The following is a 54120-nucleotide window of genomic DNA, read 5'->3' on the forward strand; positions in this document are numbered from 1 at the left end:
CTTCTCGGTGTCCGCCTGCGCGGTGCGGGTCTTGCCCTTGGCGTCGGGCTTCGGCTCGGGCACGGGCGCGGTCGTCAGGAAGCTCGCGATCGCATCGGCCGATTCGGACGCGGCCTTGGCGACGATGGTCTGGTCGATGCCGGCCCATGGGTCTGAGCTGCCACCGCGCCGGCCGAGGCTCTCGCCCTGGACGCGCTGCGCCCGCTTCTTGCTCTCGTCATAGACGTCCCAGACGAAGGCGAGGGCGGTCTGGCCATCCTCGGTCGGCTGCGCGGTGAGATAGCCGCGGACCCGGAAACGGGCCGGCTTGTCACCGGGGACAATCTCCATCTTGCGCTCGGCTGCGGCTTCGCCGAGCAGGCCGGCGAAGTGCGCCGTCACCTGGTCGGGAGCGCCGGAGATGCTCTGGACCGAGACCGGAACGCCCGGCGCGTCGACGCGCGGGCGCGCCGCGGTCGTGGTGGTTTCCTGGCAGCCTGCGAGTGCAAGCGCGGCGAGCGGCCCCAGAACGAAGCCGTAAAAACGAACCGACATGACGCCTCCCGCCCATTGTTTGGGCTCGGATTGCTGGTCTTCCCTGCGGCGACCGTTTTAGGCGCAACGATCCCCAAGGTCCAGATGGGTCAGGTAAGGGGGCAGGTGAGGCGGTTGCACTGCAGTGATTGCGCTGTGGACGCTCCTTCGCCATATCTCCCGCCAAGGCGCATGGGGCGCCCGCCGGAGAGCTTCGATGGTCAGCACGTCCAACCGTATCCTCGACGACATCGCCCGGCTGGCGACCGACGCCGCCGGTGCAGCGCAGGGCGTGCGCCGTGAGGTCGAGACCGTGGTCAAGACGCAGATCGAGCGGCTGCTGCGCGATCTCGACGTGGTGACGCGCGAGGAGTTCGAGGCGGTGCGCGAGATGGCGCTGCTGGCGCGCGAGGAGAACGACAAGCTCGCGGCCCGGCTGGCGGCGCTCGAGGCCAAGTCCGAGTCAAAGTAAGTCCGAGAGCGATTAGGCCGCCCGGTGAGCCGGCATCTTCCCGCTGTGGACAGTCCCGCAGAGGGATTGAGGCGAACGTCGAATCCGCAGAGCTTGCATCACGTACCGGGTGCCGAAGGGCTCGATCAGAACCGTGCAGGTTCCGTTAGGGCCCCAGACTCGCCTGAGCTATCGTCGATGAAGAGAGGTGATTCGTCGGTGGGCTCCACTTGAGAGCCGGCCGATGAAGCGAAGATCGCGCCAGTGATCTTCTGGTCGGGTTGTGTGCCTTACGCTTTTCCAGTCGCCGTGTTCCCGTTCTCGAACAGGCCGCGCCTGCCATCAGGGCCTGCGTCGGCTGTTGGACCTTGGGCATGATGGATCTTGATCTGGACACTGAAACCGAACGCCCCTCGAACCCCCTCGATCTTGTCGAACGCCTCGCCTCGCTGAACGATTGGAGCTTCGATCGCGACAGCGACGACGAGCTCTCGGTCTCGGTCACCGGCGGCTGGGCCGATTACCATGTCGCGATCACCTGGCTTGCCGAGGTGGAGTCGGTGCACATCGCCTGCGCCTTCGATCTCAAGGTGCCGGACCGACGGCGCAACGAGGTGATGAACCTCGTCAGCCTGGTCAACGAGCAGCTCTGGCTCGGGCATTTCGACCTGTGGAGCCGCGAGAACGTGGTGATGTACCGCCACGCGCTGCTGCTCTCGGGCGGCGCCGAGCCGACCGAGGAGCAGGCCGCCGGGCTGATCAAGGCGGCGATCGACGCCTGCGAGCGCTACTACCAGGCCTTCCAATTCGTGGTCTGGGCCGGAAAGAACGCCCGCGAGGCGCTCGAAGGCGCGCTGCTGGAGACGGTCGGCGAAGCGTGAAGGCTGGTCCGGCCGGGGCTTGACCCGGGCCGCGCTTGGCGGTTCAGGTCCGTGCGCAACCGTGCATCGACCGGAGAGACGCCATGGCCAGCCCGCTTCCGCAGACCCTCACCCTCGTCGGTGCCGGCAAAATGGGCGGCGCCATGCTCGAGGGCTGGCTCAGCATCGGCGTGAAGGGCGCGGGGATCACCCTGCTCGACCCGCATATCTCCAGCGAGATGCAGGGCCTCGCGGTTGCCGAGGGCATGAGCGTCAACCCGGCTGCTCCGAAGCCCGCCGAGGTGGTCGTGCTGGCGACCAAGCCGCAGATGCTCGACACGGCCGCTCCGTCGGTGCAGGCGCTGATCGGGCCGACGACGCTGCTGATCTCGATCCTCGCCGGCAAGACGCTCGGCGATCTCTCGGCCCGCCTGCCCAATGCCGGTGCGATCATCCGCGCCATGCCCAACCTGCCGGCCTCGGTCCGGCGCGGCGTCACCGCCGCTGCTGCGGGCAAGGGCGTCAGCGAGGCGCAGCGGCAATTGGCGGATGCGCTGCTCGCCGGCGTCGGCAAGGTCGAATGGTTGTCCGACGAGGGGCTGATCGACGCCGTCACCGCCGTCTCGGGCTCTGGGCCAGCCTATGTCTTCAATATGGTCGAGTGCCTCGCCGCGGCGGGAATTGCGGCGGGCTTGCCCGCCGACATCGCCGAGCGATTGGCGCGGGCGACCGTCGAAGGCGCAGGCGAGATGCTGTTCCAGTCGCCGCTGCCGCCGGCGACGCTGCGCCAGAACGTGACCTCGCCGGGCGGCACGACCGCCGCCGCGCTCGAAGTGCTGATGGCGGATAACGGCCTTGCGCCGCTGATGCGACGCGCGGTCGCTGCCGCCAAACGCCGCGCCGAGGAACTTTCGGGCTGAGGCGGCCTTTCAAGCGCCCCGGTTGCGCCCTAGCTTCTCTCATAGATCACGATGATTTTGGATCGAACCGATCCAAAATCATAAAACGTGATCGATTTTGGGAGTTTAGAGCAGGATCTCTGCGAAAAACCGGTTCCCACTTTTTCGCATCCTGCTCTATCCGCTCGCGACAGGAGAGAAGCTGATGGCGCGCAAACCCGTTTCCCCAGAAGCTGAGAAGCCGGCGGGCAAGCCCGATCCGCGGCGCGCCGTGGTCGATGCCCTGTTCCGGCTGGCGGCGACGCAAGGCTGGGACGAGATCGAACTGCCGGCGATCGCTCGCGAAGCCGGGATCAGCCTCGCCGAGTTGCGCGGGCTCTTTCCCTCCAAGCTTGCGATCCTCGGCGGCCTCGGCCGCATCCTCGACGACGCCGTGCTCGCCGGCAATTCCGACGATCTGGCGGAGGAATCCTACAAGGAGCGCGTCTTCGATCTGGTGATGCGCCGGCTCGATGCGCTGGCGCCCTACAAGGCCGGCCTGAAGGCGCTGATGCGGCATCTGCGCCGGCAGCCGCTGGCGCTCGCCGCGCTCGGGCGCAATTCCGTGAACTCCTGGCGCTATCTGCTCGCCTCGGCCGGCATCCCGACCGAGGACGATCTCGGCTCCGTCCGGGTCCGCGGCGCGACGCTGCTGATGGCGCGTGTGCTCGACACCTGGCTGGAGGATGACGAGCCGGAGCTGTCGCGTACCATGGCCAAGCTCGACCGTGAGCTGAAGACGGCCGGCCAGATCATGGCCCGCGTCGAGGATGTGCATCGGCTGACGGCGCCGCTGCGCGGCCTTGCCCGCTCGCTGTGCTCGGGTGTTCGGCGCACGCCGCGGCGCGAACGCATGCGCGGCGAGGACAGCGACGATTACGCGCCGGCTATCTGAAAGCAATCATAGGTTGCGTCGAGCAACTGGAGATTGTGGCGAAACCGTGGCATCGTTAAGCAGGCATTAGCGGCTTCTTGCGAATGTGAAGAATCACATTCGCAATGGGGCGGCTATGTCGGTGTTGAAGAAGCTTACCGGGCTGTCGATCAGCCGTTCGTTCGGGCTGGTCGCGATTCTGGCCGCAGTCATCGCTGTCGTGAGCGCCGCGGTGACGCTCAACCAGGCCCGGATCGACATGCTCGATCTGAAGCGGGCCGAGGTGAAGAACGCGGTCGAGGCGGCCGCCTCCACGGTCAACGCCTATGTCGCGAAGGTCGAGAAGGGCGAGCTCAAGGACGCCGACGCGCAGAAGCTCGCGCTCGATGCGGTTTCCAATGCCCGCTTCGACGACGGAAATTATATCTTCGTCATCCGCTATGACGGCTTCAATATCGCCCATGCCAATCCGAAGCTGGTCGGCACCGACATGTCGCCGCTCAAGGACCCGACCGGCAAGCTCTTCGTCAAGGAACTGACCGATACGGCCCGGGCCAAGGGGGCCGGCTTCGTCGACTACATGTGGGTGAAGACTGGCGACAAGGACCCGTCCCTGAAGGTTTCCTATGTGGTCGGCGTGCCGAAATGGCAGTGGGCGATCGGCACCGGCATGCATGTCCATGCCGTCGACGTCGCCTTCTACGGCATGATCAAGGACGTTGCGGTCGTGCTCGTGCCGCTGACGCTGCTGCTGCTCGGGCTCGTCATCTTCCTGAGCCGCCGGGCCTCGGCGATGCTGCACACCGTCGCCGGCAATATGAGCGCGCTGGCCGCCGGCGATCTCAAGGCGCCGATCGCCTATCAGGAACGCCAGGACGAGGTCGGCAGCATGGCGCGGGCGCTCGTCGTCTTCCGCGACGCGGCGCTGATGAAGCAGCAGGTCGAGACCGAGAAGGCGCAGGCCGAAGCCGATGCCGGCGAGCAGCGCCGCGCCGCCGACACGCAGCGCAGTCTCAACGAGGCGCAGCGCGGCGAGGAGGCGAAAAAGCAGGCCATCGTCGTCGATGCGCTCGGCGCCGGCCTGGAACGCCTGACCGAAGGCGATCTGACCTACCGGATCGAGGCCGCGTTCAGCGCCGAATACGTCAAGCTGAAGAACGACTTCAACGCGGCGATGGCGCATCTCGAAGAGACGATGCGCCAGATCGCGACCAATACCGAGAGCATGAAGGCCGGCGCCGGCGAGATCAGCCAGGCGGCCGACGACCTCGCCAGCCGCACCGAGCAGCAGGCTTCCTCGGTCGAGGAGACCGCGACCGCGCTCGACCAGCTGACGGCGACCGTGCGCCAGACAGCCGAGGGTGCGCGCCAGGCGAGCCTCGCCACGACCCAGGTCAAGGGCGAGGCCGAGCAGTCGGGCGAGATCGTCCGTGGTGCGGTCGCGGCGATGGGCGGCATCGAGAAGTCGGCCGGAGAGATCTCGCAGATCGTCGGCGTCATCGACGAGATCGCCTTCCAGACCAACCTGCTCGCACTCAACGCCTCGGTCGAGGCGGCCCGCGCCGGCGATGCCGGCAAGGGCTTCGCGGTCGTCGCCTCCGAGGTTCGTGCGCTGGCGCAGCGCTCGGCCGAGGCGGCCAAGGAGATCAAGGGCCTGATCACCGCCTCGTCCGTCGAGGTCGAGAAGGGCGTCGCCTTGGTCGGCCAGACCGGCAGCGCGCTCGGTCGCATGTCGGGCGAGATCACCCGGGTGACCTCGCTGGTCGCCGAGATCGCCTCGGCCGCCCAGGAACAGGCGACCGGGCTGCAGGAGGTCAACACCGCGGTCAACGAGATGGACCAGGCGACGCAGCAGAACGCCGCCATGGCCGAGCAGTCGACCGCCGCCTCGCAGGCGCTGGCGCAGGAGGCCGACAGGCTTGCCGCGCTGGTCGGGCGCTTCCGGCTCGGCGGCGACGTGGTTGCCTTGAAGGCGATGGCGGGCAAGATGGCGCATGTCGCGGCGGCGCCGCGGCAGGCGCGCGCTGCGCCGGCAGCGCCCGNNCATGGCAATGCCGCACGCAAGGCCGCCAATGGCGGCGACCGCGGTTGGGAGGAATTTTGAGCACGCCTAGCGAGATCGCCGCAGAGATCGGCTTCGACGATTTCCTCAAGGTCGACATCCGTGTCGGCACCATCGTCGAAGCCACTCCCTTTCCCGAAGCGCGCAAGCCGGCGATCAAGCTGGTGATCGATTTCGGCGGCACGATCGGCCGCAAGAAGTCCTCGGCACAGATCACCAGGCATTACCGGCCTGAGGACTTGCCGGGCCGGCAGGTGCTGGCGGTGGTGAACTTCCCGCCGCGCCAGATCGGCAAGTTCATGTCGGAGGTGCTGACATTGGGCGTGCCGGATGCCGATGGCGAGGTCGTGCTGATCGGCCCCTCGCTCGAGGTGCCCGCGGGTGGGCGCCTCTTCTGAAAGCCACCCTTCAGGCGGCGTGATCCTGCCGCCAGATCCCGGTTGCCAGCGTGGTCGGTGCCAGCTCGGGCTCGCTCCAGCGCAAGGGCAATGCCGCCCTGCGCCGCCAGGCGCGCGTCAGCTCGATGTGCATGAGCCGTTTGGCGCCGTCGAGCTTGGCCAGCTCCGGCCCGTCCCAAATGATCTCTGCCACCCCTTGCAACTGCAGCAGGTCGCCCTTGGCGAAGTCGATGAAGAGCAGGGACGTTTCCGGTTTGCGCAGCAGGTTGCCGAAGGTGTTGAAATAGCTGTTGCCGGCGAAGTCCGGCACCGTCAGGCGATCGCCCTCGATCCGGACGAAGCCCGGCTTGCCGCCGCGATGCGAGATGTCGAGCCCGCTGTCCGAGCCGCTGGCGATGAAGAGCGTGTCCGAGCGCAGGATCAGGTCGCGGGCCGCGCCATCCAGGCTGGTGAGCTCCTCGGCTGCAGTGCCAGCCGCGGCCGGCACGAACGTGGGCTGCCTGAGCTGGATGTACTTGGCGCAATTGCCGAAGCTCTGCGTCACGGCGATCTGCAGCCCGTTGCCGTCACGCGCGCTGATGATGCCGTTGGCCCGGTTGCGACGGCGGGTACGCAAATCGAGCCCGAGCAGGCCGATCGGCGCGCCTGCGCTCAGCGCGGGATTGGCCGGATCGTCGGGGCCGGGCAAGACAGCGATGGCCAGCGCATTCGGCGCCGGGCTTGTGACGAAGCCTTCCGGCCCGGTGAGGATCGTCGCGATCGGCTTGCCCTGCGCATCGCGGCCGGCTGCAAAGAGGTAGGGCAGCAGCGCGAAGAAATCACGGTGCTGGTCTGGCATGAAGTCGCGGATGCCCGCGCCGCGCGAACTCTCGCCGGCGCGGGCCTGCGCCTCCAGCTCGCCGGGATGAAATGGCGAGGCGTCCATGACCGTCAGCCCTTTCCGGGAATGGGTGAGGGCGGGATCGGCTTGAAGAAGGGCAGGGCCTCGATACGTGCGATCCAGGCCCGCACTGCCGGATAGGGATCGAGCGGAATGCCGCCCTCCGGCGCGTGCGCCACATAGGAGTAGCAGGCGAGGTCGGCGAGCGTCGGGTGTTCGGCGGCAAGATAGCTGCGGCCGGCGAGATGCTCCTCCATGAAGGCGAGCAGGCGGGCGGCGATGCGCTCGGCCCGGACCGGGTCGTCGGGGAGGCCGAACTGGGCGATCATGCGGGCGATCGCCGGGCCGTGCATAACCTCGCCGGCGGCGATCGAAAGCCAACGCTGCATCTGCGCGGCGGCCACCGGCTCCTGCGGAAACCAGTCGCTCTCCGGCGCGTAGCGCCTCACCAGATAGACCAGAATGGCGTTGCTGTCGGCGAGGGTGAGATCACCGTCCTGAAGTACCGGGATCTGGCCGAGCGGGTTGAGCGCGCGGAAGGCCTCGCTGCGGCGCACATCGGCCGGGGCTGGGACGACGTCGAAAGCGAGCCCGAGCGCGCGCAGCAGCAATTCGACGCGGTGGGTGTGGCCCGAAAGAGGTGTGCCGTGGAGCGTGATCTGAGCTTGGGTCATCAGGGCCTCGCGATTATGCGAAAGCGAATCTGATTGTTTCAGGCAGAGAGCGAAAGCTGGTAGGCTGGCAAATCAGAATTCCGAATGACGGAATGATCATGGATCGACTCGACGAGCTCACCATCTTCGTCGCGATCATCGACACCGGCAGTCTCGCCGGCGCGGCGCGCCAGCTCCGGCGCTCGCGCCCGGCGGTGACGCGGGCCCTCGCAGCGCTGGAGGAACGCGCCGGCGTCAGGCTGATCGCGCGTACCACCCGCCAGTTGATGGCGACCGAAGCGGGGCGGGAACTGGCGGCCTCGGCCCGCAATATCCTCGCCGAATACGAGGCCTCGCTTTCAGGGGTGACGGCTGCGCCGATGCGGGGCCTGATCAGGATCACCGCGCCGCTCGCCTTCGGACGACGCCATGTCACGCCGGTGGTCGCCGAGTTCCTCGACCTGCATCCCGAAATCCAGATCGAGCTGGTGCTGGCCGACCGCAATCTCGATTTGATCGAGGAGGGCCTGCATCTGGCCCTGCGTATCGGCCCGCTGCCGAGCTCGCGACTGGTCGCTCGCAAGGTTGGCGAGGTCAGGCGCGTGCTGGTCGCGGCGCCGGCCTATCTGGAGCGCCGCGGCACGCCGCTGCGGCCGGCCGACCTCACCGGCCACGACACCATCGTCAGCATCGCGGCCGGCCAGAGCATGCTCTGGCGCTTCGCCGGAGGGGCGCGCAGCGCGACCGTGCAGGTGGCGCCGCGCCTGATCGTCAACGAGGTCGAGTCGGTGCTGATCGCGGCGCGCTCCAGCCGCGGCCTGGCGCGGGCCCTGTCCTATCAGGTCGCACCGGACATCGAGGCCGGCACGCTGGTGCGGGTGATGCGGGAATGGGAGCCGCCGGCCTCGCCGGTGCAGCTCGTCGTGCCGAGCGGCCAGCATCTTCAGCCCAAGGTGCGTGCCTTCCTCGACTATGCCGCCGGCCGGCTGCAGCAGCTGCCGGTGATCAGGCCGGCGCGTTGAGCTCAGGGCTCAGCGCAGCTCGGCATGCCTTGCCGCCTCTTCGTGGATCCAACGGCGAAAGGCTGCGATCGGCGGCCGGTCCGCCACGGCCTCGGGGCAGACGACGTAATACTGGGAGGCGCCGGGCAACTGCTGCGGGAAGGGGCGGACCAGGCGCCCGGCTTCGAGATAGTCGCCGATCAGGGCGCTTGTCGCGAGCGCGATGCCCTGGCCGGAGGAGGCGGCCTGCAGAGCGAGGAAGGTGTGCGAGAAGCGCGGGCCGTGCGTCGCGTCGACGTCGTCGGCACCGGCGAAGGCGAGCCATTGCTGCCAGGTCACATAGTTCGGAATGCCTTCCGCAAGCTCGTGCAGCAGGGTGTGGTGGCGCAGGTCCGAGGGCTCGCGCAGCGGTCGCTCGGGATCGCTCAGTAGCGCCGCGTTGCAGACGGGAAAGAAGCTCTCCGTCATCAGGAGGTCCGAGCACAGGCCGGGATAGGTGCCTTTTCCATAGCGTACGGCGATGTCGATATCCTCGCGCGCGAAGTCGGTCAGATGCAGCGAGACCGAGATGCGCACCTCCAGCTCGGGATGGCGCTGCTTGAGCGAGCCGAGGCGCGGGATCAGCCAGCTCAGGGCGAAGCTCGGCATCGTGCTGACCGTCAGGACGTTGGCGGTATCCGGCCGCAGGGCCCGGGCGGTGGCCTCGTCGAGCTGATCCAGCATCTGCGAGATCGCGGCGGCATAGCGCTGGCCGAGCCCGGTCAGCGCGATGCCCTTGCTCGGCTGCCGTGTGAAGAGTGGACGCCGAAGCCAGGCTTCGAGGGTCTTGACCTGTTGGCCGACGGCGCTGGCGGTGACGGCGAGCTCGTCGCCCGCCCGCTCATAGTTGAGATGGCGGGCGGCGGCCTCGAAAGCACGCAGCGAGGTCATGGGTGGCAGATGGCGGCGCGTCATGTCATGGCCAAGTTCTGCTTGGGCTGAGGCAAAGAAGTTCTCATTTGCTTCCAGGCCTCGCAACCCCCAAATTCCGGGGCATAGAACTTGTCAAAGGAGGCCGCCATGTCGGCCAGGATCGCCACAGAAAATCTTTCCCTCTCCGCGCCGCAGCATGCGGCGCATGGGCTCGCCGGGCTGTTCCTCCGCTTCGAGAATTGGCTGACGGCGCGGGCCAGCGCCCGGGCACTCTATAGCATGGACGATGCGGCGCTTTCCGATATCGCCCTGTCGCGCAGTGACGTGGAGCGGGTGAACGACACGGCTCGCAAGGCTTTGTGGTGGCACTGACAAGGTCGTCATTCCGAGGCAGGCCGGAGGCCTGAGCCCGGAACCCATGCACGCCGGCCATCCTCACAAGGACGCGTCAATCGGCGCGTCGTACTGGGGAGATCCGTGTTCATGGGTTCCGGGCTCTTTGCTGCGCAAGGCCCCGGACGGCGCAAATCTGATCAGACCGGCAGCCTGACCGTGGCGCGCAGGCCGCCGAGCGGCGACTCGCCAAGAATGATGTCGCCGCCATGCGAGCGGGCGATGTTGCGGGCGATGGCGAGGCCGAGGCCCGTGCCGCCGCCGTCGACATTGCGGGCCTCGTCGACCCGGAAGAACGGCTTGAACACGTCCTCGCGCAGCTCCGGCGGGATGCCCGGCCCGTCATCATCGACCATGACGATCAGATAGCGCGCATCATGGGTGGCGCGGATGGCGATGCGATCGCCGAAGCGCGCGGCATTCGAGACCAGATTGGTGAGCAGGCGCCGGATCGCGTCCGGGCGGACCACGACCAGCGGATCGCCGACGACAGTCAGCTCGGTCTGGTGGTCCTGCCGCTCGGCATCGGCCTTGAGCGCCTCGAGCAAAGCGCGGATGTCGGTCTCGACCGGAGCCTCGCCGGCATCGCCGCGGGCGAAGGCGAGATAATCCTCGAGCATGCGGCTCATCTCGTCGACATCCTTCTCGAGCGCCTCGAGGTCGGGCGACTTTTCAAGGAGCGCGAGCGAAAGCTTGAAGCGGGTCAGGATGGTGCGCAGGTCGTGGCTGACGCCGTTCAGCATCATCGTGCGCTCGCCGATCGAGCGCTCGACGCGGCGTTTCATCTCGATGAAGGCGTTGCCGGCGCGGCGGACCTCGCTGGCGCCGCGCGGCCGGAAATCGGCGTCGCGGCCCTTGCCGAAGGCCTCGGCAGCGTCGGCGAGGCGCAGGATCGGCCTGATCTGGTTGCGCAGGAACAGCACCGCGATGGTGAGCAGGATCAGCGAGGTGCCGATCATCCAGAGCAGGAAGATGTGGCTGTTCGAGGCATAGGCCTGGCTGCGCCGGGTCAGCACCCGCATCACGTCCTTGCCGAGCTTGATCCTTATCTCAATCAGGCTGGAGCGGCCGACCGTGTCGAGCCAAAAAGGCCGCTTGACCTGCTGGGCAAGCTCGGCCGAGAGCGCGCTGTCGAGCAGAGAGAAGAAGGGCCGGGTGCCGGGCGCCGGCAGGTCGGCGTCGGGCAGGATCTCGACATCCATGCCGAGGCGCTCCTCGGCGATGCGGCCGAGCACCGTCGCCTGCTCGTCCTGCGGATAGCTTTCATAGACGTCGATCAGCGTCGCGATCTCGGAGGAGACAGCCGAGGACAGCCGCTGCGTCACCGTCTGCCAGTGCCGCTCCATGAAGACATAGGCGATGACCGATTGCAGTAGCACCACCGGTGCGATGACGATGACGAGGGCGCGCGGATAGAGCCCCTTGGGCATGATGCGCGCGATCGGGCGCAGCGACCGGTCCGGCAGGCGCCAGAGCGGGGCGAACCTGGTGGAGAGCGCCGAGGCGCCCCTGGTCCAGGCATGGCGCAGCTTGACCAGCGTCCGCGCGGCGAGCGGGACGAGACGACGCCTGAGCGAAGCGTCCGCCATGCCGGTCAGGTCCTGTCGACGACGAGGCGGTAGCCGATGCCGCGCACGGTCTGGAGATAGAGCGGGTCGGCCGGGTCGCGCTCGATCTTGCGGCGCAGCCGGTTGATCTGCACGTCGATGGTGCGGTCATTGGCGGCCGAGCCCTGATTGGCGAGCTGCTCGCGCGGCACATGCTCGCCGGCGCGCTCGGCCAGTGCGGTCAGGATCTCGCGCTCGCGCTCGGTCAGGCGGATCGAGTCCTCGCCATGGCGCAGTTCGCCGCGGGCGAGGCCGAAGATGAAGGGGCCGAAGCGGACATAGTCCGGTCGCGTCGGTGCGGCCGGCGCCTCGGGCTGGGCGTTGCGCTTCAGGACATTGCCGAGGCGCAGCAGCAATTCGCGCGGCTCGAAGGGCTTGGCGAGATAGTCGTCGACGCCGATCTCGAGGCCATTGATGCGGTCGCTCGACTCGGCGCGCGCGGTCAGCATCAGGATCGGCACCTGCGAGGTCTGGCGCAGGCGGCGGGCGAAGTCGAAACCGTTCTCGCCCGGCATCATCACGTCGAGCACCATGGCGTCGAAGACGAGATGGCCGAGGCGGATATCGGCATCGGCCGCGTTGGCGGCAGTGGTGATGCGGTAGCCATGGTCGCCGAGGAAGCGCGCCAGGAGATCGCGCAGACGGCGGTCGTCATCGACCACCAGGATATGCGGGGCCTCGTCGGGCACTGGCTTGAGCACGCTGGCCGCCATCTGGGCTCCTCTTTCCGCCTCCGGCGCTGGCTGACGCGCCGCTACCTGCGCACAAGGATAGCACAGGCCATCCGGGCGCAGGCCGCGCCCGGGCTCGTCGCAGATAACTTTGTCTAACGTTCTGCAACGCCTGCGGCGGGGCGCGACGCGCCGCCGGGGCCGACCTCATCTCACCGGCCCGCTTTGCCGAAGCTGACGCCCCGGTCGGTGACCTTCAGGCTGAAGCGGCTGCGGCCGGTCGGATTGGCGCGGGAATCATTCCGCCCGAGGACGGTGCCGGTATAGGTGATGACGCCCTGGCCGAACTGGACCTGCCGCGGCTCCATCCCGACCGTCTCATCGGCGCGGCCGACCGGCGTCCAGCGGCCGCCGGCCTCCTTGAACACGATCGCCATCTGGTTCACGGCGTTGCCGGTCTGGTCGTACTGATAGCCGACGAAGGCGACCGCATAGGGCGTCGGATCGTTGCTGAAGCTGCCATGGAACAGGCTGGCATTGGTGGCCGTGTCGATGATCGGGCATTTCTGCTCGCCCTGCTGCGTGTAGCAGGCAATGCGGGTCTGCTTGAGATAGCGGGCGACGCTCTCGGCGGCGGGGCCCTTGAGGCTTGCGGTCACGTCCTGCGCTGCCGCCGCGGTCACGAAGCTTGCCAAGGCGGCGAAGCTAAAGAGAATCCTGCGCATCATCATCTCTGTATCGGCGTCTCGTTCTCACCGTGGCCCGGCGAGCAGGTCCTGCACCTTCGTGCGCTCGGACGGGTCGATCAAGCCCGCCAGATAGCGTGCGACGATCTCGCCCGCCTCGGGCCCGACCTGCGCGAGCGCGCCGTTGATGCGCTTGCCCTGCAGCTGCGCCAGCCTGACGGCGAGCTCGCGGCCGGCGGTGGTGGCGTAGAGATTGCGCTGGCGCTTGTCCTGCGTGCCCGTGCGCGACTCGACGAAGCCGGTCTCGACCAGCTCCTTCAGCACGCGGTTGAGGCTTTGCTTGGTGATCTGCAGGATGTCGAGCAGTTCGGCGATGGTCAGCCCAGGCCGGCGCTGGACGAAATGCAGCACGCGGTGATGGGCGCGGCCGAAGTTGTAATCGGCGAGGATGCGGTCGGGATCGCCGACGAAGTCGCGATAGGCGAAGAAGAACAGCTCGATCAGCTCGTAGGGTACGTCGGCGCGCGGCGCCTCGGGCGAGGCGGCAGAAGCTGGATGCAATACGGGTGTGCTCACCGTCACGCTCATTTTTTATGTCAGCCTTGTTGACATATCTCAGACGTAAGATTACCGGTCAAGCACGCGGGGCGACCGATTATGTCGCCGGTGCCGGTCTCGGCGCAGCATAGATACCGCGCTTGCACGCCCTTCCGGCCTGTGGCGGAGTGCCTGCAAGAAAAGCACCTGGAGGACTGTACCATGTCTGTCATTCCTTTCGACCAGCGCGACGGCGTCATCTGGTTCGACGGCAAGCTCGTGCCGTGGAAGGAGGCCAAGGTGCACGTACTCACCCACGGCCTACACTACGGCTCCTGCGTCTTCGAGGGCGAGCGCTCCTATGACGGCGTGATCTACAAGTGCACCGAGCACTCGCAGCGCTTCCACAAGTCGGCCGAGATCATGGATTTCACGATCCCGTACTCGGTCGCCGAGCTCGACGCTGCCAAGTATCTCTGCCTGAAGGAGAACGGCCTGAAGGACGCCTATCTGCGCCCGGTCGCCTGGCGCGGCTCGGAGATGATGGCGGTCTCGGGCATGAACAACACCATCCACACGGCGATCGCGGTGTGGGAATGGCCGAGCATGTTCGACATGGCGCAGAAGCTGAAGGGCGTGCGCCTCGATGTCGCCGAATATCGCCGGCCCGACCCGGCCTGCGCCCCAGTCCATGCCAAGGCGGCGGGGCTCTACATGATCTGCTCGCTCTCCAAGCACAAGGCGGAGCGCGGCGGCTATGCCGACGCGATGATGCTCGACTGGGAAGGCAATGTCGCCGAGTGCACCGGCGCCAACATCTTCTTCATCAAGGACGGCGTGGTCCACACCCCGCTGGCCGACCGCTTCCTGAACGGCATCACCCGCCAGTCGGTGGTCGATCTGTGCAGGAAGCGCGGCTTCGAGGTGGTCGAGCGCCGCATCCGGCCGGAAGAGCTCGAAGGCTTCAGCGAATGCTTCATCACCGGCTCGGCCGCCGAGGTGACGCTGGTCTCCGAAATCGGCCCCTACAAGTTCATCACCGGCAATATGGGCAAGGTGATCATGGAAGATTATTCGGACGAGGTCCGGCAGGCTTCCAAGGCCGCGGCCTGAGCATCGCTCTCATCAACGTCATGCTCGCCATAAGGCGAGCATGACGAGTTTGCGATGCATCGAAGGCATCCCGTTTCGGCGGCCGTGGACCAGCTGGCGGCGGATCGAAATGCCACAGATGCCGCTCGATAGGCCGAGGGGGTACTGTGCTGCCTTGACGGTGACCGGCCCCGTCGCCATCGTGCCGGCAGCGATCTTCTCCCCTACGAGGCCCCCATGCGCCGCGTTTCACTCCGTTCCGTCCTCGCCGCTGCGATCTGCCTGACCGGCCTCTCCGCCCAGGCGGCGGGCGGCCGCTATGTCAATCCCGCCGACCGGGCGGAAGAGCGCATCATCCCGATGTACGGCAATCTGCCGGCCTGCGAGGATCCGGCCGTGCTCGGCGAGATCACCAGCTGGTTCAACTCGCGCGAGGCCAAGTTCTGGGGCCCGCTTCAACTCGGCAGTTTCGACCGCATTCGGCCCATCGCCTGGCGGCCGTGGGGCGACGACTTCATTCCGCGCCGGTTCTGCACCGCCCGCGTGCTGACCAATGACGGCGTGCTGCGCCGGGTCGACTATTCCGTCCGGGAGAATCTCGGTCTGTTCGGCTGGACCTGGAACGTCAACTGGTGCGTCTCCGGCCTCGACCGCCACCGCTCCTACGCGCCCGATTGCCAGATGGCCCGCCCCTGATTCGGGCGCGATCATGCGATTGAACCGAATTGCTGCCGGCCTGCTGGCGCTCTGCGCGCTCGGCGGTTCAGCCGCAGCGCAGGGCCGCTATGATCGCGGCGGCACGCCGGGCGATTTCGATTTCTACGTGCTCGCCCTGTCATGGTCGCCGGGTTTCTGCGAACTCGACGGCGGGCGTGGGCGCAATCGCGAGCAATGCGCGCCGGGCGCCAATCTCGGTTTCGTCGTGCATGGGCTCTGGCCGCAATATGAGCGCGGCTTCCCCAGCGATTGCGGCCCCTCCGGCCGGAGCCCGTCGCGCATGGCGATGGAGCAGGTCGAAGGCCTGTTTCCGACCGAGAGCCTCGCCCGATATCAATGGCGCAAGCACGGCACCTGCTCGGGCTCGAGCCCGGCCGATTACTTCGCCGATGTCCGCCGCGCCCGCGAGAAGGTCAAGCTTCCGCCGGCGTTGACGGCGATCGACGGCGACCGGAGCTGGACGGCGCTCGATCTCGAACGGGCCTTCGTCGACGCCAATCCGGGCCTGCGCACCGACATGATGTCGGTGTCCTGCCGGCGCGGCGTGCTGGAGGAGGTGCGGATCTGCTTCAGCAAGGACCTGCGCGGCTTCCGTTCATGCCAGGAGGTCGACCGTTCGGGCTGCCGCGCCCGCGATTTCCGCGTCAACGCGATCCGCTGAGTCGATGAACTACCGTCACGGTTTCCACGCCGGCAATTTCGCCGATGTGCTCAAGCATGTCGTGCTCGTGCGCATCCTCACGCACCTCAACGCCAAGGACAAACCCTGGCGGGTGATCGACACCCATGCCGGCGCCGGCCGCTATGATCTCGGTTCCGAAGAGGCGCTGAGGACGCATGAATGGCGCGACGGCGTCGCGCGAATCGAGCAGGCGCCGCTCGCGCCCGCGGTCGAGGAGCTGCTGCAGCCTTGGCGCGCGGCGCTCGCCGCAGCGCGTGCCCGGCATGGCGCGGACACCTATCCGGGCTCGCCTTGGCTCTGCCGCCAGGCCATGCGCGAGGACGATCGCCTGATCGCCGCCGAGCTGCATGAGAACACCTTTCGCAAACTCGCCCAGGCGCTGGGCCGCGACGAACGCTGCAAGGCGCTCGAGATCGACGGCTGGACGGCGCTGCGCGCCAATGTCCCGCCCAAGGAGCGGCGTGGCCTTGTGCTGATCGATCCGCCCTTCGAGGAGAAGGACGAATTCGCGACGCTGGCGGCCGAATTCGTCGCCGCGCACCGCAAATGGCCGACCGGCATCTACGCGCTCTGGTATCCGCTCAAGGATGAGCGCGCGGCGGAAGGGCTGCTCGAGTCGATCCTCGATGCCGGTATCGGCCGCCTGCTCCGGCTCGAGATCGACGTCGACCGACCGGAGGCGGCCGGCGGTTTGAGCGCGACGGGGATGATCGTCGTCAATCCGCCCTGGCTGCTGGCGCAGGAAGCCGAGATTCTGCTGCCGGCCCTGTGCGATCGGCTCGCGCAGGGGCCCCGCCCGCGCTATCGCTGCGAGGCGATCCGCCCCGACGGCTGATTGCTTATTTCCGCCACCCCGAAGGCTGCTCCGATGCTGATCCTGCGCTCGTCTCCGACCTCGCCCTTTGGCCGCAAGATCAAGATCGCCATCGCCGAGCTCGGTTTGGAAGAGCGGATCGAGGTCATCGCGGCCGACACCGCGGATCCGGCCGATGCGCTGCGCCTCCAGAACCCGCTCGGCAAGGTTCCGACGCTCGTGTTCGAGGACGGCACGACGCTGTTCGACTCGCGTGTGATCGCCGAATATCTCGATCATCTCGCCGGCGGCGGCCGGCTCTTCCCGGCGGGGGAGGCGCGCTTCGCGCAATTGCGCCTGCAGGCGCTTGCCGACGGCATCTGCGATGCCGGGCTGTTGCAGGTCTACGAGATTCGCCTGCGGGCCGCCGAGATGCGCAGCCAGCCCTGGACGGAGAACCAGGCCGGCAAGGTCGCCAGGGCGCTTGCGGCACTCGAAGCCGCGCCGCCCGTCTACGACCGGCCGCGCATCGGCGAGATCGCGTTCGCCTGCGCCCTCGGCTATCTCGACCTGCGCTTCGACGGCCGCTGGCGCGCCAGCCATCCGGGGCTCGTCGCCTGGCTCGACGGTTTCGCCGCCAAGGTGCCGGCCTTCGAGGCGACGCGCTTCAAGGGCTGACTTCCCACGAAACTACGTTCGTCATCCCGGAGCTGCGCGGCTTCGCCGCTTGCCCGGGATGGCGAAGTGGTTCTCTCGACGGGCAGACAACAAAAAACCCGGTGGCCGAAGCCACCGGGTTCGTTCTGTCTCCGTGAGGAGAAAATCAGAACTTGTAGCTGAGGCGGGCGCGGACGACCGAGAAGTCGGTGCCGACCTTGGTGGCAGCGCCGAGGATGTTCTTCTCGCCGAGGTCGACGTACATGTACTCGACGCCGCCGATCAGGTTGTTGGTGAAAGCGTACTCAAGGCCGGCGCCGACGGCGAAGCCGCCGGTGTGGGTGCGGTCAGAGTTGAAGGCGAACGGACCGACGAGACCCGGGAACGAGGTCTTGACGTTGCCGTAAGCCCAACCACCGGTGGCGTACACCAGGAAGCGGTCGAAAGCGACGCCGGCGCGAGCGCGGACGGTGCCGTACCACTCGGTCTTGACGTTGACCAGGCCGAGGTTGTTGCCGCTGCTGAGGTCGGCGCCCTGGAAGTCAGCTTCCGCGCCGATCACGAACTGGCCGATCTGGTAGTTGTAGCCGACCTGGCCACCACCGACGAAGCCATCGAGATCGCCGACATTGGCGAAGCCGGCAGCGTTCACGTTGCCGAAGCCGTAGCCGGCGTTGGCACCGACGTAGAAGCCGGTCCAGGTGAAGACGGGAGCGTAGATCGGGGCAACGACCGGGCCCTTGCGGCTCGGCAGGTCGGCAGCGGAGGCAGCGCCGGCGGCGAGGAGGCCGAGGGCCGCAACGCCCGAGAGCAGATACTTCTTCATGACAAACTCCTTAGTCATCGTATTTTCCGGCGCTGGCCGGCGGGTGATCCCAGTAGGTTCGTTATAAGGCAGGTGACGGGCCGTGTCTGTTGCGGCGAGAACACATGTGCTGGTCAGACCGAGGCGAAATTGCGGCACGATCCGGAACAGGCAAGGCATAATGGTCAATTTCGGTTAGGCATTGTTAAGGTAGTCTGAATGGCTAACCGAATACTAACGCAACGGGAGCGACTACGGACGGCCATCACATAATCGCCCATGTCGGCTTTTGGTTCCGTCGCCGCTGCAGTCCCGTCATGCGCCGACTGCTTGCAGCCTGCCCCGGCGCATGCTTTAGCCAACTGGCCCCGCCTTTCCCGCCGAGACCTGCGTGCCCCCGCTTTCGATCTTCATCATCGCGCGCGACGAAGCCGATCGCATCGGACGCACGATAGCTGCGATCCGCGGCCTCAGCGATGACATCGTCGTGATCGATTCCGGCTCGACCGACGGCACCCAGGCCATCGCTACGAATCTGGGCGCCCGCGTGATCGAGCGCGACTGGCCGGGCTACGGCCCGCAGAAGCGTTTCGCCGAGGAGCAGTGCCGCCATCCCTGGCTGCTCAACCTCGATGCCGACGAGGTGACGCCGCTGGACCTCGCCGCCGAGATCGCCGCCCTGTTCGTCGAGGGCGAGCCGGCCTGCGACGCGTATCGCCTGCGCATTGCCGAGATTTTCCCGGGGGAGGGCGCGCCGCATCGCTTCGCCTATGCGCTCTCGCCGGTCCGTCTCTATCGGATCGACAAGGGGCGCTACTCGCCGTCCCCTGTGCATGACCGCGTCGACCTTTCGCCGGATGCGCGCGTCGGCACGCTCAAGGGCACGGTCCATCATTATTCGGTCCGCTCGCTCGGCGACCAGATGGACAAGCTCAATGCCTATAGCGACGCACAGGCCGACGACCTCGATGCGCGCGGCGAAACCCTCTCGGCCCTTCGGCTCGTCGCAGAGTTTCCGGCGAACTTCATCAAGGCCTATATCGGACGACGCCACGCCCTGCGCGGGGTCTACGGCTTCATGACCGCGATGAACTACGCCTTCTATCGTTATCTGCGCGTCGCCAAGCACTGGGAGCGCCGGCTCCTGCGCCGCAGCACCAACGGCGACGGACATGGCGGCTGAGGTCGCCCTCGTCACCGGCGGCGCCAGGCGCATCGGCCGCGCCATCGTGGAGCGCCTTGCCGGCGCCGGCTATGCAGTCGCCATCCATTGCAATGCGTCGCGAAGCGAAGCGCTGGCGCTGGCCGACCAGATCATCGCGGCAGGCGGGCGGGCCTATGTCGTCGTCGCCGATCTCGTCGATCCGGCGGCCGTCGAGCGAATCGTGCCGGAGGCCGAAGCAGCGCTTGGGCCTGTCAGCCTGCTGGTCAACAGCGCTTCGAGCTTCCTGATCGACGACTTGATGGCACTGGACGTGCCCACGTGGAATCGCCAGTTCTCGGTCAATCTGCGCGCGCCCTCCGTGCTCGCGGGCGCGATGGCCAAGCGCCTGCCGCAGGACCGGCAGGGCGCGATCGTCAACATCGTCGACCAGCGCGTCTGGAAGCTGACGCCGCAATATTACTCCTACACGCTGACCAAGGCGGCGCTGCTGACGGCGACGACGACGATGGCGCAGGCGCTGGCACCGCGCATTCGCGTCAACGCGGTCGGTCCGGGCCCAACCTTCGCCAATCCGCATGACGGCGAGGCGCTGCTGGCGGCGGAAGCCGGCGGCACGCCGCTCGGCCGCAAGGTCGAGGCCGACGACATCGCCGAGGCAGTGCTCTATCTGGCACGCGCCCGGGCGATCACCGGCCAGATGATCGCGGTCGATGCCGGCCAGCACATTGCCTGGCGCACGCCCGACATCGTCGACTGACGGCAGGCTGCTTCAGGCAGTCGCGTCGTTGCGATAGGCCGCCCGGCCGCTGGCAAGGGCATCGGCCAGGAGGTCGAGCCGGTCCTGCCCCCAGAAGATCTCGCCGTCCAGCACATAGCTCGGCGCGCCGAAGATGCCGGCCTCGACTGCCTCCGCGATCGCCGCCTGATAAGCCTGGCTGGTCGTCTCGCTGCCGGCCGCCTCGATCAGGCCTGCGGGATCGAGCCCGACCCGCTCGGCTGCGGCCAGGATCAGCTCGGGCTGTGACATGTTCTGCTCGCGGGCCCAGACGTCGGCCAGCACCTCTCCGATAAAGCCGGCCGGATCCTCGCCGCGCGCGATGACGGCGAGCACGATCCTGTCCCCCAGCGAGACGTCGTAGGGAAAGAATTTCGGGAACAGGGTCAGCGGCAGGCCGCGCTTGGCGCGCCAGCGCTGCAGCTCCTGCACGCGGTAACGCTGGCGCACCGGGTGCCGCTTCGGCAACGGCAACCCACCGGTCTCCTCGAAGACGGAGCGCAGCGGCGTCGGTCGATAGCGAACGGAAAGCCCGTGCTGCCTCGCCAAGTCGACGAAGGTGCCGTGACCGAGATAGGTCCAGGGCGAGAGTAGCGTGAAATAATAGTCGATCTGGCGGGGCATCGGTGACCTCGGGCAAGCAGGAGCCGCAAGGTGCCCACTGATGGCTGAGCCGGGCAAGCTTGCCCGGTGTGAATTGTCGTGATCGCTCCGATCAACATGACAATGGCGCCGCCGCCGGAGCGGCGGCGGCGCCATGATGAAAATGTCAGGCCGCCGCCTTGTTCTTGATGGCGCCGATGATCGCGGTGAGGATCGCGCCGCCGGCGCCGCCGCTGATCAGATTGGTGAGGATACTGCCGACGCTGAGATTGCCGCCCATCGCAGCCGCCGAGATCGCAGGCAGCAGAACGGGGATGAGCTGACCGAGTACGCCGCCGCCGACCAGGCCGGCGATGGTGTTGCCGATGGTGCCGATATCAAAGGTCGGCGAAGCCTTGCCGGCCGCATTACCACCGATCGCGCCTGCGACCAGGTTCATCAGGATCTGTTCCATGTTCAATCCCTCAGCCAAGGTGGATGACGAAGGGAGGATGACTCTCCATCATGACGTGCGCAACTCGGCATCGATGGAAACAGCGCCTGCAACGGTACGTTGCGCCGACTTACGAACCGGAATCACGAGCTCGTTGCGGCGCAAGCCGGGAGAAATGATCCCTAGCCCAGCGCAATCGCCGAGATCAGCCGGCCGTAATCGGCCTCCTGCCGGTGAGTCGTGCGGCGATAGCTGTAGAAGCGTGCCTCGTCGCCATAGGTGCACAGGCCCATGTCGTAGAAGCGGCCGATGCCAGCTTCCTGGGCCCGATGGGCGATGAAGGCCGGCAGGTCGAACATCGCATGCGCCGGCCGCTCCGAGGCGTGGAAGAAGCGGGCGAAGGTCGCGTTCTCGCCCTTGAAGCGTTCGACGAATTCAGGGCCGACCTCATAGGCTGCAGCGCTGATGGTCGGCCCGAGCACGGCGATGATTCGCTCGCGCCGAGCACCGAGCTTCTCCATCTCGGTGACGGTTGCGCCGATCACGCCCGAGAATGCGCCCTTCCAGCCGGCATGGGCCGCGCCGATCACGCCGGCCTCAGAGTCGGCGAACAGGATCGGGCCGCAATCGGCGGTGGAGACCCCGAGCGCAACACCATGGGCAGTCGTGACCATCGCATCGGCCCTGGGCCGCTCCGCCGGCCAGGGGCCGGTGACCACAGCCACATCCGGCGAATGCACCTGGTGGACGCTGACCAGTCGGTCACGCTCGACGCCCATCTGCTTGGCCATGCGGGCGCGGTTTTCGGCGATACCGGCCTGGTCGTCGTTCGAGCCGAGCCCGCCGTTCAGCGAGGCGTAGATTCCGCTCGAGACACCGCCCTCGCGGGTGAAGAAGGCATGGCGGATGCCGGGCTCATGAGTGAGATTGGGCGAGGTGATGAACATGGCGGCGCATCCATTTTAAAGGTCAGCCCTGCTCTGGCAGGCGATGAAGGTCAAATCCGGGCAGGAGCGGCAATTTCGGGTCGGCGACCACCGAGACCTTGAAGAGCTCGCCCATTGCCGTCGCCCCGGTTTCGACCAGGCGCTCGGCTCCGCTCGCAAGTGTCTCGGCCTGTGCCGGCGTCGCGCGGCGGGACAGTGATTCGAGCCGCTGTTGCAGACCGAGCGCCAACAGGAAGTCGCGCTGCGTGACGGCGCCATGTGCCGCCGCACCGGCGGCGAGCCCCGCCAGCGCCATCCGGGCGAAATCGACATGGACGGTGAGGTCGGCATCGCCGGGCTCGGCCAGCACGTCGACGAAGGCATGGTGCTTCAGCGCCTGCAGCGTGTCGCCGAAGCCGGAGCGGGCCGGCCCGTAATCGATGAACAGCCCGGCGCCACCCTCGGCGGCGACATGATGCGCGACGGCCGCGACTGCCTCCAGCGCTGCGGCGGGCTGTTCCAACACGGAGCCGAGCGGAGCTGCGATCGAGAGGGAATGGTCGGGCTCTGCCGACAAGCCGAAAACGAATCTGCCTTCGCCACCCCATCCGACCAGCCGCTCGCGCCAGCCTTCCGGCGTGCGGACGAACTGGTCTAGCGGCAGCGCGTCGAGGAATTCGTTGGCGACGACGATTGCCGGCCCTTCGAGCGCCTGCTCGACCCGGTCATGCCATTGTGGCGCTACGCTGCTTCCGGCCAGGGTCTCCCTTTGCCGCTCGCGCAGCACCGGGCTGGTCTCGACGAGATGGACCGACAGAGCCTCGCGAAAGCCCGGCAGGGCTCGCGCCGCCCGCAGCATGTCCTGCATCAGCGTGCCGCGCCCTGGGCCGAGCTCGACGAGGCGGATGGAGGCCGGCTCGCCCATTGCCTGCCAGACGCTCGCCGCCCATATTCCGATCAGCTCGCCGAAGATCTGGCTGATCTCGGGGGCGGTGGTGAAGTCCCCGTCCGCTCCGAACGGGTCCTGCTTCATGTAGTAGCCATGGCTGGGATGGCCGAGGCAGAGCGCCATGTAGCGGGAGATGCTGATCGGCCCCTCCTGGCGGATCAGCTCGGCAAGCTCCTGCGCCAGAAAATTCACGCTTTAGCCGGTTCCTGCCGCCGCAGGACCAGCACCAGGCCAGCGAGGAACAGCGGCACCGACAGCACCATGCCCATGGTCAGCCACTCCGTCCCGAACAGGAAGCCGAGCTGCGGATCGGGCTCGCGGTAGAATTCGCAGGCGGTGCGGGCGATGGCGTAGCCCATGCCGAACAGCCCGGCCGCAAGGCCTGGCCGCTTCAGCCCGCCCAGTTTGACCACGATCATCAGGATCACCAGTAGGAGAAGCCCCTCGCTGAAGGCCTCGTAGAGCTGGCTCGGATGGCGCGGCACCGGGCCGCCATGCGGAAACACGATCGCCCAGGGCACGTCCGGCGCCGGCCGCCCCCAGAGCTCGCCATTGACGAAATTGGCGATGCGGCCAAGGAACAGCCCGATCGGCGCCACCGCGGCCCCGAGATCAAGCGTCGAGAGCGGCGGATAACCGCGCCGCCGGGCGAAGACCCAGAGGCCTGCCGCAGCGCCCATGAGCCCGCCATGGAAGGACATTCCGCCCTTCCATACCGCGAAGATCTCCAGCGGATTGGCGAGATAGTCTCCGAGATTATAGAACAGCACGAAGCCGAGCCGGCCGCCGATCACGACGCCGAGCGCGGCGAAGAGCAGGAAATCGTCGAGCGAATCCGGGTCCGGCCGCGCCCGGCCGCCCCAGAGCCGCTCGGCCCCGGCGAGCCGGCGTGCATACCACCAGCCGCCGAGCAGGCCGGCGACATAGGCAAGCCCGTACCATTTGATCGAGAGCGGCCCGAGCTGGAGCGCGACCGGATCGATCATCGGGAAGGGAATGGCGAAGACGGGCATGGGCTTCTCGCACGGCTTAGGCGCGGCGGAGATGGCCGTGCCATGGCGACGCGGTCAAGTGAAAAGGCTGGAGCGTTCGGGCTGCACTGATCACCAAGCAGTCAGCGGCATCTGCCTTCGACCTGATAGGCGACACGGAAAGGACCGCCGTCGACGCCGAAGTTGGAGATGCACTCTGCCCGTTGGAATGGTGCGAAGAAACGATATGTCTTCCATTCCCACCCGACTGAACCGAAATATTGCCACCGGTCGGAGTCAGTGGCTCGGTACTCAGTCGGATTCATCAACCTAGGTGGCTGTCCTGGCTTGAACTCGACAGCTGAGAACCCGCCCATTCCATCGATGATGACGAGCCAATCTTCCGGCGTGATGTAGAGATTGGCATGCGTCTGCGGACCCCAGTCATCCCACATCTTTTCGGATAGGGAGCCATTTTTCGTTTCAACGATCAGATAGTAATGAGGGCTGATTCCAGTGATGCTCCAAACCTGAAAATGCGCAGTCGCCCCAGCAATTGGTAGCGCGATAGCGACCTCCCGCGCCGGTCGGGCGACACTGAAGCCGACGACCAGCACCAGAGCGACGATCACTAGTCCAAATAGCTTGCCCATGCAGCGGCCTTGGCACAGGGCCATAGCGGCTTCAAGGCAGATCAGGGGTTCAGCCCCGCCCGCGCACTCGTGCCTCCGCCAGCAGCGGCTCTGCGGACAGTTCCGGCGAGGCCGGCGGCAGGTCGGTCGGCAAATGGTGCTGGATCGTCAGCACCAATTCGTCGAAGCCGTTGTCATAGGTCGAGAAACGCAGGCGCGGCCCCTCGAAGGAGGAAATCCAGAGATAGCCGGTCCACTCGACACCGATCCGGGCGAGCTCGTGCCAGCTCATCGTGATCGTCCGGCCTGTTATTGTCCGGCGCTCGATGCGCTGGCTGTTCCAGCGCACCTGTTCGACCAGCGCCTGGGCCGCCAGGAACAGGGTCAGGCCGGCGAAGGCGCCGGTGAAGAGCAGCCCCGAGGTCCGATCGACGCGCTCGCCCCAGACCACCAGTGTCGCGACCGCGGTGATCAGCAGGCCGGCGAACAGGCCGAGCCAGAAATACGGGCCGGGCGTCAGGTATTTCCATTCGCCATGTCGCCGTGCCCGCCGCCGCTGCAGGCAGACGCAGAGCGCGGTCACCGCCATGAAAGCCGGAACGAACAGCGCGATCTTCGTCAGGACATCGACGGACATGGACGGCCTCGGGCGAAGCGGAGCCTGCTTCTACCGAATCTTGCAGGAAGCCCGAAATGCAACCCTTCGGAATGGCAAAGGATTCCTTGCCCGATTCCTGGCGCAATGCAGCGCGGAATCCTTCGGTCGGAACCGAAGCGTTCGTGCTCTGGCCAGATCAAACCGCCTGATAGCCTGCGGCCTGCCACGCAGGAGAATCCGATGAAGCGAGAGATCATTCGTGTCGAGCCGTTCTCGGCCTGGGGCGAGCGCCTGGAAGTACCGTTCTCGCCGATGGTCCGCCATGGCGAGACCCTATACGTCTCGGGCATGCCCCCCTTCGATCCTGCCACCGGCGAGATCGTCCAGGCGCCGATCGAACGCCAGACGGAAATCGTGCTGGAGCAGATGAAGCTCTGTCTCGAAACCGCCGGCTCGTCGCTGGCGAACGTGCTCAAATGCAATGTCTATTGCACGTCCCCCGACAAGTTCGCCGCCGTCAACGCGGTCTATGCCCGGTATTTTCCCAAGGACCCGCCAGCCCGCATCTTTCTCTGCGTGCCGGTCTGGTTCGGACCCTTCGACATCGAGATCGACTGCATTGCTGCAGCCTAAGGAACAGCGCCGGCGCGGCGATCGCACTCCTGACATGACGAAACAGCCTGCCCATCCTACATCAGGGGTATGAATCGCGAACGCCCCGACATGCCGGACATCGAGATCGAGGACGAGGAGGATGTGCCTTCCACGCCCGAGCCGACGCTCGACCTCGGCGACGCGGCGCCGAGCGCGCTCAAGGCTGGCATCGAGATCATCGCCGACTTCGCCAAGCATCTGCCGAACCGGCCCGGCGTCTACCGGATGTTCGACCGTGCCGGCGAGGTTCTCTATGTCGGCAAGGCCAAGAGCCTGAAGAACCGGGTCACCGCCTATGCCCGCGGCATGGCGCACACCAATGCGGTGGCGCGCATGATCGCCGAGACGGCGAACATGGAGTTCGTCACCACCGGCACCGAGACCGAGGCGCTGCTGCTCGAATCGAACCTGATCAAGCAGCTCAGGCCGCGCTACAACGTGCTGCTGCGCGACGACAAATCCTTCCCCTATATCTTCCTCTCGGGCGACCATCCGGCGCCGCAGATCGCCAAGCATCGTGGCTCGCGCCAGCGCAAGGGCGACTATTTCGGCCCCTTCGCCTCGGTCTGGGCGGTCGAGCGCACCATCGATGCGCTGCAGAAGGCCTTCCTGCTGCGCTCCTGTTCGGACAGCTATTACGAGAACCGCACGCGGCCCTGCCTGCTCTTCCAGATCAAGCGCTGCTCCGGCCCCTGCACCGGCGAGATCTCGCATGGCGACTATCAGGGCCTCGCGGACCAGGCGCGCGACTTCCTCTCCGGCCGCTCCTCGGCGGTGAAGGAGCTGCTCTCCAAGCGCATGCAGGCCGCGGCCGAGGAACTCGAATTCGAGAAGGCGGCGCGCTACCGCGACCGGCTGGCGGCGCTCTCGGCCGTGCAGGCCGGGCAGGACATCAATACGCAAGGGGTGGAAGAGGCCGACGTCTTCGCCATCGACGAGCAGGCCGGGCAGTTCTGCGTCGAGATCTTCTTCTTCCGCAACAAGCAGAACTGGGGCAACCGCGCCCTCTTCCCGCGCGCCGACAAGAGCCTGACCCCGGCCGAGGTGCTGGCCTCCGTCGTCACCCAGTTCTACGACGACAAGCCGCCGCCGAGACTCGTCCTGCTCTCGCACGAATTGGCGGAGGCCGACCTCATCGCGCAGGCTCTTTGCGAGCGCGCGGGCCGCAAGGTCGAGCTCGCGACGCCCAAGCGCGGCGAGCGGCGCGACCTCGTCGCCCATGCGCAGAAGAACGCGCATGAGGCGCTCGCTCGCAAGCTCGCCGACAGCGCCGGCCAGCAGAGCCTGCTCAATGCGCTCGGCGTCGCCTTCGGTCTGGAGAAGGCGCCGCGCCGCGTCGAGGTCTACGACAACTCGCACATCATGGGGACGAACGCGGTGGGCGGCATGGTCGTCGCCGGGCGGGACGGCTTCATGAAGAGCCATTACCGCACCTTCAACATCTCCTCCGACACCATCGCCGGCGACGATTTCGGCATGATGCGCGAGGTGCTGAAGCGCAGGTTCACGCGGCTGGCGAAGGAGAGCGCGGCTGCTTCCGGCCCAACCGAGGAGGCGCGGGAGCCCTCTCCCCTTGTGGGGGAGGGGTGGGAGGGGGGTATCGCACCCGCAAACGCTCCTGAGCCCAGCTCACCTGATGTCCAGAGTGGCATACCCCCCTCTCTGGCTCTCCCCCACAAGGGGGGAGAGGATGCGCCTCCTCCTGAAGCGCCTGAACCCGTTCAAGACGCCGAAGACGATACCGCCTTCCCCTCCCGGCCCGATCTCGTCATCGTCGACGGCGGCAAGGGGCAGTTCGAGGCTGCCAGAAAGATTATGGCCGAATGCGGCGTGACCGACATTGCGCTCGTCGCCATCGCCAAGGGCGAGGACCGCAACGCCATGCGCGAGACCTTCTTCATGGTCGGCAAGGAGCCGTTCAAGCTGCCGCCGCGCGATCCGGCCCTGTTCTTCATCCAGCGCCTGCGCGACGAGGCGCACCGATTCGCCATCGGCACGCACCGCGCCAAGCGCAAGCGCGACATCAAGTCGAACCCGCTCGACGAGATTCCGGGCATCGGGCCCTCGCGCAAGCGGGCGCTCCTGCTGCATTTCGGCACGGTGAAGGCGATCCAGCGCGCTAAGCTCGACGACCTGATGCGTACTCCCGGCGTCAACGCGGCGACCGCAAAGGCGGTGCATGCGCACTTCCATGAGCATTGATCGGAGCCCATCCTGCAGCCCTCATCCTGAGGAGCCGCGAGAGCGGCGTCTCGAAGGATGCATCAGGAGGCTCCGGAACCAGCTGGACCATCCTTCGGGACGCACTCCTGCCGAGCACTCCTCAGGATGAGGGCTGGGAAATGGTTTGGTCGTGCCTGTGATGAATTGCTGGGTCACACTCTTGCGTGTTGACGCTGTCATGAAGGGGCTGCTTTGGTGAGCGTCGTGACGAGTCTCAACGAAGCCATCCGCCGCCGGGGACCATGGTCCCTGCCGAACCTCCTCACCTACGGCCGGATCCTCGCGATTCCGGCGCTGGTGGCGCTGCTGTTCTGGCCCTGGGACGCCTGGGCGCGCTGGACGGCATTGGCGATATACGTCGTCGCCGCCGTCACCGACTATCTCGACGGCTGGCTCGCCCGTAGCTGGGGCCAGCAATCGGCCATCGGCCGTATGCTAGACCCGATCGCCGACAAGCTGCTGGTCTGCGCCCTGCTGCTGATGCTCGTCCATACCGAGACCATCAAGGGCTGGGCGGTGTGGGCGGCGATCGTCATCCTCTGCCGCGAGATTCTGGTCTCCGGCCTGCGCGAGTTCCTGGCCGAGCTCAAGGTCAGCGTCCCCGTCAGCAAGGTGGCGAAATACAAGACTACGGCACAGCTGTTCGCGCTCGGCTTCCTCGTCGCCGGCCCTGCCGGTGACAAGGTCCTGCCCCATAACACCCAGATCGGGATCGTGATGCTGTGGATCGCGGCGCTGCTGACGATCTACACCGGCTGGGATTATCTGAATTCCGGCATCCGCCATCTCGTCCAGGAGGACGAGCGCACGTCATGAGCACGACCGTCACCGAGCCCGCCAGCTTGCGGCTGGTCTATTTCGCCTGGGTGCGCGAGCGCATCGGCCTGACCGATGAGACCGTCACGCCGCCGCCCGGCACCGCGACCATTGCCGATCTGGTGCGCTGGCTGAAGACGCGTGGCGAGGGCTATGAGCTCGCCTTCGAGAACGAGGCGATCGTGCGCGCCGCGATCGACCAGACCCATGCCAAGCCGGCGACGACGATCACCGGGGCGCGCGAGATTGCCTTCTTCCCGCCGATGACCGGTGGCTGAAGCCAGAGCATGATGCGAAAAAGTGGGAACCGGTTTTTCGCAAGAATCATGCGACCGTAGGGCCACCATGACGCCGCTCGTCCGCATCCAGCGCGAGGATTTCGACATCGGCGCCGAGATCGCGGCGCTGACGGCCGGCAATCCCAATATCGGCGCCGTGGTCAGCTTCGCCGGCCTATGCCGCGACGAGAGTGGTCGACTCGCCGCGCTCGAGCTCGAGCATTATCCCGGGATGGCCGAGGCCGAGATCGCCCGCGTCGCGACCGAGGCGGCCGAGCGCTGGCCGCTCTTCGGCCTTCTTGCCATCCACCGCTTCGGGCTGATCAAGCCCGGCGAGCAGATCGTGCTGGTGATCGCCGCGTCGAGCCATCGCCGCGAGGCCTTCGAGGCCGCCGATTTCCTGATGGACTATCTCAAGACCCGCGCCCCGTTCTGGAAGCGCGAGCACCTCGCCGACGGCACGCTCGGCGGTTGGGTCGAAGCCAAGGCGGATGACGATGATTCGGCGAAACGTTGGGAGCAAGCGCCCTGAGGTGCTGAAGTCGCTTCTTGTGGGCAGTGCATTGGCCATGCTGCCGGCGCTCGCCCAGGCGGCGAGCCCTGAGCCGAAGGGCTTTCGCGACTGGATGGCCGGCTGCGACAATCTCAAGAGTTGCACGGCGCTGTCCGTACCCTCCGACGCTGTCGATACGACGGCTTATCTGCGCCTGGAGCGCCCCGCGGGGCCGGACGGTGCGTCCAAACTGGTCTTGCGGCTGCGCGGCGAGTGGCAGAAGCCGCCGCTGGCGGTCGCGCTCAAGCTGGATGGCGTCGCCTTCCCCGCCGGCGGCAAGGCCATGCCGGTCACGGCCGATGCCGACCTGGCTTCAGTGGCCTTCCAGCCGGCCGAGACGGCAGCGTTCATCGAAGCGGCACGCAAGGCGACGAAGCTGTCGGTGGCGGCTCCCGGCGTATTGGCGGAGGTCTCGCTCTCCGGCGCCGTCGCGGCGCTGCTCTGGATCGACGAGCAGCAGGGCCGGCTCAACACGCCCTCGGCCCTGATTCGGAAAGGCAGTGTCGGCACCGCTCCCGCCGCGCCGGCCCTGCCGGTGGTCACGGCGAAGCCGGCGAGCGGCACACTCTCGGAGAAGAACGGGAAGGCCCTCGCCACGGCGCTCCGCAAGCAGATCAAGCAGCGCGATCCCGATCAGTGCGAGGATGGCGAGATGACGACGAAGCATGACCAGGCATGGCCGCTCGACGGCAAGCGCAGCCTCGTCTCGCTCACCTGCTCGCTCGGCGCCTACAACGCCTCCAACGCCTTCTGGATCGTCGAAAACGGCGCAGTGGCGAGCGCCAGGCCGGTCGAGTTCCCGCAGAACGACGACAGCGAGAAGAACGTGCTGATCAATGGCGAGTTCGAGCCGAAGACCGGCCGCATCGACTATTTCGCCAAGGGGCGCGGCATCGGCGATTGCGGCGCCGCCGGCGGCTATGCCTGGACCGGCACGAGCTTCGCCCTGACCGGGTTCAGCATGATGGGCGAATGCCGCGGCATCGGCTCGGACGACTGGATCACGCTGTTCCGCAGCGAGGTCAGGACTGCGAAATAGGCGCTTTCGCCCGCCATCGCCTCGACCAGCAAAGACATCGTCGTGCTCGGGCGAGCATGGCGACAATGCACGAGCGACTCTGAAAAGATGTCGAGCACGATGGCAAGAAAAAAGGCCGGCGTCCCGAAGGAGCCGGCCTAGAAGTTTGAAACATTCAGCGCAAAAGCGCCAAACATCTCAGAGGGGAACGGCTGGAACGAACTCAACGCCGGGAGGAGATGCGGAGCCCGTTCCGAACAACCGTGGACTGAATATCGGGCAGACCCTGCCTTTTCGCAATGCAGCATTGGGCGGGTCGGTTATGCGCTGGCAACATGACTCATTGCTAGAATTCGTCACAATTGCGAAGAGACCGCGCGTGGCACGCATGCGCAGCCGGCGTAAGGCCAGGCGCTGCCGGGATTTGCGGCAGCGCCTGCTTGTCGTTTAATACGTCCAGCGCTGCGACTTCTGGATCAGGAAATCACGGAAGACCTGCACGCGGGCGACCGATTTCATCTCCTCCGGATAGACCAGATAGCTTTCGAGCTGCGGCATCTCGGTCTCGCGCATCAGCTGCACGAGCGGCGAGCCGGCCTCGATCAGGTAGTCGGGCAGGATGGCGATACCGGCACCCGAATCGACCGCGCGCTTCATCGCCGTGATATTGTTGACGGTGAGATGAATCGGACGCGGATTGCGCTGGTCGCGGCCGAGCGTGCCGAGCCAGTGCACCGCCGTCAGATAGGACGGCGAGGAGGCGCCGAAGGATAGCAGCCGGTGGTTGTCGAGCTCCTCATAGGTCTTCGGCTCGCCGAAGCGCTTGATATAGGNCGGCTGGCGCAGGCGAATCGCGATGTCGGCCTCGCGCATCGAGAGGTCGAGTTCCTCGTCGGTGAGGATCAGCTCGACCTTGATGTCGGGGTAGAGATCGAGGAACTCGGCAAGCCGCGGCGTCAGCCAGTGCCCCCCGAGGCCGCGCGTAGCGGTGACCTTGAGCTCGCCTGACGGATGCTCGCGCGTCTCCGAGAGCTGGGCGCGCGTCCGCTCCAGGCGCTGCGTCATCTCGCGCGCAGCGCGCCAGAGCAGTTCGCCCTGCTCGGTGAGAATGAGGCCACGCGTGTGCCGATGGAACAGCGGAGCGCGCAATTCACGCTCCAGTGCTCCGATCTGGCGGCTTACGGCAGACTGGCTGAGGCCCAGCACGTCGCCGGCTTTGGTGAAGCTTCCAGATTCAGCAACCGTGTAGAATATGCGAATGCGGTCCCAATCCACCGCTTTCCCCCCGTGTTATGCGTTCAGCGCATGATGGGGGGTATAGGGCAGTCAGGTCAACGACTGCTTTGCCGGGGCGGTTGATTTTAGCCCTTAATATCGTGCTGGAACTGATCAATTCCAGTGATGGATGCGTGTTCTCGCTATTCCGCCGCCTCGCGCACGCCGAGTTGCTGGGCCATCAGCCAGCGTTCGGCGTCGAGTGCTGCCATGCAGCCGAGTCCGGCCGCCGTCACGGCCTGGCGATAATGCTCGTCGGTGACGTCGCCGGCGGCGAAGACACCGGCGACATTCGTCTGAGTCGTGCCGGGCGTGACGTCGAGATAACCCGATTCGTTCATGGCGAGCTGACCGGCGAAGAGCTCGGTCGCCGGCTTGTGGCCGATCGCGACGAAGATGCCGTCGGTCGCAAGGTCACTCAGCGCACCTGTCTTCAGGTCGCGCAGCCGGACATGCGTGACGGAGGGCGGCTGTGTGCCGCCGAGGATCTCGGCGACCTCGGCGTTCCAGACCAGCTTGATTTTCGGGTGCTTGAACAGGCGCTCCTGCATCACCTTCTCGGCGCGCAGCGAATCGCGCCGGTGCACCAGCGTGACCTTGCTGGCGAGATTGGCGAGGTAGAGCGCCTCTTCGACCGCAGTGTTGCCGCCGCCGACCACGACGACCTCCTTGTTACGGAAGAAGAAGCCGTCGCAGGTGGCGCAGGCCGAGACGCCGAAGCCCTGGAAGGCCTGCTCCGAGGGCAGGCCGAGCCACTTGGCCTGGGCGCCGGTCGCGACGATCAGCGAATCGCAGGAATAGGTCTCGCCGCCATCGCCCCAGAGCCGGAAGGGCTGCTGCGAGAGGTCGACGCGGGCGATGTGGTCGGAGACCATCTTCGTGCCCATGTGCTCGGCCTGGGCGCGCATCTGCTCCATCAGCCAGGGGCCCTGGATGACGTCGGCGAAGCCGGGATAGTTCTCGACATCGGTGGTGATCATCAGCTGGCCGCCGGCCTGCAGGCCGGAGATCAGCACCGGCTCGAGCATGGCGCGGGCGGCATAGATCGCGGCGGTGTAGCCGGCCGGGCCGGAACCGATGATCATCACCTTGGCGTGGATATGGGCCATTTCTTCGCTTCCTGAGCCGGCACGAGCCGGTGATATCGGTATCGGGGTAGCCTCACGCCAGCCCCGTCGCAGCCTTGTGACGCCGCCAGCCGTCAAGCACGGCTGCGGCGATTGTTCCGGTCGAATCTAGCGGTTGGTAAGGCCCGCCTTCAAGCTTGCCCTGGAAATGATGCACAGCGCCGTAGCGCTTCAGCGCTTCCAGGAACTTCGCCAGCTTGCCGTGGCCGCCATGTGGCTCGAACACCAGGATCGGCACCCCGGTCGCCGTAGCCTCGCCGATCATATTGGTGGAATCGGCGGTGGCGACGATGACGTCGGCATTGGCGAGCAGCGGCACATAGGGGTTGGCGCCGGAGCCGTCCCACCACCAGCCGCCATGGCGGCGGAAGACCTCGCCGATCGCGGCGTCGAGCGCCGGCGGGGTCCGGCGCGAGCGCGAGCCCATCAGTGCCACGCCGGAGGCGGCGAGGGCATCGAGCTCACGCGCGAAGCGCTCGATATCCTCCGGCCGGAAGCTATGGTGGCGGCTGTCGCCGCCGACGAGGACGGCGGCGCGAGGCGAGGGCAGGGCGGCGATCTCGGGTAAGGGCACGGCCCGGGCAGCGGTCAGCGCCTGCGGCGCCAGCCGGTGGGGCGAGGTGATCGTCACCAGCACGTTCTCGCCACGCAGGCGATCGTGCTCGGAAACCCAGATCAAGTCGGCGGTGCCTGTCCCGGTGCGCGGGTCTTTCAGGAAGACGGTGAAGGTGGCGCCGTTCGAAGCCTTCTTGACGGCGCGCAGATAGGCGACGGCGCGGCGCCCGGAGGCGATGGCGATATCGGGGAAAGGCGGGCGGATCGGGCTACGCGGTCGATCCGCCCCCTCGCGCGGGTCGATCGGCCCGCGCGGCATCAGCCAGCTCCAGGGCTTGCCGGGATTGACCCGGCGGACCTCCGGAATCGCGCCCATGCGCTCGGCGACGCCGAGGCATTGCACCTCGTCGCCGGCCTTGCCGTCGGTCAGCACCCAGAGGGAAGGCGTCGGTTCTGTCGGCACGGTCGGCTCGCCCCGGATTGACGTGGTCGATGCCTTGTAACGCGTCGATGGCGCGTCTACACCAGCGCGGCTATTTTTCAGGAGGATTTGTGCGCGCCAAACTCGACGAGATCGATCTCCGTATCCTGACGGAGCTGCAGAGCGACGGGCGCATGACCAATGTCGAGCTCTCGAGCCGGGTCGGCATCTCGCCGCCGCCCTGCCTCAGGCGCGTGCGCGCGCTTGAAGAGGCCGGCGTCATCACCGGCTACCGGGCGCTGCTCGATGAACGAAAACTCGGCATCGAGGTGGTCTGCTTCGCCTTTGTCCATCTCGCCAGCCAAGCCGAGGCCGATCTCGCCGCTTTCCAGAGCCGGATTCGCGAATGGTCGCTGGTGCGCGAGTGCTGGACGCTGTCGGGCGACATCGACTTCATCCTCAAATGCGTCGCGGCCGACCTGAAGGCCTTCCAGGATTTCGTCGCCGACCTGACGGCACTGCCGAACGTGCGCAATGTCCGCACCGCGCTGGCGCTCGACCGGGTCAAGGACGAGCCGATCGTGCCTTTGTAAGAACGCCTTCACCGGATCACGCGTCATGCTCGGGCTCGACCCGAGCATCTCAGGCCGGAAGAAGCTCCGATAGCGCCTCTCGTCNCCCCCTGATGCCTAGCCGCCGACCGCGCGCCTGATCCACTGGGCGTTGCTGCCGACCAGCGCCTCGACCCGGCGCTGATTCACATCGGGGCGATACCAGGCCCCGCCGAAGCTCGGCGACATTATGGCGAGGATCGGGTAGCGGGCGATCTCGCGGCCGTCGGCGCCGACCAATACGGCTTCGCTTTCCAGGGTGTCGTTGCCGAGGGTGGCGGCCTGCCCGCCGGCATAGCTCGTCAGGTATAATCCTGTGACGCTGACCTGCAGGGTCGCGCCGCGGCCGCCGCCAGCGGTGCGAAGGCTGGCGAGCTCGCGCTCCAGCATCGGCTTGATCAGTGCTGCGGTGGCGCTCTGCCCCTTGGCCGCCAGCGGAGCGGTGTCGACGCGAACGGCGCCGATGGCGACGGGCGGAGCGGTCAGAGCCGTCGTCTGGCAGCCTGCCAGCACGGCGGCGGCGAGGCTCGTTAGCAGGGCGCGGCGTGCGAGCATCGTCTCAGGCCCCGAGATAGCGCTTGATCCACTGGGCGTTGTTCTCGAGCAGGGCGGCGACTCGGCGCTGGTCGACATCCTGCCGATACCAGGCGCCGCCCGAGGACGAGAGCAGCATCGAACGGATTTCGCGGCTGAAGAGCACGCGGCCGCGATCGACCACCTCGGCGAGGCTGTCCATATTGTCATTGCTGGCCCCCTCGCCAGCGCTGCCGCCGCCGACCGAGGCGGCGAGCCACAGGCCCTGTAGCGTGACATGGAGGGTGGGGCCGCCGCGTTGGCGCAAGGGCGCGAGCTGGCGTGCCAGTTCCTGTTCCATGGCGCGCGCGATCCGCGGCGCATTCTCGCCCCAGCCTTGCGGGCCCAGGAGACGTGCATCGACCTTGATGGCGCCGATCGAAACGGCTTGCGCCAGGGCTGGAAACGAAACGAGCCCGCCGGCAGCGAGCACGGCGGACCCGGTGAGAAAAACGCGGCGCGTGGTCATTGGGGCAGTCTCCGGCGGCAGTCAGGTCCTCAATGTAGGAGCTGCCGCCGGGCTGGCCAAGCGGTGGCGTCAGCGAAAGGCGACGCTGACGACCTCGTAGGACTTGCCGCCGCCCGGCGTGTTGACGTGGACGGAATCGCCGACCTTCTTGCCGATCAGCGCGCGCGCGATCGGCGAGCCGATCGAGACCTTGCCGGACTTCACGTCCGACTCTGGCTCGCCGACGATCTGGTAGAGCTTCTCTTCCTCGGTGTCGTCGTCGATCAGCTTGACCGTGGCGCCGAACTTGATCGTGTCGCCGCCGAGCTTGCTGACATCGATGATGTCGGCCCGGCCGATCAGCGATTCGAGTTCCATGACGCGGCCCTCGTTCAGCGACTGGGCTTCCTTGGCGGCATGGTATTCGGCGTTCTCGGAGAGGTCGCCCAGCGCGCGCGCTTCGGCGATCGCCTGGATGATGCGCTGGCGCTCGACCTGCTGGCGCTGCTTCAATTCGACCTCGAGGGCGGCGAAGCCACCCGCCGTCATAGGAACCTTTTCCATCGTCCCGTCCCAATTATAAAAAACGAATACGCGCGCCGGCTGTGGCCGACGCGCCCGCATCGCTCCGATCGTCAGAAAACTATTTCGCCGCGCAGCCGGTCAGGCAGCGCGGACGAAATAGGATTGCAGCGACCTCACTTCGAGATCGCCGCTGCAATAGGCCTTGATGCCCTCTGCCGCAGCGATCGCTCCGGCCAAGGTGGTATAATAGGGCACCTTGTGCAAGAGGGCCGCGCGGCGCAGCGAACGCGAGTCAGCAAGCGCCTGTGGACCGTCGGTGGTGTTGAAGACGAGCTGGATCTCGCCGTTCTTGATCGCGTCGACGACGTGCGGGCGACCTTCCAGCACCTTGTTGATCTTGCTGGCGCGGATGCCGTGTTCCTGCAGCAGGCGCAGGGTGCCGCCGGTGGCGACGATCTGGAAGCCGAGTTCGGCCAGGATCGCCATGGACGGCAGGATGCGCGGCTTGTCCTCGTCGCGGACCGAGACGAAGACCGTGCCCTTGACTGGCACTTTCGAGCCGGCGCCGAGCTGGCTCTTGGCAAAGGCGACGTCGAAGGAGCGGTCGAGGCCGATGACCTCGCCGGTCGAGCGCATCTCCGGTCCGAGGAGGACGTCGACGCCGGGGAAGCGGGCGAAGGGGAACACCGCCTCCTTCACGCCGACATGCTCGAGCTTCTCCTGTTTCAGGTCGAAGCTCGCGAGCTTCTCGCCGGCCATCAGGCGTGCCGCGATCTTGGCGATCGGCTTGCCGATCACCTTGGCGACGAAGGGCACGGTGCGCGAAGCGCGCGGGTTGACCTCGAGCACATAGATGTCGCCGTCCTTGATGGCGTACTGCACGTTCATCAGGCCGCCGACGTCCAGCGCCAGCGCCATGGCGCGGGTCTGGCGCTCCAGTTCGGCGATGGTCTCGGGGCTGAGCGAGCGCGGCGGCAGCGAGCAGGCCGAATCGCCGGAGTGGATGCCGGCCTCCTCGATATGCTCCATGATGCCGGCGATGAAGGCGTCCTTGCCGTCGCAGAGGCAGTCGACGTCGACCTCGATCGCATCCGAGAGATAGCGGTCGAACAGCAGCGGGTTCTTGCCGAGCACGGTGTTGATCTGGCCGGTCTTGTCGTTCGGGTACTTGGCCTTGACCTCGGAGGGGATCAGCGAGGGCAGCGTGCCGAGCAGGTAGTCCTCGAACATCACCTCGTCGCGGATGATCGCCATGGCGCGGCCGCCGAGCACATAGGACGGGCGCACCACGAAGGGCAGGCCGAGCTCGGCCGCGATCAGGCGCGACTGCTCGACCGAATAGGCGATGCCGTTCTTCGGCTGCTTGAGATGCAGCTTGTCGAGCAGGCGCTTGAAGCGGTCGCGGTCCTCGGCGAGGTCGATCGCGTCGGGCGTGGTGCCGAGGATCGGGATGCCGGCCTCTTCCAGCGCATGGGCCAGCTTCAGCGGGGTCTGGCCACCGAACTGGACGATGACGCCGTGCAGCGTGCCGTTCTGCTTCTCGGTCTCGAGGATCTCGAGGACGTCCTCGGCGGTCAGCGGCTCGAAATAGAGCCGGTCCGAGGTGTCGTAATCGGTCGAGACCGTCTCGGGATTGCAGTTGACCATGATGGTCTCATAGCCCGCGTCGCGCAGGGCGTAGCAGGCATGGCAGCAGCAATAGTCGAACTCGATGCCCTGGCCGATGCGGTTCGGCCCGCCGCCGAGGATGACGACCTTCTTGGCGGAGGAGGGCTGGGCCTCGTCCGCCGGCGCGCCGGCGAACGGCATGGCGTAGGTCGAGTACATATAGGCCGTCGGCGAGGCGAACTCGGCGGCGCAGGTGTCGATGCGCTTGTAGACGGGGCGCACCTTCAGCGACCGGCGCAGCGTCCTGACCTCGGCTTCGCTCTTGCCGGCGACGGCGGCGAGGCGCTTGTCGGAGAAGCCCATCGCTTTCAGCTGGCGGAAGGCGATCGGGGTCTGCGGCAGGCCGTATTTGCGGACCTTTTCCTCGGCGTCGACGATGCCGCGCATCTGCTCCAGGAACCAGGGATCGATCTTGCAGCTCTCGTGGATCTGCTCGTCGGTGAAGCCGAAGCGCATCGCCTGGGCGACATGGAGGATGCGGTCCGGCGTCGGGACCGAGAGCGCGGCCTTGATCGCGTTCCTGTCGTCGCCGTGGCCCATGCCCTCGACCTCGATCTCGTCGAGCCCATCGAGCCCGGTTTCGAGAGAGCGCAGCGCCTTCTGCAGCGATTCCTGGAAGGTCCGGCCGATCGCCATGGCCTCGCCGACCGACTTCATCGCGGTGGTCAGCGTCGGCTCGGCGCCGGGGAACTTCTCGAAGGCGAAGCGGGGGATCTTGGTGACGACATAGTCGATCGTCGGCTCGAACGAGGCCGGGGTGGCGCCGCCGGTGATGTCGTTCTCGATCTCGTCGAGCGTGTAGCCGACGGCGAGACGCGCCGCGACCTTGGCGATCGGGAAGCCGGTGGCTTTGGACGCCAGGGCCGAAGAGCGCGAGACGCGCGGGTTCATCTCGATGACGATCATCCGGCCGCTCTCCGGATCGACGGCGAACTGCACGTTCGAGCCGCCGGTCTCGACGCCGATCTCGCGCAGCACCGCCAGCGAGGCGTCGCGCATGATCTGGTATTCCTTGTCGGTCAGCGTCAGCGCCGGGGCGACGGTGATCGAATCGCCGGTGTGGACGCCCATCGGGTCGAAGTTCTCGATCGAGCAGACGATGATGCAGTTGTCGGCCTTGTCGCGGACGACCTCCATCTCGTATTCCTTCCAGCCGAGGACGCTCTCCTCGATCAGGACCTCGCTGGTCGGCGAGGCGTCCATGCCGCGTTCGACGATGTCGATGAACTCGCTCTTGTTGTAGGCGATGCCGCCGCCGGTGCCGCCCATGGTGAAGGACGGGCGGATGATGGTCGGCAGGCCGATATCCTCCAGCGCCTCGAGCGCGGCGCCGAGCGTCTTGACGTGATGCGAGCGCGGGGTCGAGAGGCCGATCTTGGTCATCGCCTCGCGGAAGCGCTCGCGATCCTCGGCCTTGTCGATCGCGTCGGCGGTGGCGCCGATCATCTCGACGTCGAACTTTTCCAGCACGCCCATCTTCTGCAGCGAGAGAGCGCAGTTCAGCGCGGTCTGGCCGCCCATGGTCGGCAGCAGGGCGAAGCCGCCCGGCAGGACGTTGCGCTCCTTCTCGATGATCTTGGCAACGATCTCGGGCGTGATCGGCTCGACATAGGTCGCGTCCGCCAGGTCCGGATCGGTCATGATCGTCGCCGGGTTCGAGTTGACCAGGACGATGCGGTAGCCTTCGGCCTTCAGCGTCTTGCAGGCCTGGGTGCCGGAATAATCGAACTCGCAGGCCTGGCCGATGATGATGGGGCCGGCGCCGATGATCAGGATCGTCTTGATGTCTGTGCGCTTGGGCATGGGCTCGACCGGTTCCGTGCAGGCGCGCATGAGCCGTCCGATCGAAAGGAGCGGAGGCCGGCGATCGCCCAAAGATGAATGCTAGGCGCTCGCTATAGACGCCGGGAGCGGCGGGGGGAAGCGGAAAGCGCTTCTTCCTGTCATGCGCGCACAGGGAGCGCATTTCTCCCTTTGCGCAGTTGAGCCGCGGCGAGCGGGGTATAGCATCCGGTTCCGCGATGGCGTCGAGCCGGTTCGCGCCTGACTCCGGCCACGCCTCCCCAACCAGAGGAGCTTGGCCATGCGTCAATCCGATCCGCAGAAGCTCGATGCCCTCGTCGGCCGTCTCGTCGGAGACGTCGGAGCCTGCGTCACCGGCTCCCTGATCGTGCTGGGCGATCAGCTCGGCCTCTACCGGGCCATGGCGGACGGCGAGCCCGTCACGGCGGCGGAGCTCGCCGGCAAGACCGGCCTGAAGGAACGCTATCTCCGCGAATGGCTCTCGGCCCAGGCCGCCGCCGAATACGTCCAGTACGACGAGGGGGCCGACAGCTTCAGCCTGTCGCCGGAGCAGGCCATGGCTTTCGCCGAGGAAGGCAGTCCGGCCTTCTTCGCCGGCGCCTTCGAAATCGTCCAGTCGATGTGGGTCGACGAGCCCAAGGTCGAGCAGGCCTTCAGGACCGGCGCGGGCCTGGGCTGGCACGAGCACAGCAACTGCCTGTTCCGCGGCACTGAGCGCTTCTTCCGGCCGGGCTACAACACCAACCTGGTGAGCAGCTGGATTCCAGCGCTGGAGGGCGTCAAGGCCAAGCTGGAGGCTGGGGCGGTGGTCGCCGATGTCGGCTGCGGCCATGGCGCCTCGACCATCCTGATGGCGCAGGCCTATCCGAAGTCGCGCTTCTTCGCCTTCGACTATCACGGCCCCTCGATCGAGAAGGGCAGGGAGGCGGCGGAGAAGGCCGGCGTCGGCGACCGCATCGTCTTCGAGCGGGCCAGTGCCAAGGATTTCCCGGCGGCGCGCTATGACCTGGTCGCCATGTTCGACTGCCTGCACGACATGGGCGATCCGGTCGGGGCCGGCCACCATGTCAGGGAGACGCTGGCGCCGGACGGTACCTGGATGATCGTCGAGCCCTTCGCCCATGACAATCTCAAGCAGAACATCAATCCGGTAGGCCGGATTTTCTACGGGGCTTCGACGATGATCTGCACGCCGGCCTCGATGTCGCAGGAGGTTGGGCTCGGCCTCGGCGCGCAGGCTGGCGAGATGCGGCTGAGGAAGGTCGCGCTCGATGCCGGCTTCACCCGCTTCCGCCGCGCCACCGAGACGCCGTTCAACATGGTGTTCGAGGTCAGGGCCTGAGGCGGGAGCGGTAAACCCGCTCGCCAGGACAGCGAGCGGGCTAATGCGGCCGACTCAGTCGATCGTTATCGCGCTGGCGGGGCGATCGCGATTTCGCTGACGCGGGCGGCCTCGCGCATGGCCGCCTTGCGTCGCTGCGTCGCGATCAGCAGCAAGGCAAGCGCGCCGAGTTCGCAGGCGGCCCCGACGAAGCCGAGCTCCCAGGACGCGCCATGGCGCAGCACCTGCTGGCCGAGCACGGCGCCGGCGGCGATGCCGACATAGAGCGCCGAGGCATTGAGCGAGAGCGCGACCACGACGGCATCCGGCGCCATCGCGGCAAGGCGCGACATCTGCGAGGGATGCCCCGCCCAACCGGCGCCGCTCCAGACCATCAGGACCACCGGCAGGACGAAGATCGCGACCGCTGGCGGCAAGGTCACCGCGACGAGCGAGGCGGCGGCGAGCGAGGCTGCGAGCAAGGTCAGCACGAAGGTCAGCGTCGGCACGGGGCCGAAGCGGTCGCTGGCCTGGCCGCCCAACTGGTTGCCCAGCGCCGAGCCGATGCCGGTCAGGACCAGCGTGGCGCTGAGCCAATGGCCGGAGATGCCGGCATGGGCCGAGAGGAAGGGCGCGACATAGGTGTAGAGCGTGAAGGCGCCGGTGGTCCAAAGCGCGGTGGTGCCGAGCGCCAGCAGGACATCGCCGCGGCGCGCGACCTGCAGGCGTTCGGCGAGCGTGTTGGCGCCGCGCGGCAGGCCGGCGGGCATCTTGAACAGCAGGCCGGCGAGCGCGAGCGCGCCGAAGAGTGCCACGACCAGGAAGGCGAAATGCCAGCCGAGCGTAGCCACGGCGGTGCCGAGCGGCACGCCGAGAATCAGCGAGACGGTCATGCCGCCGGTGACCAGCGCGATGGCGCGGGCCCGGCGCTCAGGCGGCACCAGAGCGACGGCGACGGCGTTCGCCGCTGGCATGAACACGCCCGACGCGAGCGCCATGACGATGCGCGCCAGCATCAGCGAGGAGAAATCGCTGGTGAAGGCGGCGACGAGATTGGCGAGCGTGAAGACCGTGAGCGAGCCGACGAGCACGAGCTTGCGGTCGAGATTGCCAAACAGCGTCGAGAGCACCGGCGAGCCGATGGCATAGGCGATGGCGAAGATCGAGATCAGCAGGCCGGCGGTGTCGACACTGACGCCGAAGGCCGCGGCGAGGTTCGGCAGGATGCCGGTGATGACGAGGCTGCCCGTGCCGATGGCGAAAGCGCCACCGGCCAGCAGGAGGAGACGGATATCCATGGCAGAGGGCTCCGTGTGGAGGTGCCGACAATTTCAATGATCGTTGAATCATGGGCGCCGGCCGACCATGAGTCAATCCTAAATTCAAGGATCATTGAAACTTGTCAGGAGCGGCCGATGCAATTAAGTCGGAGGTGATGAAGCAGCTCTTCCATCCGGAGATCGAAGACGTCCTGCCGGCCGACGTGTTCGCCGCGCTTGGCGATCCGATCCGGCTCGGCATCCTGGTCTCGCTCGCCGATTGCGATGAGGTCGACAAGGCGCGCTGCGGCGCCTTCACCGAGCTCGCCTCGCCCTCGCTGCTCTCCTACCATTTCGCAAAATTGCGCGAGGCCGGGATCACGCGTTCACGGGCGGAAGGGACGGTGCGCTTCCTCAGCATCCGCCGCGACGAGTTCGAGCGGCGCTTCCCCGGCCTGCTCGACAGCGTGATCGAGACGGCGCGGCGCGACCCCTCCGTGCCGCGGATCAAGATCGACGTTTGAGGTTTTCCGCCGTCATGGTCGGGCTTGTCCGGGCCATCCCCGTCTTCGCTGGGTGAGGGTGGTGTTCAAGACGTGGATGCTCGGCACAAGGCCGAGCATGACGACGTGAAGCCGTAGCGCCGTCAGCCTAACCGCAGCATGGGCACCCTGGCCCGAACACTGCCCGACTGCCCAGGGCTGCAAGCCTTCCGCGCCAGCCGGGGACATGCTCCCTGATTCGCGCCATCGTCCTGTCGCGGTCGAGGCGCGTTGGGCGGCCATCCTCGACGACGACCGCCCCGTCGACGATGCTCGTCACCACGTCGCTTGCCTTGGCGTAATAGACCAGCGCGGCGTAGTCGCCGTAATAGGGTTGCAGGTGCGGGCGGTCGATGTCGACCATGATCAGGTCGGCCTTCTTGCCGGGCTCGAGCGAGCCGATCTCGTCCTGCAGGCCCATGACCCGGGCAGCGCCGATCGTGTGTAGCTCCAGCGCTTGCGCGCAGGAGAGGGCGGTCGGGCTGCCGAGGCGCAGGCGCATGGCGTTGAGGGCGTTGCGCATCCCCTCGAACGGGTCGTTCAGCATCCAGTCGGTGGCGAAGCCGGTCGGAATGCGGCGCGCCATGATGTCTTCGAGCGGCGGATAGCGGCCGCGGCGCGGATAGATCGTCGGGCAATGCGCGTAGGCGGCCCCGCTCTCCTGGGCCGCGTCGAGATCGCCCGTTCCGGCGAAGACGAGATGGGCGAGCACCACGTCCGGACCGAGCATGCCGACATCGCGAAGGAACTCGACCGGACCACAGCCATGGGCCGCCTTGACCTGCTCGACCTCAGCGACGCTCTGGGCGGCGTGGATATGCATGCCGATGCCGAGCCGGTTGGCCTCCGCGCGGGCGATCCTGAGCAGTTCCGCCGAGCAGGTGTCGGTGGCGTGCGTGCCGATGCGCGCGGTGATGCGGCCATCGGCAGCGCCGTGCCAGCGCTCGGCGAAGGCGACGCCGTCGCGGAGCCGCTCCTCGCCGATATCAGGATGATGCGTGTAGTCGCCGCGCCAGAGCTCGTGCAGGCGAACGTCGAAGACCTTGTGGGCGATCTGGGCACGCAGGCCGCAGGAAGCGACGGTCTCGGCGAGTCGGTGCGGCGCATACCAGATGTCGTTGATGGTGGTGATGCCGGCCTGGAGCATGTCGGCGCAACCGGCTTCCGCCAGCAGCGCCCACTCGTCCTCGCTGATGTCCTTCTCCATCCGGAAGGCGACTTCGAGCAGCGCCGCCTTGGCGGCGTGGTCGTCGGTCTGGCTGCGGAAGACCAGCGATGCCGCGTGCGAATGGCAGTTGACGAAGCCGGGCAGTACGACCCGCCCGGCACCGTCCAGCGTGCGAGCCGGTGCCCAATGCCCCTCGGGTTGGCGCGGGCCGGCATGGAGGATGCGCCCACCGGCGATCGCGACCTCGCCATCCGGAATCACCGGCAGGCCGGGGCTGATCGGATAGAGGAACTCGGCGCGGACCAGTAGGTCAATCTCGATCATGGCGACCCCTCCATCGGCGTGGAGTGGCGAACTTAGCGAGCCTCGATGATTTCCCAAGCCCTCATCCTGAGGAGCGGACCGTAAGTCCGCGTCTCGAAGGATGCTTCAGGAGGTTCCGGGGCAGCCGGAGCATCCTTCGAGACGCCGCTGCGCGGCTCCTCAGGATGAGGGCTGAGTTTGGAGACCTCCCACAGGACAGCCTTGCGTCCGCGATTTGCCCTCGCTATGAAATGTTACAACGTAACAAAATATGAGTTCCGAGATGGATGCCCGCCTTCCCGTCACCGTGCTCTCCGGCTTTCTCGGCGCCGGCAAGACGACGCTGCTGAACCACGTCCTCAACAACCGCGAGGGCCGCAAGGTCGCGGTCATTGTCAACGACATGAGCGAGGTCAACATCGATGCCGACCTCGTCCGTTCCGGCGGCGGCGACCTGTCGCGCACCGACGAGAAGCTGGTCGAGATGAGCAATGGCTGCATCTGCTGCACCTTGCGCGACGATCTCCTCGCCGAGGTCGGCCGGCTCGCCCGCGATGGCCGCTTCGACTACCTCTTGATCGAGGGTACCGGCATCGCCGAGCCGCTACCGATCGCAGCGACCTTCGAATTCCGCGACGAGGACGGCTTCTCGCTCTCCGATCTCGCCCGGCTCGACACCATGGTGACGGTGGTCGATGCGGTGAACCTGCTGAAAGATTACGGCTCGCGCGACTTCCTGCGTGAGCGTGGCGAGACGGCTGGCGAAGGCGACGAGCGCACCTTGGTCGATCTCCTGGTCGAGCAGATCGAGTTCGCTGATGTCGTCGTGCTCAACAAGGTCGGCGATGCCGGGTCGGAGGCGACGGCGCAGGCGCGGCTCATCATCAGGGCGCTCAACCCGGATGCGCGGCTGATCGAGGCCGATTTCGGCCGCGCGCCACTGGACGCAATCCTCGATACCGGCCTGTTCGACCATGAGAAGGCGCAGGAGCACCCGCTCTGGCACAAGGAGCTCTATGGCTTCAAAGACCATGTGCCGGAGACCGAGGAATACGGCATTTCCTCCTTCGTCTACCGGGCGCGCCGGCCGTTCCATCCCGAAAAGTTCAACGCCTTCCTCGCCCAGAGCTGGGCCGGGCTGATCCGGGCCAAGGGGCATTTCTGGCTGGCGACGCGGCCCGAATGGGTCGGCGAGATGTCGCTCGCGGGCGCGATCTGCCGCACCGAGGCGATGGGCTTCTGGTGGGCGGCGGTGCCGCGCCCGCGCTGGCCCGACCATCCGGAATGGAAGGCGATCCTGAACCGGCACTGGCACTCAGTCTGGGGCGACCGCCGGCAGGAGCTGGTCTTCATCGGCTGCGCAATGGACGAGCGCGCCATCCGCGCCGGGCTCGATGCCTGTCTCCTCGGCGAGACGCCGACCATCGCCTTCAAGCCCGAGCGCTATCGCGATCTGCCCGACCCGTTCCCGGCCTGGCGCCGGGCCGATGCCGCTTGAAACCTTATCCGATCCGTTCCGCCACTCCCTTGCTGCCCGTCCTGGAGATTGCCATGCGTCCGCTTTCCCTGTTGTCCACGCTCGCCGTGTCGGCCGTGCTTTCGAGCCTGCCGGCGCTCGCCCATGACCATGCCGTGCTGCGCGGCCGTCTGGTCTTCGCCGATCACGAGAAGCCGGTGGTGCGCGTGCTCGATCTCGACACCGGCGAGGTCACGCACAGCTTCGATCTGCCCAAGGCCAATCCCGGCTTCGCCACGGCGCAGGGCGGCCGCTTCGTGGTGATCAAGACCGGCGACGATGCCGGGACGATCCGCTTCCTCGACACCGGGCTGACGATCGAATCGCATGGCGACCACAACGACATCGAGAAGGGGCCGGTGAAGCTCGTCGACCTCGTGCTGACTGGCCAGAAGCCGGCCCATGTCATCTCCGGCCATGGCCAGCTCGCCTTGTTCTATGACGGCATCCGGCCCTGGGACGGCCAGAGCACGGCGAAGGCGGTGCTCGTCGCGATCAACGATCTCGCCAAGGACAAGCCGCAGCTGACGGAATGGCCGAGCCCAGGACCCCAGCACGGCATCGTCGTGCCGATGGGCGAGGGACGCTGGCTGATGTCGGTGCCGAACCCGGTCTATGTGAAGGGCGAGGATCGCAGCGCCTCGTCGCGACCGGACGGGTTCGAGATCCTCGATCGGACGAAGGGCGGTTGGGCCAGGCTCGCCAGCTTCAACGACGCGACCAAGGCCGATGCCTCCTGCAAGCTCTATCACGGCCATGCCGCCGCCGACGGCCGCCATGTCTTCGGCTGCGCCGAGGGGGAGGGCGGCGGCATGCTGGTCATGTCGCAGGCCGGTGGCAAGTTCAGCGCGCAGAAGCTCGCCTATCCCGACGGGCGCCGCATCAGCGCGATCAAGGCCAGGGTCGGCGCCAAATTCATGGTCGCCAATTACGGCAAGACCTCGCCCTATGACGGCTTGCTCAGGGTCGATCCAACCGCCAAGTCGCTGTCTGCTACCGATATCCTCCCGGTGCCCGGCGGCCAGTCGGCCTGCCAGTTCGAACTCTCCGGCAACGGCAGGCGGCTCGCCAATCTGACGCCGGACGGCAAGCTCCGGGTCTATGACGTCGCCGCCTGGAAGGAGCTTGCCAGCTTCGACGCCGTGTCGGCCTTCGACTGCCAGTATGGCGCGAAGACGCCGACGCCGTCGCTCGCGGTGGTCGGCGGCAGCGCCTATGTCAGCGACCCCACGAATGGCCGCATCCGCGAATACAATCTCGAGACGCTGAAGCAGGCGCTCGACCTGCCGGTCGAGGGCATCCCGGCCAACCTCGCCGGCAGCGATGCGGGCTGATCTTCGGCCTGCATCATAAAGCTCGGTCGTCCCGGGCGACCGCAGGGAGACCCGGGACCCATTCCGGAACCTCTATCGGGAAGGCTCCGGAATGGATCCCGGATCGGCGCGGCTTTGCCGCTTGTCCGGGATGACGCGAGGAGGGAATTGCGAGGCGTATAGGCTTCCGTTCAGCATCCGGGGTATAGGCATCCCGGATGCTGCAACGTCTTCCTCGCCAGAGCCGCCAGGTCGTCGCCTACGCCTTCTCGGGCGTTATGGCGGCGGTCGCGCATTACGGATTGCTGATCGGCCTGGTCGAGCTCGGCGGGGCCGATCCCGTTGTGGCCTCGCTGGCCGGTTTCGTGCTCGGTGGCGTCGTCTCTTATGTGCTGAACCGCTGGCTCACCTTTGTGGCGACGCGCACGCATGGCGAGGCGAGCTGGCGCTTCGGCCTGATCGCCTTCGGCGGCTTTCTGCTCACCGGTGTGCTGATGCACCTCTTCGTCAAGGTCGCCGGTCTGCCCTATCTGCCGATGCAGGTCGTGACCACGCTGATCGTGATGATCTTCACCTTCGCCGGGCACAAGTTCTTCAGTTTCGCCGATCGCGAAGGCCCCTGATCAGGTCTGGCCGGCGGCGTAGAGCGCCCAGCCGACCAGCAGCAGGCTGACAAAGCTCGCGAGCGTGCGGACATGGTTCCACATCGTCCACGGGCCGGAATAGTGCTGCCAGAGTGTCCGCGCTTGCTCGGGATCGGCCGGGATCGTGGCGATGGCAAGCGCCTCGTTCATCGGCACATTGGCGACGATGGTGATAAGGAAGGTGCCGGCCAGATAGACGATGGCGGCGAGCGCCAGCAGCAGCGCGACCTGCCCGGCGCCTTGCTTCCACCACAGCCCGGCGGCGACCAGCGCCACCACCGGCGTGCCGAAGAAGGCCGGGAAGAAGATCGCGTTGCGCACGACGATGTTGATGCTCTGCATCGAGGCGATCGCGGCCTTCGGATCGGTCGCGTCGAGCGCCCACATCACCGACATCGAATAGGCATAGAAGAAGCCTGCCATGGCGCCGGCCAAAACCAGCGTGACGATGGTGAGGGTGAGCGCGAGCGCGGTCATGGCGTTGCAGCCTCCAGCATCAGCGGCTTGCGTGCCGAAAAGGCCATGCGATGCGGGTTATGGCCGAAATTCGTGCGGCGTGTGACGCCCTTGAAGCCGGCCGCCTCGACCAGCGCGCTGATGCCGACGGCGCTGTAGGTCGAAAGCCCGTATTGAGCGCGCAGCTTGCGGTAGTCCGAGAAGACGGTGCGGACGAGGCCGCCGAGCGCCGCGACGAGAAAGCCGCCGCGCCAGGCGAAGCCGAGCAATTCGGTCGCGTCGGTCAGCGGCGAGAGATCGGGCGGGATCACGTCGGCGAGGATGAGCTCCCCGCCCGGCTTAAGCTTGGCGAGCCAGGTCGCCAGCGCCCGCTTCAATTCGTCTTCGCCAAGGTACTGGATCAGTGAGTTGGCGACGACGAGGTCGAGCGAATCATCCGGCAGCGCCTCGACCTCTTCGGGCGAGACGACCGAGAGATTGGCGAGCGCGCCGAAGCGGGCCTTCAGCCTGTCGCGGACGGTCGGTGCTGCCTCGCAGAGGATCAGCCTGCCACTGGCCGCGGCGACGAGATCGGCCGAGAGCGCCTCGCCACAACCGACATCGAGGATGGCCGCGTCCTTCGACGGCACGGCGGCGGCGATATCCTGCGCGATGCGGCGATAATGCAGGGCCTTGTGGCGATCCGAGACATAGATCGCATGCTCGCCATTCCAGAAATCACGCCAGGACATCGGGCTTCCGTTTCGAGGGCGGCGCCGGGGCGCCTTCGCCTTAAGCCCTAGCATGGCCGCGGCGACTATGGAGTCAGGTTGATTGCACGCAGGGTTTGTGCTGCCTCAAATGAGCCAATAGCTTCCGCGCGACCGACGGAGCCTGCCGACCATGCTGCTGTTGCCGAAACTGCTGAAGCGCTCGATCCGCAAGGGGCGCCTGACCGTGATCGCGCCGGACGGGACACGGCATGTCTTCGGGCCGGGCCGGACCGAGTTCACCTTCGCCGGCAAGCCGGTCGTCGCCGGCGAGGTGACGGTGCGCTTCAAGGATACGAAGATCGAGCGCGAGCTCTTCCTCAATCCCGAGCTGGCGCTGGCCGAAGGCTATATGGATGAGCGTATCGAGTTCGAGGACGGTTCGACCATCCATGACCTCCTGACGCTGTTCTGGATCCAGCGCAGCGAATTGCGCAAGCACCCGCTGCAGGCGGCGATCCGCAAGATCCGCTTCAAGATCCGGCGCTGGCGGATGCACAACCCGCTCGGCGTCGCCGGCAAGAAGGTGAAGCACCACTACGATATCCCGACCGACTTCTATCGGCTCTGGCTCGACGAGACGATGACCTATTCCTGCGCGTATTGGCATTCTCCGGATGTCGGCCTGGAAAACGCGCAGAAGGCCAAGCTCCGCCACCTGGCGGCGAAGCTGAAGATCGAGCCGGGCATGCGCGTTCTCGACATCGGCTCGGGCTGGGGCGAGCTTTCGATCTATCTCGCCAAGGCCTGCGGGGCGAAGGTCACCGGCCTCAACGTCTCGCCCGACCAGATGGCGGCGGCGCAGAAGCGGGCCGAGGTCGCCGGGGTCGGCGATGCCGTCAGCTTCATCAACAAGGACTATCGCGAGCTCACCGGCACGTTCGACCGCGTCGTCTCGGTCGGCATGATGGAGCATGTCGGCGTCGCCCATTACCTCGAATATTTCGAGAAGATCCGCGACCTCTTGACCCCTGACGGGATCGCGCTGGTCCACTGCATCGGCCGCGTCGGCCCGCCCGGCTTCACCGGCCCGTTCTTCGACAAGTACATCTTCCCCGGGGGCTATGCGCCGGCCTTGTCGGAGGTGTTCGCCGCGGTCGAGCAGACCGGGCTCTGGCATTCCGACTGCGAGTTCTGGCGCCGGCACTATCACTGGACGCTGGAGGCCTGGCGCGAGCGCTTCATGGCGCATCGGCCGGAGGTTGTCGCGATGCTGGGCGAGCGCTTCGCCCGGATGTGGGAGTTCTACCTCTCCGCCTGCTCGATCTCCTTCGACATCGGCGGCGATATGGTCTTCCAACTGCTGCTCGGCCCGCACAAGAGCGCCGTGCCGGTGATCCGGGACTACATCACGCAGGCGGAAGCCGAACTGGAACAGCGGGGCTTCTAGACGATGGCCGGACATTTGCCGATCGAGCAGGTCTCGGACCTGCTGCGCGAGGTCGCGGCGGAGGTGGTGATGCCGCGCTTCCGCAAGCTGGCGGAGACCGAGGTCCGGGTGAAATCCCCAGGCGAAGAGGTCACCATCGCGGATGAAGAGGCAGAGCGGCTGCTCAATATCCGGCTCCCTGAGTTACTCCCGGGATCGCGGGTGATCGGCGAGGAAGCGGTCTCGGCCCAGCCGGAGCTGCTGCAGGGGCTAGGCGAGGGCACGGTCTTCGTGGTCGATCCCGTCGACGGCACCGCCAATTTCATCAAGGGCAGCCCGTGCTTTTCGATGATGGTGGCGCTGCTGCGCGAGGGCGAGCCCGTCGCCTCCTGGATGCTGAGCCCGGCGACTGGGACGCTGCATGTCGCCGAGCGGGGCTCTGGCGCCTGGATCAATGGCGAGCGCGTCAGGGCAGGCAGGGCGCCGCAGTGGAACGCGCTGCGCGGCGGCGTGCTCACCCGCTTCCTGCCGGCCGAGATCACGGCGCGCGTACAGGCCAATGGCCGGGATCTCGCCGCCATCCTGCCGGGCATGCACTGCGCCGGCGAGGAATATCCCGCGATCGTGCGCGGCGAGCAGCACTTCGTCGTGTTCTGGCGCGGCTTGCCCTGGGACCATGCGCCGGGCACGCTCTTCCTCGAAGAAGCCGGCGGCCGGGCGGCCCGCTTCGACGGGCGTCCCTACAAGCCGGCCGAGCCGGGCTTCGGCATCCTGGCGGGGCAATCGCCCGAGCTGTGGGACGAGCTGCAGCGGCGGCTGTTCGCGGAGGCTTAGACTGGGCCTCGTCCGCGAGGCTGGTCAGCCCCTGCGCCAGACATAGCGGATGTCTGGCTCGCGCTCCTCATTGCGCGATCCGTCGGTCAACTCAGCTTCGACGAAGTCGTGTCGCTCATAAAAGCGCCTGGCGATGGCGTTTCGCTGAAACGTCCAGAGATTGAACTCGGAGCAGCGCATCTGCGCCACGTCCAGCAAGGCGCTGCCCACACCCTGGCCCTGATAGGTCGGCAGCACATAGAGCTGGTCGATCCAGCCATCGCGGAAGGCGATGAAGCCGACCAGCGCCGGACCGTCGAACGTGCCCCACAGTTCGCATTCGTCGAAGACCACGCTCCCGAAATAGGCGCGGTCTTCCTCGGGCGTATGGAGCCCTGCCAGCCAGGGCAGGCGATCATCGAAGCTCGCACGGTGCACGGCAGCCACCGCGTCCATGTCACTGCGCTGGAGTCTGGTCGGGGAACGGAGCATTCCCCCGCGTAGCAGAGGCTCGCTCAGCCCGGCAACGGTTGGTCGGTCGCACCCAAAACCTCGCCGGCTTGGCGCCGCGAGGGTTTGAGGCAGGACGCCATCCGAGGGAGGCGCGGGGCTAAGGCGGCGTCGCAGTCGACGGCTGCGTGCCGAATGTCGATGTCGATGATGTCGAGGCAGCGCCACTGGCCACTGCCCGAGCCCCGCGCGCGGTTCTCTGTGAGATCTCGTCGTGTGTTGCGTCCGGCTGGACCGGGGTGCCTACCCCGAACGACGAAACCCCTCCGTGGTGGAACGAGCAGAATCAGGTCGCAAAAGTGGTTCGCACTTCTGCGGAGCATGCTCGTTCAGGCTCGCAAGGCCCTCTCGCCACAAACACCGCTCTCCCGCCCGGCCTCATGATGCCTCGCGAAGCCCCCTCGGTTCGGGCGGGACGGGGAGAAGCATAAGCGAGGTTTGAGGGGCGGGGATTGATTGAGGGGCTATCCCCGCTGGCTGCTGACTCCGTGAAGGGGAGGCGCGGGGAACCCTCTCCTGGAAGGAGAGGGCAGGGTGAGGTGTAGGCCCTGGGACCAATGCCGTGAGCGCTCACCGCGCGGTTGAGTTCAGGCTCACGATTGCCCTCCGAACACCTCACCCCTGCCCCTCTCCTTACAGGAGAGGGGTTCCGCGTCGCGGTCCCCATGGTTGCCGCGGACAGGCTATGGCGCCTGTGCCTCTAAAAACTAAGGAATTGACCTAAGTATTGAGTCCACCTATCACTGCCTCGCGCAGATTGCTGCGCAGCCGTCGGCAGGGAGGAAGGCCGTGACACCGCAAATCGGCGCCGGCATGCAGCAGGCGCCCCATCCCGTCGTCGTGGACAAGGTCTTCCGGGCTTTGTCCGATCCGACGCGACGGCATGTGCTGGAGCGCCTGACCGCGCGGCCAGCTTCGGTGAGCGAGCTCGCCGCACCCTACGCCATGGCCCTGCCGTCCTTCGTCGAGCACCTGAAGGTGCTCGAGACGAGCGGTCTCGTGCGCTCGCACAAGACCGGGCGCGTCAGGACCTACGAGCTGGCTACGGACCAGTTGAAGCTCGCCGAGGATTGGCTCGGGCACCAGCGCAACCTCTGGGAGCGCCGCCTCGACCAGTTCGACGCCTATGTCATGACCCTGAAGGAAGAGGAGAGCAAATGACCTTGCCTGCGATCACGATCAATCCCGAGCTCGACCTGCTGCTCGAACGCAAGCTCGATGTCCCGGTCGAACTCGTCTGGCGTGCCTGGACGACGCCGGAACATCTGCGCAACTGGTTCGCGCCCAAGCCGTGGGCGATCTCCGCCTTGGACCTCGACCTGCGTCCCGGTGGCGCGATCAACTTCACCATGCGCTCGCCCGAGGGCCAGGAATTCGCCAACACCCAGTGCTATCTCGAGGTGAAGCCGCTGGAGCGGCTGGTCATGACCGACACGCTGCTCGGCGGTTATCGACCTTCGCCGAACCCGTTCTTCACCGCCATCCTGGATCTCGCCAGGGACGGCAACGGCACGCATTATCGAGCCGTGGCCATCCATGGCAACGATGCCAGCCGCAAGCAGCACGAAGAGATGGGTTTCCACGAGGGCTGGGGCACGGTGGTCAGCCAGATGGTCGAGTACATCAAGGCCGGGCGCCTCCTGTCCTGACAGGCGCGCGCTCCGATCGATCCTGAAGGCGGCGCGGCTGCGCCGTCCTCGCCCGTGAGCGCGTCGCGCCGCGGCCTTCTTCCCCGCAGGAAAGGGAAACCCGCTCAACCCGGCAACAGTTGGTCGGCCGCGCTCAAAAGCCCCGCCGGCTTGCACTGCGAGGATTTGCGGCAGGACACCATCCAAGAGAGGGGGCGGGGTGGCGTCGCAGTCGACGGCTGCGTGCCGAATCTCGATGTCGATGTGTCGAGGCAGCGTCACTCGCCGCTGCCTGAACCCGCGCGACGGCAGAATTGAAGGCGGGATGCTCGCCGCGAGGGCGAGCGGCCGGCTTGCCGTCAGGCGCGGACGATCTTGCGGCGTGCCTTGGGCTTGGCAGGCGCCAGGGCCTGCGCCTCGCGCTCCAGCGCTTCCTTCTGCAGCCGCAATTGCCTCAGCTTCGCAGTATTCTCATCGCGGGCCTGGGCGATGCTGTCAGCCTCGGAGACGATCCGGCTGCGTGCGAGCGACTGGGTCTGCACCTTCAGGAAATTGTTGTCGGCGTCAGAGCGCTGCTTTGAATGTTCAGCCAAGATGGCCTCCCGATAGTTTCGATGGCGAGGTCAGGCACATAAAAAAGGCCAAGCATACGCTTGGCCTTCCCTTGGAAGTCATTCCAGTCAGTAGTGCCGGTACATCCATGGTCACCGTGACGAATGACGTCCGGATCATGCAGCCTGAAGCTGC

The 54120-nt window shown here is 66.7% G+C and carries 61 protein-coding genes and 1 pseudogene (2 of these 62 only partly in view); 31 read left to right on the forward strand and 31 right to left on the reverse strand.

Translation table 11 applies throughout. The features are described 5' to 3' along the window. Window positions 1-534: the 5' portion of a hypothetical protein gene (locus ASE66_RS16340; RefSeq protein ID WP_057190752.1), read on the reverse strand. Its footprint begins 9 nt before the window's first position; the window shows 534 of its 543 coding nt (coding positions 1-534); its start codon is at window positions 532-534; its stop codon lies off the left edge, out of view. 196 nt (window positions 535-730) lie between these two features. Here ASE66_RS16340 and ASE66_RS16345 point away from each other — a divergent pair, with 196 nt between their 5' ends. The 6 genes from ASE66_RS16345 to ASE66_RS16370 all read left to right on the forward strand — a co-directional run bounded on the left by ASE66_RS16345 (window position 731) and on the right by ASE66_RS16370 (window position 6096). Further along, window positions 731-985: an accessory factor UbiK family protein gene (locus ASE66_RS16345; protein WP_057190753.1), complete on the forward strand. Its 255-nt coding sequence runs from the start codon at window positions 731-733 to the stop codon at window positions 983-985. Window positions 986-1338: 353 nt separating this feature from the next. Continuing rightward, window positions 1339-1845, forward strand: coding sequence for a YbjN domain-containing protein (locus tag ASE66_RS16350; protein ID WP_057190754.1), 507 nt, complete (start codon window positions 1339-1341; stop codon window positions 1843-1845). 83 nt (window positions 1846-1928) lie between these two features. Then, window positions 1929-2744, forward strand: a complete 816-nt coding sequence (gene proC / locus ASE66_RS16355; protein WP_156412191.1) for a pyrroline-5-carboxylate reductase — start codon at window positions 1929-1931, stop codon at window positions 2742-2744. A 184-nt stretch (window positions 2745-2928) separates the two neighbouring features. After that, window positions 2929-3657: a TetR family transcriptional regulator gene (locus ASE66_RS16360; protein ID WP_057190755.1), complete on the forward strand. Its 729-nt coding sequence runs from the start codon at window positions 2929-2931 to the stop codon at window positions 3655-3657. 238 nt (window positions 3658-3895) lie between these two features. After that, on the forward strand, window positions 3896-5678 hold a 1783-nt coding region (locus ASE66_RS33985), incomplete at its 3' end, for a methyl-accepting chemotaxis protein (RefSeq protein ID WP_413814278.1). A 58-nt stretch (window positions 5679-5736) separates the two neighbouring features. Continuing rightward, the gene (locus ASE66_RS16370; protein ID WP_082613508.1) at window positions 5737-6096 is read left to right on the forward strand and encodes a tRNA-binding protein; all 360 of its coding nucleotides are present in this window, start codon (window positions 5737-5739) and stop codon (window positions 6094-6096) included. A gap of 10 nt (window positions 6097-6106) precedes the next feature. On the opposite strand, the gene ASE66_RS16375 is transcribed toward ASE66_RS16370, so the two are convergent. Beyond that, window positions 6107-7021, reverse strand: coding sequence for a pyridoxamine 5'-phosphate oxidase family protein (locus tag ASE66_RS16375; RefSeq protein ID WP_057190757.1), 915 nt, complete (start codon window positions 7019-7021; stop codon window positions 6107-6109). Window positions 7022-7026: 5 nt separating this feature from the next. Then, window positions 7027-7650 (reverse strand): glutathione S-transferase family protein, encoded by a 624-nt coding sequence (locus tag ASE66_RS16380; RefSeq protein ID WP_057190758.1) that lies wholly within the window; start codon window positions 7648-7650, stop codon window positions 7027-7029. Window positions 7651-7748: 98 nt separating this feature from the next. On the opposite strand from ASE66_RS16380, the gene ASE66_RS16385 reads away from it, so the two are divergent. Next, window positions 7749-8651 (forward strand): LysR family transcriptional regulator, encoded by a 903-nt coding sequence (locus tag ASE66_RS16385; protein ID WP_057191105.1) that lies wholly within the window; start codon window positions 7749-7751, stop codon window positions 8649-8651. A 9-nt stretch (window positions 8652-8660) separates the two neighbouring features. Here the strand turns inward: ASE66_RS16385 and gcvA are convergent, their stop codons facing one another. Further along, window positions 8661-9584 carry a transcriptional regulator GcvA gene (gene gcvA, locus ASE66_RS16390; RefSeq protein WP_057190759.1) on the reverse strand — a complete coding sequence of 308 codons (924 nt, stop codon included), beginning with the start codon at window positions 9582-9584 and terminating at the stop codon, window positions 8661-8663. Between the two features lie 105 nt (window positions 9585-9689). Between gcvA and ASE66_RS16395 the strand changes: the two genes are divergently transcribed. Continuing rightward, on the forward strand, window positions 9690-9914 hold the full coding sequence (locus tag ASE66_RS16395) for a DUF1127 domain-containing protein (RefSeq protein WP_057190760.1): 225 nt from the start codon (window positions 9690-9692) through the stop codon (window positions 9912-9914). A 161-nt stretch (window positions 9915-10075) separates the two neighbouring features. Here the strand turns inward: ASE66_RS16395 and ASE66_RS16400 are convergent, their stop codons facing one another. From ASE66_RS16400 to ASE66_RS16415, 4 genes are all read right to left on the reverse strand, one after another. Beyond that, a complete protein-coding gene (locus tag ASE66_RS16400) occupies window positions 10076-11524 on the reverse strand; it encodes an ATP-binding protein (protein WP_082613509.1) in 1449 nt (482 codons plus the stop codon). Between the two features lie 5 nt (window positions 11525-11529). Next, window positions 11530-12255, reverse strand: coding sequence for a response regulator (locus ASE66_RS16405; protein WP_057190761.1), 726 nt, complete (start codon window positions 12253-12255; stop codon window positions 11530-11532). A gap of 170 nt (window positions 12256-12425) precedes the next feature. After that, window positions 12426-12938, reverse strand: a complete 513-nt coding sequence (locus ASE66_RS16410; RefSeq protein ID WP_156412192.1) for a hypothetical protein — start codon at window positions 12936-12938, stop codon at window positions 12426-12428. Window positions 12939-12965: 27 nt separating this feature from the next. Beyond that, window positions 12966-13487 carry a MarR family winged helix-turn-helix transcriptional regulator gene (locus tag ASE66_RS16415; RefSeq protein ID WP_057190763.1) on the reverse strand — a complete coding sequence of 174 codons (522 nt, stop codon included), beginning with the start codon at window positions 13485-13487 and terminating at the stop codon, window positions 12966-12968. 171 nt (window positions 13488-13658) lie between these two features. On the opposite strand from ASE66_RS16415, the gene ASE66_RS16420 reads away from it, so the two are divergent. The 5 genes from ASE66_RS16420 to ASE66_RS16440 all read left to right on the forward strand — a co-directional run bounded on the left by ASE66_RS16420 (window position 13659) and on the right by ASE66_RS16440 (window position 17398). Next, a complete protein-coding gene (locus tag ASE66_RS16420; RefSeq protein WP_057190764.1) occupies window positions 13659-14549 on the forward strand; it encodes a branched-chain amino acid aminotransferase in 891 nt (296 codons plus the stop codon). A 216-nt stretch (window positions 14550-14765) separates the two neighbouring features. Next, window positions 14766-15224 (forward strand): hypothetical protein, encoded by a 459-nt coding sequence (locus tag ASE66_RS16425; RefSeq protein ID WP_057190765.1) that lies wholly within the window; start codon window positions 14766-14768, stop codon window positions 15222-15224. 13 nt (window positions 15225-15237) lie between these two features. Then, window positions 15238-15906, forward strand: a complete 669-nt coding sequence (locus ASE66_RS16430; RefSeq protein ID WP_057190766.1) for a ribonuclease T2 family protein — start codon at window positions 15238-15240, stop codon at window positions 15904-15906. A 4-nt stretch (window positions 15907-15910) separates the two neighbouring features. Beyond that, window positions 15911-16762, forward strand: coding sequence for a 23S rRNA (adenine(2030)-N(6))-methyltransferase RlmJ (locus ASE66_RS16435; protein ID WP_057190767.1), 852 nt, complete (start codon window positions 15911-15913; stop codon window positions 16760-16762). A gap of 33 nt (window positions 16763-16795) precedes the next feature. Next, a complete protein-coding gene (locus tag ASE66_RS16440; RefSeq protein ID WP_057190768.1) occupies window positions 16796-17398 on the forward strand; it encodes a glutathione S-transferase family protein in 603 nt (200 codons plus the stop codon). Window positions 17399-17543: 145 nt separating this feature from the next. Here the strand turns inward: ASE66_RS16440 and ASE66_RS16445 are convergent, their stop codons facing one another. Next, window positions 17544-18203, reverse strand: coding sequence for an outer membrane protein (locus ASE66_RS16445; RefSeq protein WP_057190769.1), 660 nt, complete (start codon window positions 18201-18203; stop codon window positions 17544-17546). Window positions 18204-18573: 370 nt separating this feature from the next. On the opposite strand from ASE66_RS16445, the gene ASE66_RS16450 reads away from it, so the two are divergent. Both ASE66_RS16450 and ASE66_RS16455 read left to right on the forward strand, forming a co-directional pair. Continuing rightward, complete coding sequence (locus tag ASE66_RS16450) at window positions 18574-19365, forward strand: glycosyltransferase family 2 protein (protein WP_057190770.1); 792 nt, start codon at window positions 18574-18576, stop codon at window positions 19363-19365. Next, window positions 19355-20104 (forward strand): SDR family oxidoreductase, encoded by a 750-nt coding sequence (locus ASE66_RS16455; protein ID WP_057190771.1) that lies wholly within the window; start codon window positions 19355-19357, stop codon window positions 20102-20104. The genes ASE66_RS16450 and ASE66_RS16455 overlap by 11 nt, the downstream gene beginning before the upstream one ends. Window positions 20105-20116: 12 nt before the next feature. Here ASE66_RS16455 and ASE66_RS16460 read toward each other — a convergent pair whose 3' ends face one another. The 7 genes from ASE66_RS16460 to ASE66_RS16490 form a co-directional block, all read right to left on the reverse strand. Then, window positions 20117-20746 (reverse strand): 2-hydroxychromene-2-carboxylate isomerase, encoded by a 630-nt coding sequence (locus ASE66_RS16460; protein ID WP_057190772.1) that lies wholly within the window; start codon window positions 20744-20746, stop codon window positions 20117-20119. Window positions 20747-20891: 145 nt separating this feature from the next. Beyond that, window positions 20892-21179: a hypothetical protein gene (locus ASE66_RS16465; protein WP_057190773.1), complete on the reverse strand. Its 288-nt coding sequence runs from the start codon at window positions 21177-21179 to the stop codon at window positions 20892-20894. 161 nt (window positions 21180-21340) lie between these two features. Beyond that, window positions 21341-22105: a peptidoglycan editing factor PgeF gene (gene pgeF / locus ASE66_RS16470; RefSeq protein ID WP_057190774.1), complete on the reverse strand. Its 765-nt coding sequence runs from the start codon at window positions 22103-22105 to the stop codon at window positions 21341-21343. 22 nt (window positions 22106-22127) lie between these two features. Then, complete coding sequence (locus tag ASE66_RS16475; protein WP_057190775.1) at window positions 22128-23225, reverse strand: class I SAM-dependent methyltransferase; 1098 nt, start codon at window positions 23223-23225, stop codon at window positions 22128-22130. Next, window positions 23222-24046, reverse strand: a complete 825-nt coding sequence (lgt, locus tag ASE66_RS16480; protein ID WP_057190776.1) for a prolipoprotein diacylglyceryl transferase — start codon at window positions 24044-24046, stop codon at window positions 23222-23224. Before lgt ends, ASE66_RS16475 begins: the two co-directional genes overlap by 4 nt. 101 nt (window positions 24047-24147) lie before the next feature. Further along, window positions 24148-24657, reverse strand: a complete 510-nt coding sequence (locus tag ASE66_RS16485) for a hypothetical protein (protein ID WP_156412193.1) — start codon at window positions 24655-24657, stop codon at window positions 24148-24150. A gap of 49 nt (window positions 24658-24706) precedes the next feature. Then, on the reverse strand, window positions 24707-25273 hold the full coding sequence (locus ASE66_RS16490) for a hypothetical protein (RefSeq protein ID WP_057190778.1): 567 nt from the start codon (window positions 25271-25273) through the stop codon (window positions 24707-24709). Between the two features lie 201 nt (window positions 25274-25474). Between ASE66_RS16490 and ASE66_RS16495 the strand changes: the two genes are divergently transcribed. The 6 genes from ASE66_RS16495 (at window position 25475) to ASE66_RS16520 (ending at window position 30797) form a co-directional block, all read left to right on the forward strand. Continuing rightward, window positions 25475-25867, forward strand: coding sequence for a RidA family protein (locus tag ASE66_RS16495; protein WP_057190779.1), 393 nt, complete (start codon window positions 25475-25477; stop codon window positions 25865-25867). A 90-nt stretch (window positions 25868-25957) separates the two neighbouring features. Beyond that, window positions 25958-28090 carry an excinuclease ABC subunit UvrC gene (uvrC, locus tag ASE66_RS16500; protein WP_244494949.1) on the forward strand — a complete coding sequence of 711 codons (2133 nt, stop codon included), beginning with the start codon at window positions 25958-25960 and terminating at the stop codon, window positions 28088-28090. A 225-nt stretch (window positions 28091-28315) separates the two neighbouring features. Next, window positions 28316-28927, forward strand: a complete 612-nt coding sequence (gene pgsA / locus ASE66_RS16505; protein WP_057191107.1) for a CDP-diacylglycerol--glycerol-3-phosphate 3-phosphatidyltransferase — start codon at window positions 28316-28318, stop codon at window positions 28925-28927. Window positions 28928-28953: 26 nt separating this feature from the next. After that, complete coding sequence (moaD, locus tag ASE66_RS16510; protein WP_057191108.1) at window positions 28954-29205, forward strand: molybdopterin converting factor subunit 1; 252 nt, start codon at window positions 28954-28956, stop codon at window positions 29203-29205. A gap of 67 nt (window positions 29206-29272) precedes the next feature. Next, on the forward strand, window positions 29273-29737 hold the full coding sequence (locus ASE66_RS16515) for a molybdenum cofactor biosynthesis protein MoaE (RefSeq protein WP_057190781.1): 465 nt from the start codon (window positions 29273-29275) through the stop codon (window positions 29735-29737). Between the two features lies 1 nt (window position 29738). Next, window positions 29739-30797 carry a DUF1176 domain-containing protein gene (locus ASE66_RS16520; protein ID WP_162262498.1) on the forward strand — a complete coding sequence of 353 codons (1059 nt, stop codon included), beginning with the start codon at window positions 29739-29741 and terminating at the stop codon, window positions 30795-30797. A 426-nt stretch (window positions 30798-31223) separates the two neighbouring features. Here ASE66_RS16520 and ASE66_RS33255 read toward each other — a convergent pair. The 4 genes and pseudogenes from ASE66_RS33255 to ASE66_RS16535 form a co-directional block, all read right to left on the reverse strand. Then, window positions 31224-31609: LysR substrate-binding domain-containing protein (locus ASE66_RS33255; RefSeq protein WP_244494950.1), on the reverse strand; the 386-nt coding region annotated here is incomplete at its 5' end. 1 nt (window position 31610) lies between these two features. Further along, window positions 31611-32051: pseudogene (locus tag ASE66_RS33260) on the reverse strand (LysR family transcriptional regulator); the annotation flags it as partial. Between the two features lie 143 nt (window positions 32052-32194). Continuing rightward, window positions 32195-33160: a thioredoxin-disulfide reductase gene (gene trxB, locus ASE66_RS16530; protein ID WP_057190784.1), complete on the reverse strand. Its 966-nt coding sequence runs from the start codon at window positions 33158-33160 to the stop codon at window positions 32195-32197. 52 nt (window positions 33161-33212) lie between these two features. Next, a complete protein-coding gene (locus ASE66_RS16535; protein WP_244494951.1) occupies window positions 33213-34196 on the reverse strand; it encodes a mitochondrial fission ELM1 family protein in 984 nt (327 codons plus the stop codon). A gap of 89 nt (window positions 34197-34285) precedes the next feature. Between ASE66_RS16535 and ASE66_RS16540 the strand changes: the two genes are divergently transcribed. Then, window positions 34286-34747 (forward strand): Lrp/AsnC family transcriptional regulator, encoded by a 462-nt coding sequence (locus tag ASE66_RS16540; RefSeq protein WP_156412195.1) that lies wholly within the window; start codon window positions 34286-34288, stop codon window positions 34745-34747. A gap of 96 nt (window positions 34748-34843) precedes the next feature. Here ASE66_RS16540 and ASE66_RS16545 read toward each other — a convergent pair whose 3' ends face one another. The 4 genes from ASE66_RS16545 to carB all read right to left on the reverse strand — a co-directional run bounded on the left by ASE66_RS16545 (window position 34844) and on the right by carB (window position 39782). Further along, a complete protein-coding gene (locus tag ASE66_RS16545) occupies window positions 34844-35320 on the reverse strand; it encodes a hypothetical protein (RefSeq protein WP_057190787.1) in 477 nt (158 codons plus the stop codon). A gap of 4 nt (window positions 35321-35324) precedes the next feature. After that, window positions 35325-35807 carry a hypothetical protein gene (locus ASE66_RS16550; RefSeq protein ID WP_057190788.1) on the reverse strand — a complete coding sequence of 161 codons (483 nt, stop codon included), beginning with the start codon at window positions 35805-35807 and terminating at the stop codon, window positions 35325-35327. Between the two features lie 69 nt (window positions 35808-35876). After that, window positions 35877-36350: a transcription elongation factor GreA gene (gene greA, locus ASE66_RS16555; protein WP_057190789.1), complete on the reverse strand. Its 474-nt coding sequence runs from the start codon at window positions 36348-36350 to the stop codon at window positions 35877-35879. A 99-nt stretch (window positions 36351-36449) separates the two neighbouring features. Then, a complete protein-coding gene (gene carB, locus ASE66_RS16560; RefSeq protein WP_057191109.1) occupies window positions 36450-39782 on the reverse strand; it encodes a carbamoyl-phosphate synthase large subunit in 3333 nt (1110 codons plus the stop codon). A 280-nt stretch (window positions 39783-40062) separates the two neighbouring features. Here carB and ASE66_RS16565 point away from each other — a divergent pair, with 280 nt between their 5' ends. Further along, the gene (locus tag ASE66_RS16565; RefSeq protein WP_057190790.1) at window positions 40063-41124 is read left to right on the forward strand and encodes a class I SAM-dependent methyltransferase; all 1062 of its coding nucleotides are present in this window, start codon (window positions 40063-40065) and stop codon (window positions 41122-41124) included. A gap of 65 nt (window positions 41125-41189) precedes the next feature. Here the strand turns inward: ASE66_RS16565 and ASE66_RS16570 are convergent, their stop codons facing one another. Beyond that, window positions 41190-42401 (reverse strand): MFS transporter, encoded by a 1212-nt coding sequence (locus tag ASE66_RS16570; protein ID WP_057190791.1) that lies wholly within the window; start codon window positions 42399-42401, stop codon window positions 41190-41192. A gap of 137 nt (window positions 42402-42538) precedes the next feature. Between ASE66_RS16570 and ASE66_RS16575 the strand changes: the two genes are divergently transcribed. Then, the gene (locus ASE66_RS16575; protein ID WP_057190792.1) at window positions 42539-42886 is read left to right on the forward strand and encodes an ArsR/SmtB family transcription factor; all 348 of its coding nucleotides are present in this window, start codon (window positions 42539-42541) and stop codon (window positions 42884-42886) included. Between the two features lie 127 nt (window positions 42887-43013). Here ASE66_RS16575 and ASE66_RS16580 read toward each other — a convergent pair whose 3' ends face one another. Continuing rightward, a complete protein-coding gene (locus ASE66_RS16580) occupies window positions 43014-44396 on the reverse strand; it encodes an amidohydrolase family protein (protein WP_057190793.1) in 1383 nt (460 codons plus the stop codon). Window positions 44397-44658: 262 nt separating this feature from the next. On the opposite strand from ASE66_RS16580, the gene zigA reads away from it, so the two are divergent. From zigA to ASE66_RS16595, 3 genes are all read left to right on the forward strand, one after another. Next, on the forward strand, window positions 44659-45873 hold the full coding sequence (gene zigA / locus ASE66_RS16585; RefSeq protein ID WP_244494952.1) for a zinc metallochaperone GTPase ZigA: 1215 nt from the start codon (window positions 44659-44661) through the stop codon (window positions 45871-45873). A 53-nt stretch (window positions 45874-45926) separates the two neighbouring features. After that, window positions 45927-47225 carry a hypothetical protein gene (locus ASE66_RS16590; protein ID WP_057190795.1) on the forward strand — a complete coding sequence of 433 codons (1299 nt, stop codon included), beginning with the start codon at window positions 45927-45929 and terminating at the stop codon, window positions 47223-47225. Window positions 47226-47422: 197 nt separating this feature from the next. Further along, the gene (locus ASE66_RS16595) at window positions 47423-47827 is read left to right on the forward strand and encodes a GtrA family protein (protein WP_057190796.1); all 405 of its coding nucleotides are present in this window, start codon (window positions 47423-47425) and stop codon (window positions 47825-47827) included. Here the strand turns inward: ASE66_RS16595 and ASE66_RS16600 are convergent, their stop codons facing one another. Together ASE66_RS16600 and ASE66_RS16605 are read right to left on the reverse strand one after the other, a co-directional pair. Next, on the reverse strand, window positions 47828-48325 hold the full coding sequence (locus ASE66_RS16600; protein ID WP_057190797.1) for a DUF1772 domain-containing protein: 498 nt from the start codon (window positions 48323-48325) through the stop codon (window positions 47828-47830). Further along, complete coding sequence (locus ASE66_RS16605) at window positions 48322-49035, reverse strand: class I SAM-dependent methyltransferase (protein WP_082613512.1); 714 nt, start codon at window positions 49033-49035, stop codon at window positions 48322-48324. The genes ASE66_RS16600 and ASE66_RS16605 overlap by 4 nt, the downstream gene beginning before the upstream one ends. 151 nt (window positions 49036-49186) lie before the next feature. Between ASE66_RS16605 and ASE66_RS16610 the strand changes: the two genes are divergently transcribed. Then, window positions 49187-50443, forward strand: a complete 1257-nt coding sequence (locus ASE66_RS16610) for an SAM-dependent methyltransferase (protein WP_057190799.1) — start codon at window positions 49187-49189, stop codon at window positions 50441-50443. A gap of 3 nt (window positions 50444-50446) precedes the next feature. Further along, window positions 50447-51256, forward strand: coding sequence for an inositol monophosphatase family protein (locus ASE66_RS16615; RefSeq protein ID WP_057190800.1), 810 nt, complete (start codon window positions 50447-50449; stop codon window positions 51254-51256). A gap of 24 nt (window positions 51257-51280) precedes the next feature. Here the strand turns inward: ASE66_RS16615 and ASE66_RS16620 are convergent, their stop codons facing one another. Then, on the reverse strand, window positions 51281-51691 hold the full coding sequence (locus ASE66_RS16620) for a GNAT family N-acetyltransferase (protein WP_244494953.1): 411 nt from the start codon (window positions 51689-51691) through the stop codon (window positions 51281-51283). 843 nt (window positions 51692-52534) lie between these two features. On the opposite strand from ASE66_RS16620, the gene ASE66_RS16625 reads away from it, so the two are divergent. Together ASE66_RS16625 and ASE66_RS16630 are read left to right on the forward strand one after the other, a co-directional pair. After that, the gene (locus tag ASE66_RS16625) at window positions 52535-52906 is read left to right on the forward strand and encodes an ArsR/SmtB family transcription factor (protein WP_413814273.1); all 372 of its coding nucleotides are present in this window, start codon (window positions 52535-52537) and stop codon (window positions 52904-52906) included. Next, window positions 52903-53394: an SRPBCC family protein gene (locus ASE66_RS16630; RefSeq protein ID WP_057190803.1), complete on the forward strand. Its 492-nt coding sequence runs from the start codon at window positions 52903-52905 to the stop codon at window positions 53392-53394. Before ASE66_RS16625 ends, ASE66_RS16630 begins: the two co-directional genes overlap by 4 nt. Before the next feature lie 338 nt (window positions 53395-53732). On the opposite strand, the gene ASE66_RS16635 is transcribed toward ASE66_RS16630, so the two are convergent. Together ASE66_RS16635 and ASE66_RS16640 are read right to left on the reverse strand one after the other, a co-directional pair. After that, window positions 53733-53966, reverse strand: coding sequence for a hypothetical protein (locus ASE66_RS16635; RefSeq protein WP_057190804.1), 234 nt, complete (start codon window positions 53964-53966; stop codon window positions 53733-53735). Between the two features lie 135 nt (window positions 53967-54101). After that, window positions 54102-54120: the final stretch of a cold-shock protein gene (locus ASE66_RS16640; protein WP_057190805.1), read on the reverse strand. The gene runs 191 nt beyond the window's last position; only the last 19 of its 210 coding nucleotides appear in the window; the start codon falls outside the window, past its right edge; it ends in the stop codon at window positions 54102-54104.

The organism is Allobosea sp. Root483D1, assembly GCF_001429505.1.
Lineage (GTDB): Bacteria > Pseudomonadota > Alphaproteobacteria > Rhizobiales > Beijerinckiaceae > Allobosea.

Coding starts and splice junctions, on each gene's coding strand:
- ASE66_RS16420 (WP_057190764.1), top strand. CDS start 13,659: ATGTCTGTCATTCCTTTCGACCAGCGCGACGGCGTCATCTGGTTCGAC.
- ASE66_RS16485 (WP_156412193.1), bottom strand. CDS start 24,657: ATGGGCAAGCTATTTGGACTAGTGATCGTCGCTCTGGTGCTGGTCGTC.
- gcvA (WP_057190759.1), bottom strand. CDS start 9,584: ATGACGCGCCGCCATCTGCCACCCATGACCTCGCTGCGTGCTTTCGAG.
- ASE66_RS16565 (WP_057190790.1), top strand. CDS start 40,063: ATGCGTCAATCCGATCCGCAGAAGCTCGATGCCCTCGTCGGCCGTCTC.
- ASE66_RS16455 (WP_057190771.1), top strand. CDS start 19,355: ATGGCGGCTGAGGTCGCCCTCGTCACCGGCGGCGCCAGGCGCATCGGC.
- ASE66_RS16545 (WP_057190787.1), bottom strand. CDS start 35,320: ATGCTCGCACGCCGCGCCCTGCTAACGAGCCTCGCCGCCGCCGTGCTG.
- ASE66_RS16590 (WP_057190795.1), top strand. CDS start 45,927: ATGCGTCCGCTTTCCCTGTTGTCCACGCTCGCCGTGTCGGCCGTGCTT.
- ASE66_RS16410 (WP_156412192.1), bottom strand. CDS start 12,938: ATGCGCAGGATTCTCTTTAGCTTCGCCGCCTTGGCAAGCTTCGTGACC.
- zigA (WP_244494952.1), top strand. CDS start 44,659: ATGGATGCCCGCCTTCCCGTCACCGTGCTCTCCGGCTTTCTCGGCGCC.
- ASE66_RS16605 (WP_082613512.1), bottom strand. CDS start 49,035: ATGTCCTGGCGTGATTTCTGGAATGGCGAGCATGCGATCTATGTCTCG.
- ASE66_RS16610 (WP_057190799.1), top strand. CDS start 49,187: ATGCTGCTGTTGCCGAAACTGCTGAAGCGCTCGATCCGCAAGGGGCGC.
- ASE66_RS16425 (WP_057190765.1), top strand. CDS start 14,766: ATGCGCCGCGTTTCACTCCGTTCCGTCCTCGCCGCTGCGATCTGCCTG.
- ASE66_RS16620 (WP_244494953.1), bottom strand. CDS start 51,691: ATGGACGCGGTGGCTGCCGTGCACCGTGCGAGCTTCGATGATCGCCTG.
- ASE66_RS16630 (WP_057190803.1), top strand. CDS start 52,903: ATGACCTTGCCTGCGATCACGATCAATCCCGAGCTCGACCTGCTGCTC.
- ASE66_RS16615 (WP_057190800.1), top strand. CDS start 50,447: ATGGCCGGACATTTGCCGATCGAGCAGGTCTCGGACCTGCTGCGCGAG.
- ASE66_RS16395 (WP_057190760.1), top strand. CDS start 9,690: ATGTCGGCCAGGATCGCCACAGAAAATCTTTCCCTCTCCGCGCCGCAG.
- ASE66_RS16385 (WP_057191105.1), top strand. CDS start 7,749: ATGGATCGACTCGACGAGCTCACCATCTTCGTCGCGATCATCGACACC.
- ASE66_RS16345 (WP_057190753.1), top strand. CDS start 731: ATGGTCAGCACGTCCAACCGTATCCTCGACGACATCGCCCGGCTGGCG.
- ASE66_RS16360 (WP_057190755.1), top strand. CDS start 2,929: ATGGCGCGCAAACCCGTTTCCCCAGAAGCTGAGAAGCCGGCGGGCAAG.
- ASE66_RS16490 (WP_057190778.1), bottom strand. CDS start 25,273: ATGTCCGTCGATGTCCTGACGAAGATCGCGCTGTTCGTTCCGGCTTTC.
- proC (WP_156412191.1), top strand. CDS start 1,929: ATGGCCAGCCCGCTTCCGCAGACCCTCACCCTCGTCGGTGCCGGCAAA.
- pgeF (WP_057190774.1), bottom strand. CDS start 22,105: ATGTTCATCACCTCGCCCAATCTCACTCATGAGCCCGGCATCCGCCAT.
- ASE66_RS16400 (WP_082613509.1), bottom strand. CDS start 11,524: ATGGCGGACGCTTCGCTCAGGCGTCGTCTCGTCCCGCTCGCCGCGCGG.
- uvrC (WP_244494949.1), top strand. CDS start 25,958: ATGCCGGACATCGAGATCGAGGACGAGGAGGATGTGCCTTCCACGCCC.
- ASE66_RS16440 (WP_057190768.1), top strand. CDS start 16,796: ATGCTGATCCTGCGCTCGTCTCCGACCTCGCCCTTTGGCCGCAAGATC.
- ASE66_RS16430 (WP_057190766.1), top strand. CDS start 15,238: ATGCGATTGAACCGAATTGCTGCCGGCCTGCTGGCGCTCTGCGCGCTC.
- ASE66_RS16495 (WP_057190779.1), top strand. CDS start 25,475: ATGAAGCGAGAGATCATTCGTGTCGAGCCGTTCTCGGCCTGGGGCGAG.
- ASE66_RS16375 (WP_057190757.1), bottom strand. CDS start 7,021: ATGGACGCCTCGCCATTTCATCCCGGCGAGCTGGAGGCGCAGGCCCGC.
- greA (WP_057190789.1), bottom strand. CDS start 36,350: ATGGAAAAGGTTCCTATGACGGCGGGTGGCTTCGCCGCCCTCGAGGTC.
- ASE66_RS16575 (WP_057190792.1), top strand. CDS start 42,539: ATGAAGCAGCTCTTCCATCCGGAGATCGAAGACGTCCTGCCGGCCGAC.
- ASE66_RS16405 (WP_057190761.1), bottom strand. CDS start 12,255: ATGGCGGCCAGCGTGCTCAAGCCAGTGCCCGACGAGGCCCCGCATATC.
- ASE66_RS16435 (WP_057190767.1), top strand. CDS start 15,911: ATGAACTACCGTCACGGTTTCCACGCCGGCAATTTCGCCGATGTGCTC.
- ASE66_RS16415 (WP_057190763.1), bottom strand. CDS start 13,487: ATGAGCGTGACGGTGAGCACACCCGTATTGCATCCAGCTTCTGCCGCC.
- ASE66_RS16580 (WP_057190793.1), bottom strand. CDS start 44,396: ATGATCGAGATTGACCTACTGGTCCGCGCCGAGTTCCTCTATCCGATC.
- ASE66_RS16515 (WP_057190781.1), top strand. CDS start 29,273: ATGACGCCGCTCGTCCGCATCCAGCGCGAGGATTTCGACATCGGCGCC.
- trxB (WP_057190784.1), bottom strand. CDS start 33,160: ATGGCCCATATCCACGCCAAGGTGATGATCATCGGTTCCGGCCCGGCC.
- ASE66_RS16550 (WP_057190788.1), bottom strand. CDS start 35,807: ATGACCACGCGCCGCGTTTTTCTCACCGGGTCCGCCGTGCTCGCTGCC.
- ASE66_RS16595 (WP_057190796.1), top strand. CDS start 47,423: ATGCTGCAACGTCTTCCTCGCCAGAGCCGCCAGGTCGTCGCCTACGCC.
- ASE66_RS16570 (WP_057190791.1), bottom strand. CDS start 42,401: ATGGATATCCGTCTCCTCCTGCTGGCCGGTGGCGCTTTCGCCATCGGC.
- ASE66_RS16600 (WP_057190797.1), bottom strand. CDS start 48,325: ATGACCGCGCTCGCGCTCACCCTCACCATCGTCACGCTGGTTTTGGCC.
- ASE66_RS16465 (WP_057190773.1), bottom strand. CDS start 21,179: ATGGAACAGATCCTGATGAACCTGGTCGCAGGCGCGATCGGTGGTAAT.
- ASE66_RS16380 (WP_057190758.1), bottom strand. CDS start 7,650: ATGACCCAAGCTCAGATCACGCTCCACGGCACACCTCTTTCGGGCCAC.
- ASE66_RS16350 (WP_057190754.1), top strand. CDS start 1,339: ATGATGGATCTTGATCTGGACACTGAAACCGAACGCCCCTCGAACCCC.
- ASE66_RS16445 (WP_057190769.1), bottom strand. CDS start 18,203: ATGAAGAAGTATCTGCTCTCGGGCGTTGCGGCCCTCGGCCTCCTCGCC.
- lgt (WP_057190776.1), bottom strand. CDS start 24,046: ATGCCCGTCTTCGCCATTCCCTTCCCGATGATCGATCCGGTCGCGCTC.
- ASE66_RS16460 (WP_057190772.1), bottom strand. CDS start 20,746: ATGCCCCGCCAGATCGACTATTATTTCACGCTACTCTCGCCCTGGACC.
- carB (WP_057191109.1), bottom strand. CDS start 39,782: ATGCCCAAGCGCACAGACATCAAGACGATCCTGATCATCGGCGCCGGC.